Below are 57,671 nucleotides of genomic sequence, written 5' to 3' on the forward strand. Positions count from 1 at the left end.
AGTGATGTACCATCATCGCAAAGCAAGAACGATCGCATCGCTGACGGTGGTTCGTGCCTTGCTGTTTATGATGATGGGCTATTCCCTGCTGTTGACCGGAGATCCCGCAAAGCCCAGCCTTTATCATATGATTGGACAATGGTACATGGCGATATCCTATTATTTTGTGCTTAAAGGGGTTTATCAGCTGACGATTCTGGAGCCTTTCCGCGTCCAGCAGAAGATCGAAGCGCGCATGAAGCATATGGCTTATCATGATGACCTGACGGGTCTTCCCAATATTCGTCGTTTGAAGGAGACGCTTGCGGGGCTGCTTAGTTCCTCCTCAAGGACCTCTGAGCTGAAGGGCGTCGCGGTTGTCAATATCGATCGCTTTAAGGCAATCAATGATTCATTAGGCTACAGCACAGGCGATCTGCTGCTGAGAGAGCTCGGCAAAAGGCTCGAAATGTTATGCACAGAGCAGGAGAAGGTATATCGGCTGGGTGATGATGAATTCGCTTTGATATTCACAGGAATTACCCAATCGAAGCAGCTTGAAGACCGTGCAGAGCAATTGCTTCATTCTGTTAATCCCTCCATCACAATCGTGGATACGGAGTACCACGTTTCCCTCAGCATGGGATTGGCCATTTTCCCGTATGATGCGAGAAGCGTGGATCATTTGATTCAGTATGCGGACATGGCCGTGCATTATGCTAAAGAACGAGATGTGACATTTCTACGGTATTCGGAAGACATGAAATTGCGTACACAGGCAAGAGTGGAATTGGAAAACGATATGCGAAAAGCCTTGGAGAGAGAGGAATTCTTCCTTGAATTCCAGCCTCAGTTCAATTTACTGAGCGGGAAAATGGTGGGTATGGAGGCCTTGGTAAGGTGGAATCATCCGAAGCGCGGCCTGCTTCCTCCCAATGAGTTCATTCCGATTGCGGAAGAGTCCGGTTTAATTGTCCCGCTGGGAGAATGGGTGCTCAAGACAGCTTGTGAGCATAACAGAAGATGGCAGCTTGAAGGCTTTGATCCGGTATGTGTATCCGTCAATTTATCCATGCGGCAGTTCAGACAATACAACCTGGCGGAAAAGGTCGACTCCATTCTAAAAGAGGTTGGACTTGATGCCCGCTACCTTGAGCTTGAAGTAACAGAAAGCATGACCTTTGATATTGAGACGGCTCTGAATCAATTGGAGAGCTTGAAGAAGCTGGGCGTACATATCAGTATCGATGATTTCGGCACAGGGTACAGCTCTTTGAATTATCTGAAAAGTCTTCCTATCGACCGCCTCAAGATTGACCGTTCCTTTGTAAGGGAAGTCATGATTGACGGTAATGATGCAGCAATTGTATCCACGATCACGATGATGGCACATCACTTGAAATTAAAGGTTACGGCTGAAGGGGTGGAGAGCAAGGAGCAGTTGGAGTTTTTGAAGCAGCAGAATTGCCATGAGGGTCAAGGCTACCTGTTCAGCAAGCCCGTTAAAGCAGAAGTATTGAGAGATCATTTCCTGAACCGGAAGGCAGGATAAATAAAGGGAAAGGCAGTTCTATCAGCCCGCGGGCAGAAGAGCTGCCTTTATTTTTATGAAGTGATAGATGGAATGAGACATAACAAAAAACAGCCGCTTAGGAAGAACTTCCTAACGACTGCTAAACTGTAAATATAGATGGAGCGGGTGATGGGAATCGAACCCACGCTACCAGCTTGGAAGGCTGGAGTTCTACCATTGAACTACACCCGCAACTTATAATGGTCGGGACGACACGATTTGAACATGCGACCCCCTGGTCCCAAACCAGGTGCTCTACCAAGCTGAGCTACGTCCCGTCAACTTCACATTGGGTAAATTCTTTAGTGAAGACAAGAAATAATATAGCACTTTTCAAGAAGGGATGCAAGCACTTTTTGCCTCAACAAAAATTGCTTGCCGGAGAAATTTCAAGGCATTGCTTGCCATCGAAGTCAACTTTTCATATAATAGCAGATAATTGAACAAGCAAATGCAAAGATGGAGATAAGTAAGCAGAAGCCTCCTCACAGGGACAGGGTGCCATAGATTGAGAGCACTCTTGCGGAAACAGGCTGCTGAAGTTCACTCCGGAGCAGTGCCTTGAACCTGATGTGGATTTTAATCCCACGGCAATAGAGGCTACCGGCTGCGACCCGTTATGTCGATCAAGTGAGAATTCAGGCGAGGCTGCGATTCAGCTGTATTTGCAGATGCTTATGAGTTCTAACAAGGGTGGTACCACGGTCTGTTCGTCCCTTTCTGGGAGAACAGGCCTTTTTTATTTTTCCAGTGAGGCAATAATGGCCATGAAAGATCTTAGCATGACAGTCTAAAGGGGGATTCAATCAATGAAAGAACGTCTGGAATCATTGAAGCAGGAAGCAGTGGAGCAGCTTGGCGGGGTTGCCGATGTAGCCCAGTTAAATGACCTTCGGGTAAAGTATTTGGGGAAAAAGGGAGCACTGACGGAAATCCTGCGGGGCATGGGTGCATTGAGTGCCGAGGAGCGCCCGATCATTGGCCAGGTGGCAAATGAGGTGCGGAGCGTTATTGAAGCTCTTGTTGAAGAGAAGCAGGCAGCGTTCGACCGTAAGGAGACAGAAGGACGCTTGGCGGCGGAGAAGGTCGATGTTACTCTGCCAGGACGTCCAATGACGCAAGGCTCAGTTCATCCGTTGAATCAGATCATTCAGGAGATTGAAGACATTTTTATCGGTATGGGCTATCGAATTGCTGAAGGACCCGAGGTGGAGACGGATTATTATAACTTTGAAGCGCTGAATCTTCCGAAGAATCACCCAGCGCGGGATATGCAGGATTCCTTCTATCTGACGGAGGAATTGCTGATGCGTACCCAGACCTCTCCGGTTCAGGTGCGTACCATGGAGGCGATGAAAGGTGAGGTGCCGGTCAAGGTCATCTGCCCGGGGCGCGTATTCCGGCGTGATGACGACGATGCGACGCATTCCTTCCAGTTCCATCAAATCGAAGGCCTTGTTATTGGCGAAAAGATTCGAATGAGCGACCTGAAGGGCACGTTACTGGAATTCACCCGTAAAATGTTCGGCAGCCAGACTCAAATCCGGTTGCGTCCAAGCTTTTTCCCGTTCACTGAACCAAGCGTTGAGGTTGATGTAACTTGCGTGAAGTGCGGTGGAGACGGCTGCAGAGTGTGCAAAAATTCCGGCTGGTTGGAAATCCTGGGCAGCGGCATGGTACACCCTCGCGTTCTGGAGATGAGCGGCTACGATCCTGAGAAGTATAGCGGCTTTGCCTTTGGCATGGGGGTTGAACGGATTGCGATGCTGAAGTACGGTGTCGACGACATCCGTCATTTCTTTACTAATGATCTGCGTTTCCTGCAGCAGTTTTCGAGAATATAGAGCGCCGAATAGGAAGGGGAATAAACGATGAAAGTTTCAACCGATTGGTTATCACAATATGTATCTCTGGAGCAGGTTGATGTTGCTGAGCTTGCAGAGAAAATCACCCGATCCGGGATCGAAATCGATGGCGTTGAGAACCGCAACAAAGGGGTATCCGCATTGGTTGTTGTCGGATACGTCAAGCATAAGGAAAAGCATCCGGATGCGGATAAGCTGAATATTTGCACGGTGGATGCCGGGCAAGAAGAAGATCTTCAGATTGTCTGCGGCGCTAAAAATGTGGATGCAGGACAAAAAGTACCTGTCGCTCTTGTGGGAGCCAAGCTTCCGGGCGGTTTGGACATTAAGAAAGCCAAGCTGCGCGGAGTGGTCTCCCAAGGGATGATCTGTTCCGCCAAAGAGCTTGGACTTAATGATAAGCTGCTGCCAAAAGAGCAGCAGGAGGGTATTCTTGTACTTCCTGCAGACAGTACAGTCGGCTCCCCGATCGCCAAGCTGCTGCATCTGGATGATCAGGTGCTGGATTTCGACCTGACACCGAACCGTTCGGATTGTCTTAGCATGCTGGGAGCAGCTTATGAAGTGGCAGCCATACTGGGCCGGGAAGTGAAGCTACCTGATCCTGAAAGCAAATTGATCGAAGTGTCTGATGCGGCCTCTGAGTCGATTCGGGTAAAAATTGAGTCGCCTGAGCTGTGCGACCGGTATGCGGTAAGAGTTGTTTCCGGCGTAGAGATCGGGCCTTCCCCGCTTTGGCTGCAGAGCCGCCTGATGGCAGCCGGAATACGGCCGATCAATAACATTGTGGATATTACGAATTACGTTATGCTGGAATACGGCCAACCTCTGCATGCGTTTGATGCCGACAAGATTGCGGGGAAAACCATTGGCGTACGTGCTTCACGGGCAGGGGAGAAGCTAATTACATTGGATGGACAGGAGCGGACGCTTGAACCGGAAACGCTGCTGATCGTCGACGGGGAAGACCGTCCGGTTGGGCTGGCAGGCGTTATGGGCGGCCTGGATTCTGAAGTGACGGATTCAACACGTACTATTGTGCTGGAATCTGCCAAATTCGACGGCGGTTCCATTCGTAAAACCTCCCGTCAGCTGGGGCTTCGTTCTGAAGCATCACAACGCTTCGAGAAGGAGGTTGATCCGGCAAGAGTTCTTCCTGCTCTCAATCAAGCTTCGCTGATGATCGCAGAGCTTGCAGGCGGCCGAGTGCATAAAGGTATTGTCCAAGCGGTTGAGCGGGAAACAGAGCCGAAGACGATCAAGCTCTCTTTAAGCAAGGTGAACGACTATCTCGGAACAGATATCTCGTTGCTGGAAGCTAAGGCCATTCTGTTGCGTCTCCATTTCGAATGCGGGGATGCCGGTATGGGCGAGCTTGAAGTATGTGTTCCGACACGTCGGGGAGATATTACCCGGGATGTGGATCTCATTGAGGAAATCGCCCGGATTTACGGCTATGATAACATTCCTACAACCTCTATTGAGGGGCGGACAACAGCCGGTGGCTACACCAAGACACAGGCTTTGCGCCGTGCGCTTCGCCAACTGCTCGTGCACGGGGGCTGGCAGGAGACATTGGGATATTCGTTCATTCGTGAAGGAGCGGCCGGCGTATTCCCTTCGCTCGGAAAAGGCGGCGGGGAAGCCCGCCTTGCCATGCCGATGAGTGAGGACCGTAGTGTGCTTCGGGGAAGCTTGCTGCCAGGGCTGATGGATATGGCACAGTATAACCGGAACCGTAAGCAGAACGATCTGGCACTCTTCGAGATCGGTACTGTGTTCCACTCGGTTGATGAGAAGCTTGCAGAGAAGCCGCATGAGCTGGCTGTTCTTGGGTTGCTGCTGACGGGAAACCGCGGACTCAAGACATGGAATACCTCTGCGGAAAAGGTGGACTTCTTCGACTTGAAAGGAGCTTTGGAAAGTATATTTGCCAGCCTGGGTCTGGAAGGACGGATACGTTATGTAGCTGATCGTCCTAAGGGCTTCCATCCGGGACGCTCTGCCTCGCTCTATCTGCATGCGTCCGGAGAAGGCGAAGTTCATATCGGCACACTGGGCCAGCTTCATCCGGAGCTGCAGCGTGACATGGATCTGGAGGATACTTATGCGGCCGAGCTGTTGCTTGCACCTCTGTTCAGCCATGCCGGGGAAACGGTAAGCTATCGCGATTTGCCGCGCTTCCCGGCCATGCAGCGGGACATTGCTGTCGTAGTCGATCAATCCGTCGAAGCGGGCTCGCTTCTTGAATTGATCAAGCAGACAGCAGGCGAATGGCTTGAGCATGCCGAGGTATTTGATGTATTTACGGGAAGCAAGCTCGGCGAAGGCAAGAAGAGCGTGGCCTTGTCTCTTATCTACCGTCATATGGAGCGGACGTTAACAGATGAAGAGGTGGCGAAGGCGCATGAATCCGTGATTCAAGCCCTTGAGCAAACTTTTGCCGCTGAATTGAGAAAATAGCAGGAATTAAGTGAAGTCACATCGAATCATGAGTGTAAGAGTCATGCTTTGGTGTGGCTTTTCTATAAGCTAGTTCGACAAGTCAAAAATGACATCCAAGAGTAACCCAGGACGAAGGAGGCCCCTGCTGTGAACACCCCTGATCGCATTACGATAAATGTAGAGATATATGGCACATCCTATAAAATTGTGGGTGCCAACCCCGAGTATATGAAGCAAGTCGCCCGTCGCGTAGACGGACATATGCGCTCCATGGCCAAGCAATATGCCCATCTTGATACTCCGAGATTAGCTGTGCTGGCTGCGGTTAGAATGGCGGAAGAAGCGGTTAAGGTTGATGATCTGCAGGCTGAACTGGAGGAGCTCCAGAAGGAAAAGGGAAGCCTTGCTCAGGAGATATCCGTCCTTCAGGCGCTTCACACGAAACAGGAAGCTGCCCATAAGGAGCTGCAGGAGGAGCGGCATCAATTAAAAAGTGATAAGAAGACATTGACCGAACAGAATGCCAAGCAGGCTGCTTCTCTTCAAGAGCGGGAAGCGGAGTGCCAGAAGCTGGGCGGCAAGGTTCAGGAGCTTGAACGTCATTTAGCAGAGCTGAAGGGAAGTAACTCTCAACTTCAGGCGAAGCTCCGCGGAGTCGAACAGGATGTTCGTAAGGAGCAGCAAGAAAAAGCCAAGGCGCAAGGCGAGCTTCAAGCAGCCAAAGCCCGGGAGGAAGAAGCTAGGAAAGCGGGCGTGCAGTCGAAAGAGAGTGCGGCTAGGCTGGAACAGCAAGTAAAGCTGCTGCAGCAATCCTTGCAAGCGGCGGATAGTGAGATTAAGAAGCAGCAGCGCCTGCAGCAAGAGACGAAAGCCCGGGAGGACAAGCTGCGCGAGGAACTGGCAGCCGCCGTTCAGAACGAGGCATCCTGGCAAAAGCTTGCCGATAAGCGGAGTGAAGAGCTTACCCGGATGGAGATTACGCTGATGGAGAGCAAGGAGGCCGCAGCAGCTCTGGAGCGTAAGCTTGCTGCATCGACGGAAGAGCAAGCAACTGCGAGGAGAAGCTTGGCGCAGGAGCAGGGGCGGGTTGAAGACCTGCAGACGGAGCTGTCGGGCCTTCAGGCGAAGCTTGCGGAGGCCGAACAGACGAAAGCAACGTTGTTTAACAATGAGCAATTTATTCGTGAGGATAATGAGCGCTTGAAGAAAGAAGTGCAGGAGCTTGGCGGCCGGCTTCAACAGCTGGAGCAGGACATTAAGGATTACGCGTCGCTTGCCGATGATCAGGAACAGGCGAGGGAAGCTGCGGAGATCCGCGAGCGGGAATGGCGTGAGCAGCTTGCTCTGGCAGAGCAGGAGCTGAACTCGTGGCGTGATACAGAGCGTGAGCTTCAGCTTCAAATTGAGAACTGGCAGCAGGAGAGCGCAGCCGGCGGGGAACAAGTGCTGACCTTGAGAGAGGATTATGAGGAAGTATTGAAGGAACGGGATCGGCTTGCGGAAGAATTGAAGCAGATTTCAGACAGCTTCGAGATTATCTCTCATGAATATCGGCTGCTTCAAGTGGAGCGGGAGATGTCCTTGGAGAAATCGGAGAGCCGTGAAGCGGAATATCAGCGCTTGAAGGAAGACTATGCCAAGCTGCAGAACGAATATAACGAGTGGATCGAATTAATAGAACAGAATTGATTCATAGCAGAACGGCAGAATAGCGCCACCGGAACCTTTCTTCCGGTGGCGCTATCTGCTTGTGCTGCTTGTTATTCAACAATAAGCGTAGACACCATGGTACCATGACCAGAACCGCACATGATAGAGCATGCAATTTCATAATTTCCGGCTTCTTTCGGGATAATCACGACGGAGTCTTCCTTACCGCTCAATTGGACTCGCAGGCCGGGGATTAGGATTCCATGATTACCCTCGACATTCTTGAAGGTAATTTGCACAGGGACATCCTTCTTTACATGATATTCCTTCTGGTCAAATTCATAATTGACGGCTTCGATGATCAGTTCCGCCTCGGGCTTAACCTGAGCTTTGGTGCTTGCTGCAGAATTTGAGCTGCTTGAACATGCGCTTGCCAAAGTCAAAAGAACGCATAACATCAATAGTGCAATCGCCTTTCTCATTGTCAATCCCCCGCAATATGATATATTTGTGACAATTTCAAGTGTATTATAGCCCAGTTGCAGCTGAAGAAAGAATGTGAAGTGTGTCTAAATGGTGAACAGAAGATCGGGTACACACATTGAAAAGCCTGAGGCGAATACCCCAGGCTTTTCGAACAATGCGATGGCCGGCACGGTACGAAGCTGCTATCGCTCGCTTCTTCCAGCCTCAAACGGTGTGGACACAGGGATGAACAAATCGATAATCCCGATCACAAGCGCCGCGAGGATTGCCCCGATAATAGAGACAGATACGCCGGAGACAATAAATTGAGCCAGCCAGATGACGAGCGCGCTCGTAATGAAGCCGACGATGCCGCGTCCGAACGGGGTGACCTTTTTTCCGAAGATCCCTTCGATTGCCCAACCCATCAAGGCGATGACGAGTGCGAGCAGCAGGGCGCTGCCAAAGCCGCCTATACTGAATTGCGGGACGAGCCAGCCCACTACAAGCAGTACGAGGGCTGATACGATAAAGCGCACAACGTGTCCCAGAAATCGCATGGAACTTGGCCTCCTTTTTAGAATAGATATATCTCCTTGACCCTTCTTTTGAATCTTGCTTAGTGTGTACGGGAAAAACCTTAAATATGTAACCGGGCAGCAAATGGCGGAAATACGGGATATTCGATATAATATAAACAATGCTCGAGGGGAGTCGTGAGTTTCTTGAACGAAAAAATATTCAAAACGATGGAATACCGCAAAATTATCGACCAGCTTATTAAATATACACAGACTCCGATGGGCAAAGAGGCGGCAGAACGGCTTGTCCCTGTAACGGATCTGGACGAAGTCAAGCGCTTGCTTCAAGGGACGGAGGAGGCGTTCACGGTCGACCGATTGAAGGGCGCTCCTTCCTTCGGCGGAATTGTCGATATGACACCTGCCGTAAAGCGGGCCCGCATTGGCGGAACGCTGAATCCGCATGAGCTGCTTGGCGTCGCAACGACGCTGGAAGGAGCACGGAGAATCAAGCGCTACCTTGCTTCCATGCACGAGGAGCATCCTGTTGAATTGCTGTATGCCTTAAGCGATAACATCAGCGAGCAAAAGCCGCTGGAGGATGCGATCAAGCGATGCATCGACGATAGCGCTGAAGTGCTGGATTCAGCGAGTGCAGAGCTTGCCCAAATTCGCCGAGAGCTACGGGGAGGGGAAGTTCGGATTCGCGAGAAGCTGGATGCCATGATCCGTTCCTCCAACGTCTCGAAGATGCTGCAGGATCAATTGATCACGATTCGCGGAGACCGGTTTGTTATTCCGGTCAAGGCGGAATATCGCGCCCATTTCGGCGGGATTGTTCACGATCAATCGGGCTCCGGTGCAACGCTCTTTATTGAGCCTGAATCGATTGTTGCCATGAACAATAAGCTGCGGGAGACAAGGCTGCGCGAGGAGCGTGAGATCGAGGTTATTTTGCAAAAGCTGACTGCGCTTACGGGAGATCAGGCCGAGCTGCTGCTATATGATAGCGATGTGGTCGGGCAACTGGATTTTATATTCGGGAAGGCACGTCTAGCCCGTGAAATGAAGGCTGTTCTACCGAGAATGAATGATCGCGGATTTATGAAGCTGCGCAAAGGCCGGCATCCGTTAATTGACCGTGACCAGGTCGTGCCAATCGATGTGGAGCTGGGCAACCAATATTCCACGATTATTGTTACGGGACCGAATACGGGCGGGAAGACGGTTACGCTGAAGACGATCGGCTTATTGAGTCTGATGGCGATGTCTGGCTTGTTCGTTCCTGCCGAGGAAGGAAGCCAGCTGTGCGTATTTGATGCGATCTATGCAGATATCGGAGATGAGCAGAGTATTGAGCAGAGCCTCAGTACCTTCTCCAGCCATATGACGAATATTATCTCCATCCTTAAGCAGATGACGCCTAAAAGTCTGGTGCTGCTGGATGAGGTGGGTGCGGGTACCGATCCTGCCGAAGGCTCGGCACTGGCTATTGCCATTCTGGAGCATATACACAGCTTCGGCAGCCGCATGATCGCTACGACACATTACAGCGAATTGAAGGCTTACGCTTATGAGCGTAAAGGCGTCATCAACGCGAGTATGGAGTTTGACGTGAATACGCTTAGTCCGACGTACCGATTGCTTGTTGGCGTGCCAGGACGAAGCAACGCCTTTGCCATTGCGGAGCGTCTGGGACTGCCGTCGCAGATTCTGGACTACGCTCGCGGCGAGGTAACGGAAGAGGATCAGCGGGTAGAGCATATGATCGCCTCGCTCGAAGAGAATCGGACCGCCGCAGAGCAGGAACGGGAATCTGCCGAGAAGCTGCGTAGGGATCTGGAGAATCTACGAAGCCGCCATGAGGCTGAGCTTGAGAAGCTTGAACAGCAGAAGGACCGCAGACTGGAAAAGGCCGAAGATGAGGCGCGGGCTATCATTGCCAAGGCGAAAGCCGAAGCGGAGAAGATTATTGATGATCTCCGGCGAATCGCTCAGGAAGAAGGCGCTGCCGTTAAGGATCACAAGCTGATAGCGGCCCGCAAGCAGCTGGAGGAGGCCGAGCCTGCCCAGCGGAAGAAGACAGCCGTCCGCAAAGCGGGCAAACAGCCGCGGCAGATCGGTCCCGGGGATGAGGTTATGGTCTACAGCCTGAACCAGAAAGGGCATGTTGTAGAGCTTGCTGGAGCGAGGGAAGCGCTTGTTCAGCTTGGGATCATGAAGATGAAGGTTTCATTAGACGACCTGGAGCTCCTGGCTGCTTCGCCGGCACCAAAGCAGGTTCAAAAAGTCGCACCCAACGTTAAACGGACAAGAGACGATAATACTAGAAGCGAGCTGGATCTGCGGGGAGCCAACCTGGAAGAAGCGCTTATCGAGGTGGACCGTTTCATTGACGAAGCCTACCTGGCGAATCTGGGACAGGTCTATATCATTCACGGGAAGGGCACCGGTATCCTTCGTACCGGCATATCTGAATATTTACGCAAGCATAAGCACATCAAGAGCTACCGGCTGGGAAATTACGGCGAAGGCGGAACCGGGGTTACCGTTGCCGAGCTGAAGTGATGAGGAGGATGTGTGTTGAGAGAAAGTATTGATCCGCTGCTGGAGCAGCCGGTAGGTTTGATGGCAGGGTACTTTTCTGTAGCTGTTATCGAATTGATCGTATTTCTTTCGTGTTTCGAGCTTGTGACCAAATATCGTTGCTGGCATGAGATCAAGCGTGGCAATATCGCTGCATCCTTGGCAACGGGCGGAAAAATCTTCGCTCTATGCAATATTTTGCGCTTTGCAACCGCACGATCGAACATTTATGATTTCATGGCCTGGTCGTTTGTCGGAGCGTTCTTGTTGTTCTTGGCTTACATCATGTTTGAGTTCCTGACGCCAGTATTCCAGATCGACAAGGAGATCGCTGAAGGGAATACAGCGGTAGGCCTGATTGCTATGGCAGTCTCCGTCTCCGTATCCTTTGTAATAGGAGCCTGTATCGCATAGGGGGGATTCTTGGTGCTGAAAAATTTGGTCCGAGTTCTGTTTGTGGCTTCGATGTTATTTCTTATAGCAGGTATTATTTTTTTGTGGAAGGCTTAAAGTGGAAGTTCAAAAGGTCAGTCTTTCAGCCCAAGAAGGTTGCGAGAACCTGAAGGTGATCAACATTTAGGCATGATGCCTATGGAAGGATGTAAATACATGGTAGAAACTACGATTTGCCCATGGTGTCAGACAGAGATTGTCTGGGATGAGGAGTTGGGACCGGAGGAAGAGTGTCCCTATTGCCACAATGAGCTGAAGGGGTACCGAACGCTCAATATTGCCCTGGGCTCGGATGAAGATTGGGAGGATGAGGAAGACACTTCCGGTGACGATACGGATGCTACGGGGCTCTGGCAGGAGGATGAGAAGGGTCATTTGAATGCGATCCGCAGGGTGGAAGCTTTTGCTGGCGCGGGTGGAGACCTCTTGGCCTATGAATCGGGAGTAGAGAAGCAATTGGACTCTCAAGAGGAGGTCCCGGAGTGTCCGCATTGCCGGGAGTATATGCTGCATGTAGGAACAGAGCCATTGCCTCAGAGCTTTAAGCCGGTGCAAATGCAAGCGAAGGATACGCCTATGCTTCAGTCAAGCGCCGTCTTGAATGTCTATGTATGCTCGGCCTGCTTCCAGGTTAGCCGCTTTCTGTCGGAGGATGACCGGAATCAGTTGATCAAGACAGTTAGCGAAGAATAAGAACAAGATGAAGCACCAGATCCGCCCCTCAACTGGAAGGGACAGGTCTGGTGCTTCTTGTTAATGAGAACATTTCGGCATCTTCACGTGAAATGCCCGTAATAAGGTCGGCAATTAACTCAGCACCCAGCATGCTGCATACGGTGCCGTTCCCTCCATATCCCTCCAGAAAGTAACAGCGGGGAAAGTCAGGATGGCCGCCGATGAAAGGCAATCCGTCACGTGTTCGCCCGAATACGGCTCCCCAGGAGCGCTTGATCTGTAGCGAGGATTTTTCAGGGAACATCTGATGAAGCAGATGCAATAGATCCTTGCCCTTCTGGATTTCCCGTCCTTCTTTAAGCCCGCCTGCTGGAAGGGGCTCATCCAAGCCGCCGATGATAATATTGCCGTCTGAAGAGGTTCGCATGTACAAATAAGGGCGTGCTGTCTCCCAAATCAGGCAGCGTTCATACCAATCATCGAAATGGGGTGCGGGATCAGTAGCAATGGCATAACTGGTTACGAGTTCTGCTCCAGGCTCCCGCTTCAGAGTCTGAGCCATATAGCCTGTTGCAAAGATAACGTGCTTCGCCTTGACCGTGTAGGCTCCGCATCGGCAGATCACCTCGTCCGGGCGGAACGAGCCTATTTGAATCGGGGAGTACTCGAATACTTGAACGCCTTTGGAGGCGGCGTGCCTGACCAGCCCCCGTGTGAAGTCAACGGGCTGAATTTCCGCATCGTCCTTCGTGTAAATTGCGGCAGGCCGTTGAAAAGGGAATTTACTGCGGATTTGATCGGCATCCAGCCATTCTGCAGGGAATCTGTATTTCTGCAGTGTTGTATATTCTTCATATAGCAAGGGCACATCTTCTTCGCTGCTTGCAAGATAGAGACTGGGTCTTATCTCTAGCGCACGAAGATTAAGCGATTGATTGATTTCCTTCAGATGCTCCAATGCAGACCGGCATGCACGATAAAAGTGTACAGCCTTTTGCTCGCCCAGTGTATGTATGAATGAAGTCAGGCTTTTGTCGTTGGCATATTGAATGAGCCCGGTATTGACAAGGGTGCTTCCGGTGCCGATTGTATTCTGTTCGGACAAGACTACAGACAACCCCTGCTGATGCAGCAAATGAGCGCATAGAGCCCCTCCGATGCCGCCGCCTATGATCAGGCAATCGCAGGTTAGGTCTTGCTCCAGCTTGGGGTATGAGGCCTGGGGTTCCCGGGTATCCAGATTCATCCAGAGATAATCGCCGATATGCAGCTTCATCTTTGCTCCTCCTTACAAAGTCACCTATCTCAATATTCACCTGGATGACATAAGTATAACCAGCCTGTCCTAATAAAAATTTGGAACGGGGGATATAATATGCCACGAACGCACATTACAACCTGGAGGAGTCAACATGAACAATCACCAAATGCAGGCGCTCTCCGGCAAAGAGCTCAATTACATCGCCGATAGTATCGCCAACGAAGATATGCTGATCAAGATGTGTGCTGCTGCGGTCCAAATCTCGACACATCCGCAGATTACGCAGGCAGTTACCCAGCACATTCAGGTTCACGAACAGCACATGGACAAGCTTCTTGATGCGCTCAAGCAGCATCAGCCGCTTGCTCCCGGACAGACACAATAGCTTGCTTCACGTATCCATGGACTATAACGACAACAGGAGGAAATCAAGTGAATAATCAGCTTCAGAATGACATGCTGCCGCAGGACGATTTGTTGAAAATAGTATTGGCCGACTTGAGAAGAACTTCGCGCGAATATACGACGGCAACTACGGAAGCCTCTTGTCCCGCAATTCGCAGCTTATTCTCGGAACTGACCGATAGCACCTTGAAATTGCAAGGAGAGCTCTACAAGCTGATGGAGGAGCAGCAGATTTACACCAAGCCTGCCGGGGCTCCCCGTAAAGAAGTAGATAAGAACCTGCAGGAGGCGGAACAGGCATGCAGACAGGCGAAGCAATTTGCCGCCCAGCATCAAAGTCAAATGGGGTCCATGGCTGCTCATATGTCTAACGTATCCGCTCATCAGGTCAATACAAAGCCATTTAACTAGTCGCAAGGTTACAGGATGTAACGCGACTTGCAAATCATCGGCGTTCGCTTCGGGAAATCTTCCATGGAGCGGACGTTTTTATTTGCAGGAGTAACAAATTCATGTAATATAAGTAGTAAATTTGATTCCGAAACTTTAGGTGTGATGACCTGAATCGGAACAGCGCTGGAGGATGAAGCATGAAACCGTTAAGCGATTTGAAGCTGAAAGTGCTGGATCTTCTGAGAGAGGATGCCCGCCGGGATCCTAAACTGCTGGCGACCTTGGTCGGTGCGTCGGAGCAGGAAGTGGCTGAGGTGATCGCGGAGCTTGAAGAAGATCATGTGATTGTGAAGTATGCGACAGTGGTCAATTCTAGCAAGTTGGATGATGAGAAGGTAACCGCACTGATTGAAGTGCAGATTACGCCTGAGCGCGGACGGGGATTTGAAGCCATTGCGGAGCGGATTTACTTGTTCCCGCAGGTTATGTCCGTCTACCTCATGTCCGGTGCCTATGATTTGCTCGTAGAGGTTGAAGGACGCAATTTGAAGGAAGTCGCGAGCTTTGTCTCCGACAAGCTGTCCCCGTTGGAATCGGTGCTATCGACGAAGACGCATTTTATTCTTAAAAAATACAAGCAGGACGGTATCATCTTCGAGGATCCTGAAGAGGATCGCCGTCTGATGATTTCTCCGTAAAGGAAGTAATGTCATGAGTATTCATTCACAGGAAGAGCAGCACATGGAATCGGCCGGCAAGACGATGACGTCCTATTTGGCGCCCCGGGTACGGGATATTCAGCCTTCAGGGATACGCCGCTTCTTTGACCTGGCTAGTGGAAACAAGGATATTATTACATTGGGTGTAGGGGAGCCTGACTTCATTACACCCTGGCATGTAAGAGAAGCCTGCGTATACTCTTTGGAGCGCGGATTTACAAGCTACACCAGCAACGCGGGTACCCCTGAGCTGCGGGAAGCCATTGCAGAGTACTTATATAACAGCTATCAGGTAAAATATAATCCAAAGGATGAAATCCTAGTTACCGTAGGAGCGAGCGAAGCGATTGATCTGGCTTTGCGTGCCTTGATCGTACCGGGAGACGAGATTCTTATTCCGGTACCTTGCTATATCTCTTATTCTCCAATCACGGCAGTTGGAGGCGGTGTACCCGTTGAGGTCGAGACCTTTGCCAAGGACAGCTTCAAGCTCCAGGCCGCGCAGCTTGAAGCCAAGATTACACCTAAATCAAAGGTGCTGATTCTTAATTACCCGAGCAATCCGACTGGGGGAATTATGAGCTATGAGGACTGGCTTCCCATTGCCAAGCTTGTAGAAAAGCATGACTTGATCGTTATTTCCGATGAGATTTATTCAGAGTTGACCTATGGAGAGAAGCATGTCAGCTTTGCATCGATTCCGGGTATGAAGGATCGTACAATTCTCGTCAATGGCTTCTCCAAGGCCTTTGCCATGACGGGCTGGCGAATGGGGTATGCTTGCGGACACCCGGATTTGATCTATGCAATGCTGAAGATTCACCAATATACGGTTATGTGTGCTCCGGTCATGGGACAAATTGCTGCGCTTGAAGCTTTGAAGAATGGTCTGGAGGACAAGGATCATATGGTGGAGTCGTATAATCAGCGCAGACGGCTGATTGTTCAGGGCTTGCGGGATATCGGTCTTGCCTGTCATGAGCCGCAGGGCGCCTTCTATGCCTTTCCAAGCATAGAATCAACCGGACTAACCTCCGAGGAGTTTGCTACGGGCTTGCTGAAGGAGGCTAAAGTTGCCGCCGTACCGGGCAATGTCTTCGGCGCAGGGGGAGAAGGCTTCCTCCGCTGCTCTTATGCGACGTCTGTGAACCAGATCAGCGAGGCGCTGCACCGGATCGGACAATATGTATACCAACTGAATAGATAATAACCCTGTTATTCCCGGAGCGCCGAGAATTTATCGTAATTAACAGTTATTTCAATAATTAATTGATCATTGGATGATTCCCATGGTATAATTTGATTTTGGAAGGTGCTTTAAGATTCTCTGGGAGGGATTTCTTTTGGGTTGTGGTGAGATTAAGTTGCCATTCGAAATGGATGATTCTACAGCTGGAAATGGCAATCATTTGAATGAATGGGAAGATGAAGCGAGTCGGATGACTTCACCACATGCAGTATCTCCCTATACACTGGAAGACGAAATTCGCATCTTACGTTATAAGATGGTAAAGCTATTTCAACAGGAGAACTCATTTACATCGGATAATGTGATTGAGATCAGTAGTCTTCTTGACCTGAAAATCAATGAATTTATGAGGACATATCAGAAAAATGAATAGCAGCACCTTGGAGACGCCGCGAGGCGTTTCTTGTTTTTCACCACTCATTAGCGATATATTGAGGACAGAAAGCGGGGAGAGCAGATGAAACTGTATACGCGTACCGGAGATGCGGGACAAACCTCGGTTATAGGAGGAAGAGTCGATAAGGATGATCTTCGAATAGAGGCTTATGGTACGATTGATGAGTTGAATAGTTATGTTGGCTTGGCTGCTGCCTACGGAGATTCCGTGCTATTCGGAGATTTAAAGGACCAGCTTCAGCAGATTCAGCATGAATTGTTCGATTGCGGAGCTGATCTGGCCTATGCCACCGAAAATGAGGAGCGGTATAAGGTCCGGGGAGAACTATCGGCCCGGCTCGAGGCTTGGATGGATCAATATCAGCAAGAAACGCCGCCGATCGAAAAATTCATCCTTCCAGGCGGAACCCAGTTGGCTGCAGCACTACATGTCTGCCGAACAGTCTGCCGCCGTGCTGAACGGAGAGTAGTCAGCCTATTCCGGACCAAGCAAGGAAATGGAGAGGTTCTGATCTATCTCAACCGGTTGTCCGATTATTTCTTTGCGGCTTCGCGGGTAGCCAACTATCGTTTGGATCAGGAGGATGTCGAGTACATTCGCAGTGCCAATGTATTCGGCAAGTCTGGGGAATGAGCACATATTATGACCCTATCTCCTACCTGGTCACCGAGGATGAGAATGGCTGGCAGGTAAAGAAGGTGTTACAGCGAAAGCTGGGGGTATCCCGCAAGCTGATGTCAAGAATCAAGCTGACAGAGCGGGGTGTGCTGCTGAACGGAACGAGAGTGTATATTAGCGCGCTTGTGAAAGCGGGGGATCGGATATCCATTTCCCTGGAAAAAGAGTCGTCGGAGGATATACTTCCTCAGCCCATTCCCTTTGATATCGTGTATGAAGATGACGCTCTATTAATCGTGAATAAAGCACCGGGCATCATTGTGCATCCTACTCATGGCCACTATACAGATACATTAGCTAACGGGGTGGTGTACTATTGGCAGGAGCAGGGGAAGCAGTATCGTTTCCGGCCGGTGCATCGGCTGGATCAGGAGACAAGCGGTTTGATTGCAATTGCAAAAAATGCATACATTCATCAGCATATTTCCGAGCAGTTGATTGCAGGTACCGTGACTAAAAAGTACACAGCTCTGGTGTACGGGTGCCCTGAGCATCCGGAAGGTATTATTGATGGCCCCATTGACCGGGATCCGGAGCAGCCTCACCGGAGAATCGTTACCCCGGATGGTTACCCTGCTTTGACAAGCTATAAAGTGATTCAGTGCTATCCGGGTAAAACAGGAGCACAGGTTGAATTACGCCTGGGTACGGGAAGAACCCATCAAATCCGGGTTCATATGACCTCGATCGGTCATCCCTTGATCGGGGACAAGATGTATACCCTGGAGCACGGAGCGATGACTTCGATGGAGGAGTGGATCGGGAGGCAGGCCCTACATGCTTCAGAGCTGGGATTCCGGCATCCGTTAACTGGAGAGGAACTGTTATTCGAGGCCTCTTTGCCTGCCGATATGGAGTTGCTGAGACAGAGACTTGAAGGAGGAACAGAAGGATGAGCAGACTGGTTATCTATCAATATCCCCCGTGCGGAACCTGCCGCAAGGCAGTGAAATGGCTTGAGCAGCAAGGATATGAACTTGATTTACGCAATATCAAAGAGGCTCCTCCATCCGCAGAAGAACTGGCTGAATTGCTGGACAAGAGCGGGCTGGAGCTGAAGAAATTCTGGAATACAAGCGGAGATGCCTATCGCGAGCAAGGTTTGAAGGACAAGCTTCCTGCGATGAGCCGCGAGGAGCAGATGGAATTGCTCGCTTCGAACGGAATGCTAATTAAGCGGCCGATTGTATATGACGGGACACGCGTGACGGTAGGATTCAAGGAAGAGATGTATGAGCAAGCCTGGAAGGAGAATCAGGGATGAATCTGAATACGGAAAGAGAAAAGGTTCTGCTCGTTGACGGCATGGCTTTGATGTTCCGGGCTTACTATGCCTCTGCGGTGACAGGGTATATCCGTCGCACGAAGGCTGGCTTGCCAACCAATGCGGTCTATGGATTTATGCGTTATTTCTGGGATGCGGTTCAGAAGTTTGATCCAACGCACATTGTTTGCTGCTGGGATTTGGGCGGAAAGACATTTCGAGCGGAACAATTCGCCGCTTACAAGGGAAACCGCTCTGAGGCGCCGGATGATCTGATTCCTCAGTTCGCTGTCATTCAAGAAGTGATGGAGAGCTTGAACATCCCGAACATTAGCTGTCCGGGCTATGAGGCTGACGATTGTATTGGCAGCTTGGCTTCCCGCTTCAGCAAGGAGATGGATGTCTATATCCTGACCGGAGATCATGACATGCTTCAGTTGGTCAATGAACGTACCCGGGTTATTATTATGAAAAAGGGCCATGGTAATTATATGGTCTACTCCCCCGAAAGCCTGATGGAGGAGAAACAACTGATTCCCCGCCAGATTATCGACCTCAAGGGGCTTATGGGGGATACGAGCGATAATTACCCTGGGGTAAAAGGCATTGGCGAAAAGACGGCGCTTAAACTTGTGCAGGAATTCGGCTCCATCGAAGGGATTTTGGCGAATATGGATTCTTTGTCCAAATCCGTTCGAACTAAAATTGAGAATGACCTGGATATGCTGCACCTGTCGAGAAGTCTCGCGGAGATCCGCTGCGACCTGGATGTGGTCTGTACGGCGGACGGCTGCCGTCTTAACCTGGATCCGATTACTGTCATCTCTAAATTTGAAGAATTGGAAATGGCGAGTATGAGCACATGGATGGGACTTGCCGCGAATTAAGCGGGACAGACTGACGAAGTTCCGTCTAGTCTGTAAAGTAGGCGTCTCCGATGACCTGAACCAGAAATAATCGAAGCTCTGACGCTTCCTCCTCATTCAGCTTGAAGACATGCTCAATATACCCTTCCTCATCCAGGTCATCACTTCCAAGGATGGCGCTCTTTCCATTTTGCAAATCCGTAACCAGCTTCTTTCCGTAGAACCGGTTGGTAGAGGTAACCGCGAAATCAAAGCGCTGTAAGGAAGGTCCGATAAAGGTTACGAATCGTGTGGATGTCTGTTCCGTGCTGTCGGATAAAAAATCCAATTCTTGTTGGGGTTCCGTCATTACTAATCCTCCTGTTATGTATTCATTCTCTTGTCATTATAACGAGTACATGAGCCAAGGAGCAACGGGAAGCAATAAAGACAGGGCCATATTGACAGTTTGGATGAGCATGGTATTATTAGAAATAACAGTATATGGTTACGGGGAAGCACCTCTCTTGAATATTCAAGGGGGGTGCTTTTTTTATTTGCCCCTGTTACCGGAGCTGAACTTGAAGGAGGGATCACATGAGAATCATTTTTTTGAACAGTCTGGAGAAGCAGCAGAATGAGACGATGCCTTGTAGCGCTCAGGTCTGGATTGGAGAGGAAGAAGGAATCTGGCGGATGGGATGGAACGAGACCATTGCGGAGAGTGACACAGAGACAATCTGGTATGAAGGGGCCTCCTGGTCAGAGATGCTGCATGTATACAGGCATCAGTTGGCGATCAAGCTGAGCGAAGGCTACCGTCCGGTTCTGGAAGGGATCTGGGATGGACAGGACGACGGGTATCAGGGACGGAGTGTGGCGCAGAAGCTGCTATGCTACAGCGACATGCATCCAAATGAAGCGCTATATAGCGAACTGAGCTTATGGAGACGGAAGAAGGCGGCCGAGCTGCGCAAGCCTCCATACATGATTGCAAGCAATCGGCTGTTAAAGCTCATCAGTGTATTTAGGCCGTTAACCAATGAAGAGTTGATGCAGCTTCCGGGAGTTGGAGCTGCAAAAGCAGCGGAATACGGTCAAGAATGGATTGTGATGATGGCTTCGGCTGCTGGAGAACGTCCCGGCCAATTTCCATTGGACTGGGTAGACAGACAGATTGATGATGAGGTCTATCGTGCCTGGATATACAGGCAGAAAGAGGCTAAATTCCGCATGGAGACAGAAAGGATCGCTGTGCGGCGCAAAATTATGGATGAAGCTGTCCGCGGTTCCAATCTGGATGGAATATGTACGGCGACAGGACTTCAGCGCAGGGAGCTGGTTGAATGGCTGGAAGTGCTGGAGAAGGATGGCTATTCCATGGACGACATTATCGGGAAGGAACTGGAGGGCATGGCCGTAGAAGATATTCAAGCGGTATGGGATACCTTTGAGGAGCTTGGCGATCAATTATTGAAACCGGTGCTTCAACGGCTGTATACAGCTGAGGCGATTGAAGCCACAGGACAAGAGATGCTTTATGAACGTCTGCGGCTGATTCGCATGAGATTCCGGAGGGAGAGAAGCTCTAACCGGAAGGCGGTGTAGATCGTCGGCATTTAAATGAAAAGGGGCGGCCGTTAAGATACTGCCTGGAAGTATTCCAGATCCGTATCTTAACGGCCGCCCCTGTAACAATTTACAAATTAATCTTTGATTTCAGATCCAGTCGCGCTTCCGGAACAAATAGAACATTCCTGCTCCAAGCGCCAGCATTACGCCAAGCACAATGTAATAACTGTATTGCCCATGAAGCTCAGGCATATGATCAAAGTTCATCCCATAGATCCCGGTGATCAGGGTCAGCGGGATAAAAATCGTCGTGATAGCTGTGAATACTCTCATGATTTCGTTTGCTCTGTTCGCGATGGCAGCCTGATATGCTTCACGTAAGTTGCCTACAAGCTCTCTGAAGGTATCGAAGTTTTCGGAGATCTTCACGGCATTTTCGTAAATATCGCTGAAGTATTTTTGCAACTGGTCATCAATCAGCCGCAGGTCCTTTTTGTTCAGAATATTAATAACTTCCTTCTGTGGACCCAGCACCTTCTTCAGCCATAAGATCTCGCTTCGAAGACCGATGATTTCATTCAAATGCGAGCGCTTCGTATGCATCAGAATGTCTTCTTCCAGGTTCTCAATCTTGACCTCGATCCGATCGCCTACAGTGAAATAGTTATCCACTACAAGGTCGGTTAAATAATACAAAAACCGGTCAGGCTCGCTGACCTCCTGCTCCCAAAGAATCGGCTTGATCGCTCTAAGCTCATTGATCTTCTGCTTGGTCACGGTTATGATATAATGCCGCCCCAGAAACATGCTGAGCGCACGCAGGAAAATCTCCTCATCATCATAACGGATACTGTTCACGACAATGAAATAATGATTATCATAGGTTTCAATCTTTGGCCGCTGTTCTTCTTCCGTCATACAGTCTTCGACTGCCAGATCGTGCAGAGAGAACAAAGGTTGAAGCACTTCAAGGTCTTCCACGTCCGCATCAATCCAGTAGAAGCCTTCCTCCGGTGCGGTTGTCGTTAATTCAACATTTTCAATAACTGTAAAAACACCCTTCATTACGTGCCGAATCTTCATTCGAACTCACTCCTTTATTCAGGCCATAGCCGGCCTGTGTGCTCTGTTGCATGGGAGCATGGGAAAGAGAATGCGATTCGGGTAAGGGTGTGGGCCAGACACGCCAAAGCAGGCGTTCTATAGTAACACCGGGAATAAAAAGAGCCCACCGGCACACACCGTCGCCTGGCTATTCGCTTTCCTATGCAGTTGAAACTTCAGGACAATACTGTGGGGCCTCGGGTCGCCTTCCATTCTCGGATTCACCTCTTTATTTAGTGGTCGTAAATACTTGTCTAGTATAACGCCGGGATGGAAGTACTTTCAACCAAAAAGATTCTGTAACACAGACTGAAAATGGCTTGTGAAAATTACTATTTCATGTATAATGAAAATCAGCATATCAAATTTTAAGTTTACAACTGAATATGAAGACGATTTTCTTATCAAGAGCAGGTGGAGGGACTAGCCCGATGAAACCCGGCAACCGGCGATACGTCGCACGGTGCTAATTCTTGCAGAACATGAAGTGCATACTTCGTGCTCTGAGAGATGAGAGAGGCGCATGTTTTATAAATGACGACCTTTCTCTATGCGAGTAAGGTTTTTTTATTATGCAAATTAAGCTCACATTTCAAAAGGAGTGGTTCAAATGCCGATTAAGGTACCCGATCATTTACCGGCCAAAGACGTTCTGACAGGTGAAAATATATTTGTGATGGATGAGAGCCGTGCTTATCAACAAGACATCCGTCCTTTGCGGATTGCCATACTTAATTTGATGCCGACCAAGGAGACGACCGAAACTCAGATTCTTCGCCTTCTTGGGAACACGCCGCTTCAAGTTGAAATCGTCTTGCTTCATCCAAGCACCCATACCTCGAAGAACACCTCTGCCGATCATCTGCAAATGTTCTATAAAACCTTTGAGGAGATTAAGGACCATCGGTTTGACGGTATGATTATTACCGGTGCTCCGGTAGAGCAGCTCGAATTTGAAGAAGTGAACTACTGGAATGAGCTTAAGGATATCTTTGAATGGAGCAAGTCGCATGTGACCTCGACAATGCATATCTGTTGGGCTTCACAAGCGGGATTGTATTACCATTATGGCGTCCGCAAGCAAGCCTTGCCGAAGAAATGCTTCGGAATTTTCCCTCACTGGGTGAACACCCCGCATGTGAAGCTGCTTAGAGGCTTTGACGGTGTGTTCCAGGTTCCCCATTCCCGACATACGGACGTGAACCGCGCGGACATCGAGCGCCACTCCGAGCTGGAGATTCTTGCGGAATCGAAGGAAGCAGGCATTTACTTGGTGTCATCGAAAGACGGCAAGCAGATTTTTGTGACCGGCCACTCCGAATATGACCCGGACTCCTTAAAATGGGAATACGACAGGGACGTAGCCAAAGGAATGGAAATTGATCTGCCTGTAAATTACTACCCGAATGACGACCCGACTCAAACGCCGTTATCGACTTGGAGAGCACATGCTAACTTATTATTCTCCAACTGGCTGAACTACTATGTGTATCAAGAAACACCCTATGATATTGATCAGAGTTCCGAGTTAATATACCATATTTGAAAATATGTTGGAGGGAAGCAAAGTGGGAGAGAACAATTGGCGTATTGAAAGCAAGCTGGCCCAGATCGGCTCGATGGATGAGCCGGTAACCGGAGCCGTTAATTATCCGATCTATCAAGCAACAGCTTTTCGTCATCCGAAGCTGGGTCAAAGCACGGGATTTGATTATGCCCGTACTAAGAGTCCGACCCGGAGTATCCTGGAGGAGGCATCAGCTGCACTGGAAAGCGGGGATGCCGCATTTGCCTGTAGCTCGGGTATGGCAGCATTACAAACGGTGTTCAGTCTGTTCTCTCAAGGAGATCACCTGATCGTGTCTCTTGATTTATATGGCGGTACCTACCGCTTGCTTGAACGAATATTATCCCGTTTCGGAATTACAGCCTCTTATGTCGATACGAATGATACGGACGCATTGGAAGCTGCACGGAAGCCACATACCAAAGCGGTGTTTATCGAGACGCCGACCAACCCGCTGATGATGATTACAGATCTGGAAGCCGTCAGCAGATGGGCGAAGCAGCATCAACTGCTGACGATTGTGGATAATACGCTGTTGACGCCGCTCTTTCAGCGTCCGATTGAGCTGGGTGCGGACATCGTGGTACATAGTGCCACCAAGTATTTGGGCGGCCATAACGACGTGCTTGCCGGCCTGATCGTTACTAAAGGAGAAGAACTGTCGAATGAAATGGGCTTCCTGCATAATTCGATCGGAGCTGTACTCAGTCCGTCTGACTCCTATCAGCTTATGCGGGGCATGAAAACCTTGGCACTCCGGATGGAGCGGCATGAGAGCAATGCACTCGCAATTGCCCGCTATCTCAAGGAGCATCCGCAGGTGGAGGCTGTGTACCATCCGGGTCTAAGCGATCATCCGGGATATGAGATTCAGAAGAAGCAGTCCAGCGGTAACACGGGCATCTTCTCCTTCAAGGTAACAGATGCAAGATACGTTGAGCCTGTGCTGCGTCATCTGCGCTTAATCGCATTTGCCGAGAGCTTGGGCGGAGTAGAATCGTTGATGACTTACCCGGCGGTTCAGACTCATGCCGATATTCCTGAAGAGATTCGAGCTGCAGTCGGTGTGGATGATCGACTGCTTCGGTTTTCGGTGGGCATCGAGCACGTGGACGATCTGATCGGGGATTTGGCACAAGCTCTCGAGGCAGCCCGGCAAGAAGTGGAAGGAGGCGGCCTTCAATGACTAAATTCGATACGAAGCTGATTCATTTCGGCAGTGAAGTAGATGCGGCAACCGGCGCTTCCAGCGTACCGATCTACCAGGCTTCTACCTTCCATCATCATGATATCTATAATCCGCCGGAGTACGATTACAGCAGATCAGGCAATCCGACTCGTCAGGCCTTGGAGGAATATATTACACTGTTGGAGGGCGGAGTACGGGGATTTGCTTTTTCCAGCGGCATGTCGGCCATTTCAACTACATTTATGCTGTTCTCGGCCGGTGATCATTTAATCGTAACCGAGGATGTGTACGGGGGAACCTATCGGCTGCTTACCCAGATTCTAAGCCGGATGAATATAGAGACAACCTTTGTTGATATGACGGACTTGTCTGCTGTCAAGGCCGCGCTGCGTCCGAATACGAAAGGGGTCTTTATGGAGACGCCTTCGAATCCGACCCTGAAAATTACCGATATCGCAGCGGTTGCCGCATGGGCAAGCCAGCATCAACTGATCAGCATGGTGGACAACACCTTTATGACTCCTTACTACCAGCGCCCGATTGAGCTTGGAGTAGATATTGTCCTGCATAGTGCGACCAAGTTTCTCGGGGGACATAGCGATGTGTTGGCTGGACTGGCTGTCGCGCGCACCGAGGAGCTGGGCAATCAGCTGAAGTATTTGCAGAATGGACTGGGAACCGTCCTGGGAGCGCAGGAATCCTGGCTGCTTATGCGCGGGATGAAGACGCTTGGAGCCAGAATGGAGCGCAGCGAGACAAGTGCCCGCAAGCTGGCAGATTGGCTGCAAGGGCGGTCCGATATCCCGGCGGTCTATTATCCTGGACTTGCTTCCCATCCTGGGCGGGAAATTCAGGAGAAGCAATCCACAGGGTTTGGTGCGGTTGTCTCCTTCGATGTGGGCTCTCAGGAACGGGCGAAGCAGGTGCTTAGCCGGGTCAAGCTTCCATTGGTGGCTGTAAGCCTTGGAGCAGTGGAGAGCATCCTCTCCTATCCGGCGATGATGTCTCATGCTTCTATGCCTGCCGAGGTGCGAAGCGAGCGTGGAATCACGGACGGATTGCTTCGTTTCTCTGTGGGACTCGAAGATATCGGGGACTTGATCGGGGATCTGCAACAGGCGCTTGAAGGCTGATGAAGTGACTGGTTGCTGGTGTGTGAGTTTATGCGGCAATTATAGTGCATTAAGCCTCTGACATTGCTGATGCGAGTGATTATGCGGCGAACAAGTGCGCGGTGTTTCTATAAGCTTTAACCTTAGAATGTGTATGAGTGCGTTCACCTTTGTGAAAGTATTTCTATCTTAGCATGGCTTAGTTTGGCCGGGAAAATTCGTGAACAACAGCGATCACAAGAATAAATTCATACGTTGCCTAACTCATACAAACCTCACGCGCGTATAAACCTTATGCGTACAACATTAGTTCGCTGCACTGCACCTGAGAGAATCGGGTGCTGTTTTTTTAAAATGAGTGTGTTACGATATAGTAGCAATTTAAAGGAAATGCAAGGAGGCAGATCCATGGCCGTAATTGACCATATTTTAAACAAAGCATTGCAGGGCGAGCGCCTTGAGCTGGAAGAGACAATTGCACTTTTTGATTCTAATGAAATAGAGAAGATGGGCCATACCGCCAATGTGCTGATGGAACGCAGACATCCCGATCCGATCACAACCTTTGTTATCGGACGAAATGTCAATTATACGAACATCTGTGACGTGTATTGCCGGTTCTGTGCATTTTATCGCCGGCCAGGGTCGGAGGAAGGGTATGTTCTTCCCGATGAAGTGATTATGCAGAAGATTCAGGAAACCATTGATGTCGGCGGTACTGAAATTTTGATGCAAGGCGGCACGAATCCTAACCTGCCATTCAGCTATTATACCGATTTGCTTCGGAAGATTAAGAGTCAATTCCCGGATATTACAATGCACTCCTTCTCCCCGGCAGAAATCATGAAAATGAAGGAAGTGTCGGAAGGACTCAGTCTGGAAGAGGTTGTGCGCGAGATTCATGCAGCCGGATTGGACTCCCTTCCCGGAGGCGGCGCAGAAATTCTGGATGACCGCACCCGCCGTAAGATCAGCCGCTTGAAGGGATCCTGGCGCGACTGGATGGATGTTATGCAGACTGCGCACAAGATCGGCATGAATACAACAGCGACGATGGTCATTGGTCTTGGCGAATCCAACGAGGAGCGGGCGCTTCACTTGCTTCGTGTCCGCGAGGCTCAGGACGAATGCCTGAATAACAACTATCCTTCCGAGGGCTTCCTTGCTTTCATCCCTTGGACCTTCCAGCCGGATAATACGAATTTGAAGCTGGAGCGGCAGACACCGGAGGCTTACCTGAAGACTGTGGCGATCAGCCGGATCGTGCTGGATAATATTAAGCATCTTCAATCCTCCTGGGTAACGATGGGGCCTGAGATTGGCAAGCTGTCTCTTCGTTACGGCTGCGATGATTTCGGCAGTACGATGATTGAAGAGAATGTTGTGTCATCCGCGGGTGCGACTCATAAAGTCAATATCGAATCGATTCTGTCGATCATTCGGTCTGCTGGCAAGATTCCTGCTCAGCGCAACACACGGTATGATATCCTGCGCGTATTTGATGATGAGCAGGCCAAAATCGAAAATGATTTCATTATGCAAAACTAGAGGATGATAAAACGCTTGCTGAATTAATCCGGCCGGATTAACTCAACAAGCGTTTTTTATTTACCCAATTAACTAATCTTGAGGAAAGGGAGTCAATACGGATAAACTCGTGCCTTTTCCGAACTAGTACAGTTGTTAAATCATCAATCTCTCGGGTATATAGCTTAAGCCGCCTCATTTTTAGCGAATTGGAAATGCTGGTTAACATTCCATAAGCCTGACCTCGTATATCCGTTTCTTCCCCGCCATATACTTTGGGGAGACAACGAAAGGGGCGGAGCGTATGGGATATTTTGTATTAAGGGCGGATCGAACCGGTACTGATCATGGCACACGGCTCCTTGAATATATAATTGGAACAGGCAGCGGCATGAGGGGACATAACCATCCTCCACAATCATGGACGATTGATTATGATGAGTCGGGCAGAGCGCTCGTTCAAATGAAGGACGGGGACCAGGAGGCAATCGGCAGTATTGCAGCTGGCTTGGCAGATTATATTCTAGAGCAGTGCGAAGCTGACATTGCCGGTGTCTTGGCAGATCAGCGATATGCCTTTGTTGAGCCGAACGACCGGGCCCGCGCCGAGCGGTTCTGGCTTAGCTTTCTTAATGGAGATGAGGCGGGGGATCAATTGATTCGGCAGCGCCGAAGAGAGCTCGTACTGAATACACTCCGGAGTTACTTGCTTGAATCCCACTATTTGGACCTGAGTGGATTTATCGCCTTTCGGCTGACGCTGTACAAGGAGATGCTGCAGGAGACAATCGACTTGGCCATGGAGGAGTATTTGCTGGATCAGCAATATGAAGAGTTCCTTCAATTGCTGCAGTATTTTGTCCATTTTCAGGAGCCGCTAACTCCTCTGGTGCACCTCATCCATCATGGGAGCCAGGAATTCAGCATATTTAATCAATCCTTCTCGCCGATTCGTGAAAGCTCCAGCGACATGGTTGTGGCTAAAATGGGCGATCTGGAGCTGGAGATGGAGGATCAGGTGGTCAGCACGCTAATATCCTTGTCCCCCGACCGAATCCTGCTTCATACCGTGGCACCGGAGACCACAATTATATCCACGATCCGCACCATTTTCGGAAATCGGGTTCAACTGTGCCAGCAGTGCCCGCATTGTAATCCGGTGCACACAGCAGCCGGGAAGCGAGATCAGGAGTGCCATGGGGGTTCTTGACGGACCTTTTGCCGATGACTTTAGAAAATAAAGTGGGCGTCCGTCCGGTAAGGTCAATTGCATTGCCTTGCGAGCGGATGCTCTCCTTTTTCTGATTCCACCACGACGGGAGGATTTGTTGACACCATTATAATGAAATGTTTAAATGTTGTTTATTACATTCCTTTGGAAAGTGAGAATAACATGATAGACATACATACGCATATCCTGCCTGGACTGGATGATGGTGCGGAGACTTGGGAAGATACAATGAATATGGCCAGGGTTGCCGCCTCAGAAGGCATCACAACAATAATAGCAACACCGCATCACGCAAACGGGAGATATAACAATATAGCTAGCGAAGTGATAGAGTACACCAATCATGCTAACGAACAGTTAATAGCAGCTGGGATACCTGTTACAATCTTGCCTGGGCAAGAGATCCGGATGCATTATGATTTCCTGGAGGCTTGGTATAGAACGGAGTTGCTTCCGCTGGCCAACTCGAAGTATGTGTTGCTTGAGATGCCTTCCTCTCGAATACCACAGGAAATTTATGAGCTGGTTCATGAACTTAAAATAATGAAGCTTAAACCGATTATCGCCCATCCTGAACGTAATGCCGAAATTATGAAGGATCCGGGGCGGCTGGCTGAACTGATTAATATGGGCGCTTTTGCCCAGGTTACAACTCATTCCTTGCTAGGCGGTTTTGGCAAACGAATAGAGAAATTAGCTTGGGCTCTTTGCAAAAATGGTCTTATTCATCTCGTTTCATCGGATGCACATCATGTTGAACGCAGGGGCTTCCGACTGCGTGAAGCCTATAATGTGATCTCTGAGCGGCTGGGGAGACCATGGGAGACTTATTTTTTGAATAATGCACAGTGTGTTATTAAAGATAATTCATTTGGTACTCAACCGGCATTAGTGCCCATTGAGGGGAAAATACGTCGAATGCTATCTTTTTTTCATAAAAAATAGCTCACACTTAGGACTATACCCGCTCTTGGGAGGAGTAAATTAGGTAATAAGGTATCGGTATTTTTCGGGTTAGTTGTACTCCGGAAGTTGTAAATTAATGCTGGCTTTTTCGAAAAGTCCTGAATTGATACATTTCCAATAAGAACTGATGTTATGCCAGCCCGTTTTTTTTGAACCAAGGTAACCGTTTTTTTGCGGTAAAACTTGGTTTTTTTATTATTTAAAGTGAAAATTCGTATAATTCTACAAAATTTTAAGCTATAAAAAAAGTGTAATTTATTTAAAATTTTACTTTTTTAGGCCTGTTTTTTAGGACGGTGGCCAATAGTCCCTAATTAGCGCAACATTATACCATGTTTTGCAATAATTATCCTTTTTAAAGTTATGCATTAAACAGGAAAAATCCTTTATTTAACAAGGGAAGGTGGCTGTTATAGGCGATAGATTTAGAAATCAAAGAAGGAGATTTGATAATGATTTTATAAAACGCTTACATTAAATAAATAATTTGAAAAGCATCTCAAAAGAAGACAAGTCATGTTACTTTTCAACATAAATCAGGAACTCAAGACTATGTCTTTTTTCACTCAAGAAAAGTTTACAATTATGTAATAATAACAGCGAGGGGAGAATTGGAGTCCGGATATAACCCCTTTCCGGGGAGAGTTATATTGATTTAAAGAGCTTTAAGATGGTTAAACCAAATAGGTAAGCTCCATTATTTCAAGGAACTTAGACTTGATGAATCGAATTGAGGATGCAAAGATGAATGTTTCCAATAGTGAGCAGCGGCAAGTACGACTGAAGCAATTTTTGAGAATACTGTCGGAAGATCCTTCTCTATCGCATCAAGTTGAGCAAGAGAAGTTGAGATCATTGGCTGAACTTCTTATGGTCTCCGGTTATTGGCCATGTGGCGAACCCGTTAATATGTCTAGTGTAGTGTCGTTATCGTTAAAAAAGCTTGGTCTTGAAGCTGGATCAGAGGAACTGATAGAATACGTCATGAATGGCGGAACGGTTGAAAGCTTTATAGATTCGGTGAAACAGGGTCCATTTAATTGCCTCTAGATGTTCGCGAATTGAATAACTTAAGTCAACGTTATGAAAGGAATATCCGCGGGATCTTGTTTCTGCGGATAAATCATGGTTTTTAGTTCTCGTTTTGAATAATTATTATATCTAAATTATTCATTATGCATTGTCTAGTTGGAGCAGCATGGGAAGAAGTCGTCACCATAACTAGTAACGGAGGAAACAATTTGGAACTAAAACAATATTGGTTAATTGTCAAGAGAAGGTTGATATTGATCGCATTGATTGTAGCGATAAGTTGTCTATCCGTAGGTATTTACTCTTACTACTTCATCACACCGCAATATGAAGCATCAGCCAAACTCATCGTCAACCAGTACAAGGACAGCAGCTCACTCATACCGAGTATAGATGTTGGCTCTATTAATTCTACGATCGGGCTAATTAAAACTTATAAGGAAATTATCAAGACGCCAAGAATGATGAAAATTGTCGTTAAAGAGTACCCGGAGCTTGGGGCGACGTACAACGAGTTGATTGGGAAAGTAAGCGTTAGTTCAGTAAATGAGACGCAGGTGATGTCCATAACGGTTCGTGATAATTCCTATGCTAAGGCCGCAAATATTGCTAACGCTGTTGCAGTAGTCTTTCAGAAAACGATCCCTGATCTTATGAAGGTCGACAATGTCTCCGTCTTAGACAAAGCCGATCCTAAGGAATTCCATGGGCCGATCGCACCGAATTCTAAGCTCAATATTGCGGTTGCTTTCCTATTGTCCTTGATGCTCGGCGTGGGTATTTCTTTCCTGCTGGATTACTTGGATGACACGATAAAGACCGAAGAGGATGTTGAAATGCTGCTGGGGGTACCGGTGTTGACTTCAATACCAAGGCTCAAAGAAATGGATCTTAAGAAACAAGAAGATACAGGGTCATTTAAGCCGACAGCCGGGAGGGATAGCCATGTCTCGTTCGACTCCTGAATGGAAGTTGATTACAGAGAGCAATCCGAAATCACCGATCTCCGAAGGATATCGGATGTTGCGGACAAATATCGAGTTTTCAACGATTGATCAAAAGCTCCAAGTCATCATGCTGACTTCATCCAAACCGAATGAAGGAAAAAGCACCACCAGCGCGAATATGGCGGTCGCTTTCGCTCAAGCCAATAAAAAGGTGCTGCTGATTGACGCTGATTTAAGAAAGCCAACGCAACACCATATCTTTGGAAAGTCCAATCGTACCGGATTAACGACAGCATTGTTTAAACAGAAGGAAATCCATGAAGTGATCCAGCAATCCGATACGGAGAATCTGTCGCTTATTCATGCAGGTCCTACCCCTCCCAATCCATCGGAGTTACTGTCATCGAAACAAATGGCGGCACTGATTGCAACAACCAGGGAAATGTTTGATGTCATCATCATCGATACACCACCTATCTTGTCTGTCACGGATGCTCAAATTGTAGCGACCCAAAGCGACGGTGTTGTGCTCGTTGTGGACTCGGGGAAAGTGAAGAAGGACGTCGCACTCAAGGCGAAGGCTTCATTAAGTCATGTGAATGCCAAACTTATCGGGGTTGTACTCAATAACATTAATCGTAAACATTCGGATTCCTATTCTTATTATTACGAAGATAGCAACGAGGCTTAGCATGGCTTAGTTATCCTACAATTCATTCTTTATAGCCCTGGAAGTTGTGAACAGGAAGGTAATGTCTCCTGCACCTTTATCACTGGAGGCACTCGATCATGCTGTGGGTCAGTGACCTTAGACGTTTGTCGTCAGGGGTGTGATGTGAGGAAGGGTTCAATGCCCTTGTAAATTGTAATTTGTTTGCAAAAAAAACAGGATAGGGTGGATTCCATATGAAAAAAGTGACAAAAGCCATTATCCCGGCCGCAGGACTCGGTACTCGTTTCTTGCCGGCAACGAAAGCAATGCCAAAAGAGATGCTTCCCATTGTCGATAAGCCAACCATCCAGTACATCGTGGAGGAAGCCATTGAATCAGGAGTCGAAGATATCATTGTCGTAACCGGTAAAGGAAAGCGGGCGATCGAAGACCACTTCGATATCGCATTTGAACTTGAGCATATTTTAGAGGGAAAAGGTAAATTCGACATCCTGGAAAAAGTTAGGAAGTCGTCTCATGTCAACCTCCATTATATCCGGCAGAAAGAGGCCAAGGGACTTGGACACGCTGTTTGGTGTGCGCGTAATTTCATCGGAAATGAGCCGTTCGCCGTTCTGCTTGGTGATGATATTGTGGAAGCCGACATTCCTTGCACAAGACAGTTGATCGAACAATATGAGCTTACCGGACGTTCAGTCATCGGTGTTCAGAGTGTCGAGGATAATCAAACCCATCGTTATGGAATTGTAGATCCGGGTGATAGGGTAGGAAACCTTTACCAAGTAAACCGGTTCGAGGAGAAGCCTCCGCAAGGACAAGCACCTTCAAATCTGGCCATTATGGGCCGCTATGTTCTTACTCCCGATATTTTTGAATATTTGGGCAGACACGAGCGCGGAGCGGGCGGAGAAATTCAACTTACAGATGCCATTCAAAAGTTAAATGTAGCTCAAGGTGTTTATGCCTATGATTTTCAAGGAACTCGTTATGATGTGGGAGAAAAGATCGGATTTATTATGACAACGATTGACTTTGCACTTCGAAATCAAGAACTTAGACAACCACTAATATCAGGGTTGGAAGAATTGATGGAACGTGAGATCCGTAAACAATTAACTTATTAAGGAGTGATGCAAGATGGCACCTTCACCATATCGGGATGAAGCAGTAATCGGTTTCGCGGATTATTATTTAATGACGAGGTCTAATCAAGAAGGTCCGACCCTGTTCTTAGCATTCAAACGAACCATTGATATTTTAGGTTCACTAGCCGGGTTAATTCTGTTAAGTCCATTATTCGCCATTATGGCCATTCTGATCAAATGGGAAGATCCATCGGGCCCTGTCTTTTTCTATCAGACAAGAGTTGGTAAGAACGAAAGGTTATTTCGGATGTACAAGCTCCGCTCAATGTATACAGATGCCGAAGAAAGGCTGAAGGATCTGCTGGATAAGAACGAGATCAGCGGAGCGATGTTCAAAATGAGAAATGATCCGCGTGTAACAAAAGTCGGGAGGTTTATTCGGAAGACGAGTATTGATGAACTTCCGCAATTAATCAATGTGTTGCGTGGGGAAATGTCCTTGGTTGGTCCGAGACCGCCCCTTACAAGAGAAGTAGCGGAATATACACATTATGATAAGAAACGTCTCGCTGTCACCCCGGGCTGTACAGGACTTTGGCAAGTTAGCGGTAGAAATAATCTCAGTTTCAAGGAAATGGTCGATCTTGACATTACTTATATAGAGAAAAGATGCATTGTGCTTGATATGAAAATAATCTTGAGAACAGTGAAAGCTATGTTCGGCTCCAAGGATGCATTTTAACCAGGAAATGGAGGAGAGATCATGGTTAGAGTCCTTCATATTTCGGAGTTTACTAAAGGCGGAATTGAAACCCATCTGAATGAGGTATTGAAGTACCAATCGGACAATCATGATGTTTATCTCATGGCATCTCAGCAAAATTCGAACCGGGACACGCTTTGTATCAATCCTGATCGTCTGCATCTGTACCCCTACAAGAGAAGTCCTAAATATTTTCTCAAAGCGATGCACTCGATGCATAGGAGGATCAAAGAGATGAATCCGGATATTGTACATGTCCATGGAACGTTTGCGGGTTTTTTCCTGCGAACGTTGTTTTTATTGAAACGGAAGCGGCCCGTTGTGATTTATTGTGCACATGGATGGGCTTTTCTTATGGACACGAAGCCATGGAAAAAGATTGTATTTGCAGCCGTGGAGAAACTATTATCGCTTCGGACTGATTTCATCATCAACATTTCAAACCATGAATATCAGAACTCGATAAGCTATGGTCTGCCTGAAAAGAAATCGGTAGTCGTATATAACGGGGTTTCGGATACGCCGCCAGGCAATCATGCGCCATTTGAGGTGGATAAGGACAGTATCAATCTGCTATACGTAGGCCGTTTTGATCGTCAAAAGGGCTTTGATTTGCTGCTTGAAGTATTTAAAGAGCATTCCTTTGGAAATGTCCGCTTGTATTTAGTCGGAGATACCGTATTGAAGGAATTCGAATATGATTACCCTAGCAATGCGGTTAAAATCGGTTGGGTGGATAATTCGCAGATTGATCGCTATATGCAAGCTTGCGATGCCGTGATCGTTCCGTCCCGCTGGGAGGGCTTCGGGATCGTTGCGATCGAGGCATTACGCAATAAGAAACCCGTTATTGCCAGTAACCGAGGCGCACTTCCAGAGATCATTCAGCATGAAATCAATGGATATACTTTTGATTTTAATAATAAGGAAGAGCTGGTTCATATCATTGAGGGGCTTAATAAACAACAACTGCAAATGATGGGAGAGAGGGGGGAATTGATTTTTAACGAGAAATTTCATTCGGATAAGATGAATGAACAAATACAACAGCTATACGAAGAAGCATTGAATAAACGAAGGGACCGGTATTCAAAGGCTGTTAACAAATATGTCTAGATTCACGAGGATGAGGACAATGATGAATGTAAACTTACAGAAAAGGCATCTGATATATACAGAGCAGATCCAGAGTCAACCGAACAAAGAGCAATTTTTTCTGGCGTTATATCTTGTTTTCTTGTTATTGTTGACACTTTATCAGGATTTACCTCTAGTGAATCAAATCGGTGAAATTGGCAGATCGCCCATAATTACTCTGTTTCCACTGTTTCTATTTTGCGAGATCGCTATGCTTTCGAAATATAAGCAGGTGATGTATGTATCAAAGATGCAAAAGTATTTATTTACACTTATTCTTTATTTAAGTTTCATCAGCATGGTCTATATTCTCGTTCAATTCATGCAGGGCAGCTACAGCTTTGGGACCGAGAACTTGCTCGGCAAAGCGATCAAGGTATTAATCTACTTTGTTACCATCCTGCTCTATGTGCGGCATATGCAGCTTGTCTTTTCGAAAATAAAAAGCGTCAGGCTGCTTTATAGCAGCTTTTTTATTGTGGTCACTTTTTTGCTAGGCATAATGATTGTTGAACTAGTCAGTATGCCTAATGCGCTAACCTTTCTGCACTCTAAAGATACTCCCTATTGGCGAGTAAGATTGCTGACTTCGGAGAGTAGTACAACAGGGTCGATTATCGTCGTGTATTCTGCGATTCTAATCTACTTGTCGAGACATTTGAACCGATTTGCCAGGACACTGTCTCACTTGTATGTTGCTAGTTTTTTTCTGTTTTATTTGTTTGTTACGGGATCGAAGGGATTTTTGATTGTGAGCTTGTTGACGTTAGTTGTAACGATGATCAAATTTCTTGATTTCAGGAAGAAGCGAAATTTCATTCTGCTTTTTATGGTCATCATAGCCATGTATTTATTCATTGCTTATTTTTCCGCAGGGTTGATCGGGTCGTTCAGCAACGATATTGAGAACTACACGTCGTCTTATACGCGTATGGGCACAATTATAATTGCCATAGCTACCGTCTTCCATCATCCATTTGGGGTGGGAACGGGGGCCTATTTAATGTATTTCGATCATTATTTAAATGACGCAATAAACCTGATGTCGCGTTTATACTACAACCTGTTTGGCGTAAGCCAGATCAATGCGGGAGAGTTGCTGCAATATACAGGCTCGGATAAAAACTTGGGCGTTAAATCAGGCTTCTTCCAATGGGTGATGTTTGGCGGAATTTTCGCATTCGTATTTTTTTATCTGCTGGCTAAAAATCTGATCACAAAAGTGAAGTCGAGTCTCATTTTATTTATCGCGCTTATATTCAATTTGTTTTCACTGCTCTTTGTGGCGCTTGAAATTAAATACGAGATATGGCTATTATTCGCTTTTATCAGTCTGTTTCTAGGAAATAAAGATTTTAATCCTACTTACACCGGGGGGTTGCAAGATGAAAATACTAGTAGTATGCAGTGACTTTCCATACCCCGCCGATCATGGGGGACGGGTGGATACATGGGGAAGAATTAAGGTACTGTCCGAGCTGGGTTGGAACATACATCTCGTCGTTTGCGGCAAGCAAATTCCCTCCGAGGAAGAGATTAAAGCTGTTTTCCAATATGTAAATAAAGTGAAATTGTGCGAAAGACGGAGCAGGCTCGTGGATGTACTTCATGCGTTTCCGATGCAAGTCAAGTCGCGGAGTGAACTGAAGCATGTGAACATCGATGAGGATTATGATTATGTGCTGCTTGAAGGCGATTATGTGTATCCCATTCTTAAGAATCCGCTGATCAAACAGGGTAATGTCATTTTGCGGGTGCACAATGATGAAGCGATCTATTTTAGTGCGCTAGCAAGAAGCACGAAAAATAGGATTCATAAATTGTACTACCACATGGAAAGCCGGAAGTTTATGAGATTACAAAAGAAAATAATGGAACAGGTGGATAAGTATTTGTTTATTTCAAATAAGGAGTTTGAAGAATTCCAAAGACAAAATCCATCTGCCAAAGGCATATTTTTACCGCCGCCGGTCCGTAAGGAGAAGTTCCTTTCGAACAACTTTCAGGACAAGCATAAACATGTTGTATTTATAGGATCATTGTTCATGCCGAATAATCGGGAAGCGATTGAGTGGTATCTTGAGTATGTTCACCCATTGCTGTTGCAGGAGACGGATTACAAATTCATTATAGCCGGGAACAGCAGGAAGCAGAGCCTAAGCTGGATGCAGGCATACGACTTGAGAAATGTGGTTGTGTACGACACGCCGGAGAGCTTGGACGATATCTACAAAGACGGGTATTTGTTCGTTAATCCGATGCAAAACGGTGCCGGCGTAAAATTAAAGACAATCGAGGCGATTCAGAATGGGCTTCCGGTTATCTCAACCTCTATTGGCTATGAGGGCACAGGCCTCGTCCCCAATAAGCACATTATGGCCGCTGATAGTCCAGAGGCATTCTATCAGAGTATTAAAGAACTGCTGCATCAACCGGCCCGGGCACAAGAACTGCTTGAAGCATCGCAGCAGTTTATCCGCAGTCATTATGATCATAAAGAGGTGCTCAAAGGTTACATAGATTCATTGAATCCTAATGTTCAAATGAAGCAGGTGCTATGATGAATAGAAAAAAAATTAATGTCTTGTTTGTTACACATGCGGATAAGAAGGGCGGAGCCGAACAAAGCTTGATTCATTTAATCAATTATCTGGATACATCCCAATATCAAATCTTCTTACTAAGTCCTGAAGATGCGGACTACTTGACTGAAATCCGGACAAAGTTCATTCATTTTCCGCTTCGCCTGAACAGTATTAAGAGGAAATTGGGCTTGGGTTATTTGCAGACGGTATTTCAGATTCGGTCATTTGTGATGAAGAATAACATTGAGATTATCCATGCCAACGGATGGCGGGCGCCGTGGTATGTAGCACCGCTTAAATTTATGGTGAACAGCAAGCTGGTCTGGCATCACCGGGACTATACACACTTGCGCATGTTTAACTCCGTGCTGCCGCGGTTCTTCGATCAGGTTATCTGTATCTCTCAGTTTGTGGCGAGTTCAATTCAAGGTAGTAACAAGACGATTATATATAACGGTGTTGATCCAGAGCTATCCTTGAGCAGGAAGAAGCGGGTATTTATGGAGGATGATACGCTCGTTATTGGAACATTCGGACGAATCGTAGAGTGGAAGAGATATCATTTGGTGATTGAAGCAGTCAAGAAATTGGCTCTTAACGGGAAGACCAACTGGAAGCTTCTGATCGTAGGAGACACATCAGTCGATGGATCAGAGGGATATTATAACGAGATGATCCGGAAGGTCAGCGAATATGGATTGGAACAGAACGTTATCTTTTATGGGTACAGTAAGAAGCCGCTTGATCTGATGAAGGAATGCGATCTAACAATTAATTTTTCTCTTAACGAGCCGTTTGGGAGAGTTATTATCGAATCTTTGCTTGTACAGACACCTGTCATCGTCTCTGATTCGGGCGGTGCCCCAGAGATCATAAAGCAAACAAAAGGCGGGTTCATTGTAAGAGATGGAGATGTTGAGGCGCTCTATGAGACGATTCGGCAGGTTTACGATGGAAAGATTAACTATCAAGAACTCTCCATTCAAGGGTATGCAAACGTAATGAAGGACTTTAACATGACCACGATTACTCGTAAGGTAGAGGAAACCTACAGCTTGTTATTAGTAGACTCTCTGAAGTTAAAAGCGGGCGGGACATTACTATGAGAATTTCATTCAAGCAGATTCGAATCGGCAAGATGTTTGCTGTGCTGAAGGGGGCTGTTATCCTGCCGATCAAGGCAAATTCAGTCGGTCGGCTAGGTCGAATTGCCGGAAGGCTGATGGTAAGAAACAAGGGGAAGCTCATCATAGGAGCCAATGTTTCTTTCCATGCCAAGCCTTTTCCCTCGTCCATTTCGGTTGATAAACAGGCAAAGCTGTGGGTGGGCGATAATGTATTTTTTAATTACGGCCTTGATATCGGCTGCACAAAGTCCATTCGGATCGGTGACAATACGATCATTGGCCCGATGGTTAATATTATCGATACGAACTTTCATCCGGTAGATGTGGAGGATCAGTCGTTTAGCAAAGACATTGTCATCCGTGATAATGTCTGGATTGGCCGTGGTGTTCTTATATTACCCGGTATAACGATAGGACAAAATAGTGTGATTGCTGCGGGCAGTGTCGTAACGCGCAATATTCCGGACAATGTGTTGGCCGGAGGGGCACCTGCCAAGGTCATTCGGGAAATCCGCGTTCCGAGGGAATGGGTGCGCAGATATAACTGAGAAGAGTTGATTCCAGCATGTTTAGGGAGAGTTAGCGATGAAAGTATGGATGTGGCCGAAATCTAGCGAGTTGAACTTTTACAATGATTTATTATCGAATTCGCTTTGCGGTGCGGGCTTGGACGTTATGGATCTGAGACATGGCAGGCTGATGCTGAAGGTCGGCCAAGTGAAATCAGGAGACATCGTTCACATTCATTGGATGCATCATGCCTACCAAAATGAGAATCTGCTGCTGTTTATCGTGAAATCATTCATCTTGATATCGACGATGCTGTATTTGAAGTTAAGAAATGTACAACTGATTTGGACCATTCACAATCTGTATCCGCATCATGTGAAATATCCAAGAATGGAGCGCTTTATGCGGTCCTTAATTTGCCGTTTTTGCAACAAGTTGATCGTCGCTTCCGAATCAATTAAGTCAAAGGTAATGACGGAGTTTGGCGTTCCGGATCATAAGCTGTTCGTGGTGAAACATGGTCATTATTTAGGTGTATACAGCCCCCATGGTAAGGATTTTAGACAAATATATAATATCGGCAAAGACAGCCATGTTTATTTGTTCATGGGCGCGATCAAGGCATATAAGGGTGTGGAGGATCTAGTAGAGGCCTTTAATTCAATAAAGACAGAACGATCTTACCTTATTATTGCGGGTAAAGCGGACCAGGAAATGCAAAATTATTTGCAGGCTATCAGAGATAAGGATCGGGTGATTATGGATCTGCGATTCATACCTAATGAAGAGGTTGCCGATCTGATCCATGCGGTGGACGTCATGGTGATGCCTTACAAGGAAATTACAACCTCCGGCACCGCTATACTCGGGTTGTCGTTCAAGAAGTTGATGGTTATGCCTAAAAATGATTTTATTGATGATTATTTCAGAGAAGACATGGTTGTCAGTTATGATCCGTCAGAAGGCAATGGATTAAAGAATGCAATGAAGAGGGCCTTAAATATGAAAAGGGAAGAGAAATCACCGGAATATGAAGAAGTGCTTAGGGAATTAGACTGGAGGCTCATTGCAAGGCAAATTAAAGACGTTTATCAAGGATGGGGATGAACGATGGATAGAGTCGTAACGGTTGCAATTTGTACGCATAATCGAGCAAAAGATACAAGTGAAGCTATTGAGAGTGTATTGCTCCAGAGTTATGTGAAAGAGGATATCGAAATTATTGTTATCGACAATCGATCCACGGATAACACCATGGATATGGTGAACGATCTGAGGCGTCGTCACGGATCAAGGATACGTTATATTTATGAGAACAAGCTCGGATTATCGGTTGCCCGGAATCGGGCGATACATGAAGCAAGGGGCGAGTATATTCTTTTTCTCGATGATGATGCGATAGCTTCTAAAGATTGGGTGCTTGAAATTGTAGATGTTTTTGAAAGTGACCCTGCGATCGGTTGTGTTGGCGGGAGAATAGATCCGATCTGGGAATCAGCAGAGCCCTATTGGATTCCGGAAGAGCATCGTTCGGTGTTTACGATTCTCGATTATTCCAGCAAAGTACAGGAAATGCCTGCTCCGTTTATTCCATACGGCGCGAATGTCGCCTTTCGAACTAGTATTTTTAAGCATATAAAGCCGTTCCGAGAGGACCTGGGGCGCGTCGGAAATAAATTGCTGTCGAGCGAAGAGAGCGAGTTGATTGCAAGGCTTCGGGAAAATTACAAAGTATACTATACGCCTTATGGACAGGTCCAGCATAAAATAGCGAAGGAAAGAACGACAAAGAAGTGGTTCCTGAAGCGGATATTCTGGCAGGGGGTAAGCGATGCGGTGAAACGCCAGGATAACAGCCCTATTCTTGTGATCAAGCATATTATCCGTATGCTGCAGGCTGTTTTGTCGTCGATACTCTCCATTTTTCATTATAAGTCCTTCATCAGGCAGATTACTAAAATTTGTTACCGGAATGGATCGCTAGTCGGTATCCTCCGCTACAACGGTAGGGGATGAGCAAATAATATGAATCAGCTCATGTTTCGTAAAGCATGGAGTGGTGATGGATTAGTTCAGACGATCTTTCGTACCAGTGCAACAAATCTCTTATTGATGGTTATCAGTACGCTTACCTCGATTGTGACGGCCCGTATGTTTGGAGTTGTCGGGAAAGGTGAATTCTCGGCTATTATCTTCTGGCCAACACTACTTGCAGGCCTTGTGGGATTTGGCCTTCCGACATCCCTAATCTACAACCTCAAACAAAATCGGGGCAGGGAGGCCGATTTTGTAAGGGCAGGCTTCCTATTTCAAGTGCCCGTCAGCATCATCGCGGGTGTTATTGCTTGGACCTGGCTGCCCTCATGGCTTGGAAATTATCCTGAGGCGGTTATCCAGACCTCCAGGTGGTACACGGTACTGATGCTGCCGATCTTGCTTGCGGTTAATTTGATCTCTGCATTAGCGCAAAGCTGCGGCAAATTTAACGTGTATAACGGCGTACGTTTATTTTTTCCGCTAATCAATCTTGCCGGACTTATCGCACTGTGGATTATTGGAAACTTAAGTCTTCATTATGCGGCACTGGCTTTTCTTCTAACCAGTGTATTTGTCATTTTTTGGGCTCTGTACAGGTTGCGGGATGATCTTCGAATTAACTGGTTTAGAGGTTTAGGCAATACCATGGCGGCAAAGGCTTTATTCGGTTATGGAAGCAAAGTATTTGGCGTAGAGCTGCTGGGGACCCTGTATTCTCAATTCGATAAGCTTGTCATTCTATCGATGCTAACAGCAAGAGATCTAGGTCTGTATACCGTCGTATATGCGTTATCACGGGTATTTAACGTTGTTCAGACAGCGATTACGAATGTTATTTTTCCGAAGGTAACCGGTATGGCGGCGGATGCGATTATGACTACGGTTGGGCGGGCGTTTCGTTTATCGATGCTCTTGATGATGATTGTTGTTATTCCCTGTATGTTCATCGGCCGATTCCTGATGGGGATATTATTCGGTGCGCCTTTCTTAGAAGCCAGTGGAGCTTTCTATCTTTTGTCTATAGAGTGTATCCTCGGAGGCGGCTCATGGATCCTGGCATCCTCTTTCAACGCGATGGGTAGACCCGGACTTGTACTGATACGGCAACTTATAGCCCTGGCAGTAACGATCGGGTTATTTTTTGTATTGGTTCCATTATATGGCCTTAACGGGATCGCGCTTGCTTTATTAATCGGCGCTGTCATCCGATTATTGGTGACGATGGCCGCCATGAGAATTGTATTTCAAGTAAAGATGAGCACTCTGTTATTTGATAAAAATGACTTTCGTTTTTTGCTGGAACGCATAAAGGACAAGACAAAAATTAAAGGAGTGCGCTGAGATGTCGATGGAACTGAAAGTTCATCCGATGGATGTGCTGAAAAATCAGCTTCGTAAAATATTGCATGTGATTCCGCCGGGATCAAGCATTTACTATGTCGATTATCCCGTTCACAGCAATGGCGGTGATTTGCTAATTATGAAAGGCACAGAGGCATTTTTCAAGGATTTTGATATCCTTGTTCAAGCGCGATATAGTGTCCTGGATTTCCCTGACAAGCTGAATATTCCCGAAGACCAGATCATTGTTCTCCATGGCGGAGGGAATTTTGGAGACTTGTACCCTGCACACCAAAAGCTGCGTGAGAAAATAATTACGGATTACCCTCATCACCGGGTCGTTATTCTGCCGCAGACTATCTTTTATATAGAAGAATCCGAATTCAATCGTACGGCTCAAATTTTCAATCAGCACAGTGACATCCATCTCTATGTTCGAGACACCTTGTCCTACGGTATGGCGTCGGAGAAGTTCGGTACGTGTAACGTCTATTTATCGCCGGATATGGCTCATCAATTGTGGCCAATCATGCCTACGAGTGATCCAGTGAAGGAATTGCTGTACTTTTTCCGTACAGATATTGAGAAGACGAAAGAGCAAGAAGAGCTGGAATTATCGGGACGCGGCGACTATCTGGATTGGATTTCATTATATAACCGGGTCGAGAAGAAAACGATCAGTATGATTGTTAACCGAATGCGAAAAGGCGGAGGTCCGCTTCCCATGCAAGCGATTTGGAGCAAGTATACGGATTATCTCGTGGATAAAGCCGTCAGACGGTTCAGCGGCTATCAGCATGTGCAGACTTCCAGACTTCATGGACATATCTTGTCTTGCTTGTTGGACAAGCCTAATATATTGCTCGATAATTCATACGGCAAAAATTCCAATTACTATAACACTTGGACAAGCGGAATCAAATCCGCGCAGCTAGTTGCGGCAAGCCCCCAAACTGAGCTTATGCTTTCGAAGTAAGTTTTGCTCCACAAAACTTTGTAGGAGAGGATATCATGAAAATTGTTCTTCTATCAGGGGGATCAGGTAAACGCCTGTGGCCCTTATCGAATGAATCGCGCTCCAAACAGTTTTTGAAGGTGCTTGAGAATGAGGCTGGCGAGCGCGAGTCCATGGTGCAGCGCGTATGGAGGCAGATTTCTAAGGCTGGCCTTCGTGAGCATGCATTTATTGGGACCAGTAAGGCACAGGTTGAAATGATTCATAGCCAACTCGGAAGCGAGATTGAAGTCATCGTTGAGCCAGAGCGGAGAGATACATTTCCGGCGATTGCACTGGCAGCTGCCTACTTATATTCGGTACAAGATGTTGCCCTGAACGAGACCATCGTTGTAATGCCAGTTGATCCTTACGTGGAGGAATCATTCTTCTATAAGACGAAGGAGCTTGAGGAGGTTCTTCAGCAATCCGGTGCGGATTTAGCGCTTATGGGAGTAAAGCCGACATATCCTTCCGAGAAATATGGATATATCGTCCCCGATAACGGCGCTGCAGTTGAGGATGATGAGCCGTTCGTAACTGTTCATAGTTTTAAAGAGAAACCCCGCGAGGAAGAGGCGGTAGCCATGATAGAGCAGGCTGCGCTTTGGAACTGCGGTGTTTTTGCTTTTAAGCTTGATTTTCTGATTAACATCTTAATTGCGAGTGACTTTCCGATCCAGTATGACGAGATGTTGAAGCAATACGGCAGACTTCCCAAGACTAGCTTTGACTATGAGGTTGTGGAGAAAGCGAAGCATATTGTCGCACTTCCTTATGGGGGGGATTGGAAGGATCTTGGAACGTGGAACACGCTTACGGAAGAAATCGAGTCCTCCATTGTTGGCAATGGAATGATGAGCGGCGCTTGTCATAATACGCATGTCATCAATGAACTAGATATACCCATTACACTGCTTAATTTATCCAACGTTGTCGTAGCGGCAAGTCCGGACGGCATTCTGGTATCGGACAAGGCTGCAAGTCCGATGATCAAGGAGGTCATGAAGCATTCGGACCAGCGGCCGATGTACGAAGAGCGGCGTTGGGGAGGTTACCGGGTACTGGACTACTTGAAGTATCCGGATGGTAAAGAAGTTCTAACGAAGCGAATCTGCATTACGCCAGGTCAGAACTTAAGTTACCAATACCATCTGCTCCGAGATGAAGTATGGACGATCGTATCCGGTGAAGGTGAGATGGTGCTTGACGGCAAGCACTTTCCGGTGAAGCCGGGCGATGTCCTGGTTATATCCAAAGACAGCAGACACAGCCTGCGTGCTGTAACTGAAATGGACATTATCGAAGTTCAGACCGGGACTGAGCTTATTGAAGAAGATATCGTAAGGCTTGCTTTTGATTGGAATGAAATTATACAGCTTTGCACGGTTAATTGAACCATTTAAATGAAGGAGTGAGAGATATGAACATTACGATCATCGGAACCGGATATGTAGGGCTAGTGTCCGGCGTCTGTTATGCAGAGATCGGTAACGACGTCATCTGTGTAGATAAGGACCCGTATAAGATTGATATGTTAAACAAGGGTAAGGTTCCTATTTATGAACCAGGCCTAAAGGAACTGATTGCAACTAATCGTTTGGCGGGAAGGCTAGCATTTACATCTAATTTATCGAATGCTGTAAGGCATTCCGACATTGTCATCATAGCAGTCGGAACGCCGCCTCTGCCCAATGGGGAAGCAAATCTGTCCTACATCGATCAAGCGGCGATTGAAATCGCGAAAGCGATGAACGGATACAAAATCATTACAGTGAAAAGTACTGTACCGGTGGGAACAAATGAAAGACTTGCCAAATTAATTAAATCGCATACAAACATGGCGTTTGATAGCATTTCTCTGCCGGAATTTCTGCGGGAAGGTTCTGCGATTCAGGATACGCTTTATCCTGACCGAGTCATCATCGGCGCCGAATACCAGAATGCGGCAGACACGATGGTTCAGCTACATAAGCCGTTGACACAGAACATTGTCGTGACAGATATCCGCAGCGCAGAAATGATCAAGTATGCATCTAATGCATTTCTTGCAACGAAAATTTCATTTATTAACGAAATTGCTAACATATGCGAGAAAGTCGGTGCAGACGTGACTAAGGTTGCGGAGGGGATGGGGTATGACAAACGAATAGGGTCTTCATTTTTAAAGGCCGGGATCGGCTATGGAGGCTCATGTTTTCCAAAGGATACGAGTGCGCTCATTCAAATTGCCGGAAATGTTGATTACGAATTCAAGTTGCTTCGATCGGTCGTAGAGGTGAATCAGGATCAAAGATTTAACGTTATCCGCAAGCTGGAGACGATTTTTGACGGTGAGTTAAACGGAACAACGATTGCGGTCTGGGGACTCTCGTTCAAACCGAATACCGATGATGTACGTGAATCGCCGGCGTTGGAGATCATTCAGCATCTGGTTGATAACGGAGTAAGAGTAAAAACCTATGACCCTGTAGCGATGGAAAGCTTCCAATCTCTATTTGGAAAGGAGGGTGTGATATGGTGTGAGGATGCGATGGAAGCAGCACAAGATGCAGATGCGCTATGTTTACTTACGGAATGGCATGAGTTTGCAAAAGTTGATCTTCATGAACTGCAAAAGGTATTGAAACAGCCGATTCTAATCGATGGGCGTAATGTATTCAATGAGGAACAAGTACTTGGAACCGGCTTTATTTATTACTCGGTAGGTCGTCCTAATTTAAATCAAGGCGTGAAAGAGAAGGTGCCTGCTCTCTAGAGGCGGTTAAAAGGGATTTACCAAATTATATCCGAGGTGAATAAGATGTCGCTTAGAAAAAAAGTAACTGTATCCGCGCTTGTACTTTCTATGCTGACCGCATCTGTTGGGATCTTGCCATTCAGCACAAAGGGTCCCATGGAGAAACTGAGCCCGATCCAGAGGGCGAATGCTGCCGAAATGGAGCAGTCATCAGGATTTTTCAGGGAACGATTGAGCGAATTATACGCTGCTCTAGCAAGTGATCCTGCGGGACTCCAAGATGTCATAAATCTGCGTGAAGAAATAACCAGACTTCAATTCGTAGAAGTCCAACCTCTAATCAGTCCGATCTGGAGCAAGGTGAATGCAAGACTCCCTGAAACCGTTGATCGGAAGGAACTAAGAGAAGGTCTGATTCAACTTTTCAGGACGGTCAGTACGATCCAAACCATGTCGGAATTGGAGGCGCTTCGATCCGATCCTGAATTCAACGCGACGTTGAGAACGATTGCGACCGCAATCGGACATGAAGATTTAAGTGTGGATGATTTCATTGTATTTCTGTTTGGGGACGGCGGAAGCCGTTTGGGCTTGGAAGGGACAGTCGCCGGCACCCTGGGAAATATGCCCTTGACCCAGTTAGCGGGATTAATAGGTAATAGCCAAGCTGCTACCGAGATCCTGCTCCAAGCGGTAGACAAGCTGCTAGAGGAAAATGATGCGTATAGAATCAGCTCCATTTTGAAGGAAATGGACATTTCTTCTCAGGATATTAGGTCATTGTTGATTAGCCTGCAGGGCAAGCTTCAATATGATGATCAGGCTATCCATGCTATGACTATGGCTTATGTTCGTACAACCGTAAAGGCTACAGCCCAAATCAGCGAGGATGGGCGTCAACATATTTACAGTTTGAATGCATTCGGAATAGAAATTCCGGCTTTCATACTGGAATGGAGCAAGGTATCCGGGGATGCGGTCGTAAGCGTAGCCTCAAACGGAGTTGTAACGATTCCTGAGGGCGCAGGCAGCGGTTCAGCCGTGATTCAAGCCAAACTGGTGAACCCTTATGGCAGCGGCACGGGTGTGATTTTTCAAAAAGAAGTGACTTTGAGAGAGACTTCAGGGGAAGAAACGGTGTTTCCAAGTGAGCGGTTCTTGGAACGGATGAATAAATTGCATGCGGCCCTTGCAGCAGGGGATCCAGCCGATATTCAGGATGTGAGGAATCTTCGTGATGAAATTGCTGGACTCGATCCGGTTCTGGATGAAGCATTGATTGATCCGGTATGGAACAAAATAGCTCCTAAGCTGCCGTCAACAGTGGATCAGGCTGAACTGAAAGCAAACCTCTTCCAGATGATTAAGGAAGTAGGTTCATTCCAATATGATCCAACCGCATCAGAGCTCGAAGCGATTCGAAGTAATCCGAAGTTCCGCAGTACGCTGAAGACGATTGCGGGGGCTGGCGGCGATAGCCAAATCGTTATGGATGATTTCTTGTTGTTCATGTTCGGTGATGGCGACTCTCGTAAGGGCATCGAAGGAACGATCCGGGATTTACTAGTAAATATGAATGCCGCTGAGCTATTAGGATTGCTGGGTAACAATGAAGCCATTACCGCGGTGCTGCTTCAAGCAACAGAGCAATTGCTCAGTGAAACCGCTGAATATAAGTTTAGCTCGATTTTAGAGAAGCTTGAGGTGACACCGCAGGATCTGAGGTCAACGGTGCTAAACTACCAGATCAGGCTACAATATGATGTGCCGGCAATTAACGCAATGGCGGTCGCATATATGCGTTCAGAATCTACCGAATTGGTCGATGTAAGCGAAGATGGCCGACAACATATTTACAGTTTGAAGGTGTTTGGAGTCGACGTGCCTGCTATTGCTTTAAAGTGGGTCAAAGTATCAGGAAGCGGTGATATCGATGTATTGCCAAACGGTACGGTTACGCTTGCTACGCATGTACCGAGTGCTTCCGCAGTTATTCAAGCACAGCTTTTCAACCCTTATGGCGGAAATGCTAAAGTGATTTTTGAGAAAGAAGTTACATTAACGGCCTCTATTGAAGAAGGAAACATCTTTCCAGTAGAGCAATTTCTAGAACGAATGGAGAAGCTGCATGCTGCTCTTCAGGCAAATGGATATTCAGATGTAAGGGATGTTCGCAGGTTATGGGATGAGCTCAATAGCCTGAATGCCACGAAGGACGCTGCTCTGATCAATCAGATATGGAAGCCCATTGCAGAGAAGCTCCCGGATTCTGCTGATAAAAATGAAGTGAAGAAGAATTTGTTTGAACTCATTACTTCAGTTAGTTCCATACCTTATGACCTGGAGGGTTCCCGCCTTGAAGCCATTCGCACGAATCCGGACTTCGTGGCAACGATGGAAATCATTGCGGAGGCTGCAGGAGTATCCAATCTATCGATCGACGATGTCCTTATTCTGCTATATGGTGATAATGGTGGTCATAGTGGAGTCGAAGGAGCCGTACGCAATACGATATCGAATATGAGTTCAAAAGAATTGGCCGCATTATTGAAAAACAAGAATGGTCTCGATCGTGTCAAAGAGGCAGCGCTGGAAGCGGTTCTATCGGATCGGAACGGATATGCGTTAAGTGAAGCCTTGTTTAACCTTGGTGTTAAACCGCAGGATGCAACTTCTTTGGTACAGAAATTCAAGACAAAACTAAGATATGATGTGCCGGCGGTCAGAGCAATAACTGCTGCCTTTATCTCTTCCGAAGCAGAATCAAAGGCAGAGATTACTCAAAATGGGCGCCAACATGTCTATACGCTGACGGTTCTGGGTGTTGAGCTTCCTTCCTCAGCTCTGAAGTGGAAAAAGGTATCCGGAAGCAAGGATGTAAAGGTAACCTCAAACGGAAAAGTAACCATCGATAAGAAAGTCCAAAAGGGTACCGCTATTATTCAGGCTACACTGGTTAATTTATTCGGGGGCAATTCCAAAGTTATCTTTACCCAAGAGATTACGCTGACCAATGGAGTGGTTGATCCCGAAGTTCAAATTCAGAATATCGTTAATTCGCTCCAAGATAAGTTAGCCGAGATAAAAACTAGATTTGATTCTGCAACAATTGATGCTGAAAAAGCTCAGTTGATTATGGAAGTTGTGCAGGCAGGAAATGATAGCTTTGATCGGATTAATGAGATTGATGCATCTAAAACCATCAAGAATAAAGCAATCAACAATGTAAAAAAACAAGTCAATAAAATGATGGATTACATTTTGCAAAATCTATTGAAGTTCTAAGACCAAGCCAGCTCTTCCTGCCAACAGGAGGGCTGGCCTATTTCTTTTACTAATCGGTACATTTTGTAGGAAGGTGGTGTTCACATCACAATGGGACAACAACGAATCCGCAAGAGAAGGCGGCACCGATTTCGAAAACCGGATATAGCCATTTTTATCTTATCCACGATCACTGTTCTCTTACTCTTTCTATGGGGGGGATTGTATTGGAAGGAGTCGTCGGAAAACAAATTAATTGTTAATGCCAGCGAACAAGAAGAACTTCAACAAATCCTGCTAGAGGACAATGATCTATTATCACTTGATTACGAGGATATTACTGCAGGGGCAGTGGAACAACACGAAGAACTCGGAGAGACGGGAGATGCTTCAGCAAACCCGGGTACGCAAGTCCAGAATAATAAGAATGCCCAAGGCTCGCAGACCTCCACGAATCAGAGTACCTCAAGCCAGGCGTTACAAGGTGCTCAAAGCATAACAAAGCCAGACGGTTCAAGCACGACAAACACGACTTCACCTAGCGCTATACAATTAGATTCTACAACGAATCTGATAGAAAAATATGAGCAAGAATTCACACAACTTCAGGGAAAGTGTAGAAAGGATATGAGGGTAGCTTTAAGTGAAGCGGAAAGTAGTATGCAGCAACTGGATAGAAGTGATCCCCGCGATGTAATCGCATGGAGAGATCAGTTGAACGCCGAATTATCAACGGCTGAATCAACCTGTGACAATTCATTCCAAAGAATTGTTCAAAACGCAGAGAATGATTCAGTATCTGCAGACGTCATCGAAGGCTGGAGTCAAAAATATGACGACTTAAAGGCGAAACTTCAAGAGGAGTCAGAAGCGAAGCTGCAACAACTCATGGGCGGTTAAATCATTCATCCTTTGGAAATTGCCGATCGCGGAGTACGCGTTCAAGTAAAATACGAATCAAATCAAGATCGTCCTTTTCCAAAGGGATCCCGTCCCAATGAAGTTGTTCGAAATTCAAATATTCTTTGGCATTATGATTTAGTTCTCCCGGTGGTTCTGGATAATTGGTAAGACCTAGAAGATAATCCGCCGACGTGTTTAGTTTACGAGATATCGTTTGGATAGATTCCAGAGTAGGCTCACGGTAACCGGATTCATACCCTGCATACGTGCTTTTGGCAACTCCAACGTAATCCGCAACTTCCTGCATCGTCAATTTTCTCTTTTTGCGCAACTGCTTCAGTCGCTTCGCGAACATCCGCTAGCTCTCCCTTCAAACCCCGTAAATGACATTTCCGTTATGTGAAATACACTCGTATTCACTTCTAGCAAATGCAACCATAATTATAGCATGTTCACCACACAACGCAATTAGGTAATGCAATTGGGTGACTTCATTTCGTATGCAAATTCGCTAAAGTTCAAACGTCAGGGCGGTTCTTGACGGAGCTTGCCGATAGCTATATAATTACTGATAATTCGAAAAAGCGTTGACAAAGACATGGGTCATGCAGAAAGAACGGATCAGAGAGAGGGAACATCAGGCTGGAATTCCCTTCGGTTTCGCTGTTGGCTTACCCCTTTGTAGCTGTAACTCCGAACCTTCTTGCTCAGCTAGTGTGAGCGGTTGTAATAAGAGCTGCCGGGCCATTCCCGTTACAGAATGCCGAATAAGGGCTTGACTGCAAGGCAGATAAGCCGAATGAGGGTGGAACCACGGGTTATTATGCTCGTCCCTTTCCGGGGACGGGCTTTTTTGCTGTCCGTTGCCGGTACTCCAAATTATCAAATTATTGACTGGGAGGAAACAATCGTGGCAATCAAGATTTCGCTGCCGGACGGTTCTGTCCGGGAATATGTAGAGGGGAATACGCTGGAGGATGTAGCAGCATCCATCAGTAGCGGTCTTCGGAAAAATGCGGTAGCCGGTAAAATTAACGGTCAAGCGGTAGATCTTAATACCGCGTTAACCGATGGTGCCCAAGTGGAGATCATTACATTGGACTCCAAGGATGGCGTGGAGATTATGCGTCACAGTACGGCGCATTTGATGGCTCAAGCCGTTAAACGCCTGTTCGGCGGCAAGGAAGTGAAGCTGGGCATTGGTCCGGTGATCGAGGACGGATTCTACTATGATATGGATCTGGAGCATCCCTTGAACCCGGAAGATCTTCAGAAGATCGAGAAGGAAATGGAACGCATTATTGGAGAGAATCTTCCGATTACGCGCCGTGAGGTCAGCCGCGAGGAAGCGGTGGCGATATTTACGGAGCTGGGCGATCCGTACAAGCTGGAATTGATTCGTGATCTGCCGGAAGACAGCGTGATTTCGATCTATGATCAAGGCGAATTTTTCGACCTGTGCCGCGGTCCTCACGTACCTTCTACCGGCAAGATCAAAGTGTTCAAGCTACTGAGCGTAGCCGGAGCTTACTGGAGAGGCAACAGCGACAACAAGATGCTGCAGCGGATTTACGGAACAGCCTTCGTGAAGAAGGCCGAACTGGATGAGCATTTGCGCCTGCTGGAAGAAGCGAAGAAGCGCGATCACCGCAAGCTGGGGAAAGAGCTGAGCATCTTTACCTTTAACAATCTGGTCGGACAAGGCTTGCCGATCTGGCTGCCGAAGGGAGCAACCCTTCGCCGTACGCTTGAGCGGTACATTGTTGATATCGAGGAGCGTCTTGGCTATCAGCACGTGTATACTCCTGTACTCGGTAATGTTGATTTGTATAAAACATCCGGACACTGGGATCATTACCAGGAAGATATGTTCCCGAAGATGGAGATCGACACGGAAGAGTTTGTGCTCCGTCCAATGAACTGTCCTCACCATATGATGGTGTACAAGAGTGACATGCGAAGCTACCGTGATCTGCCGATCCGCGTGGCTGAGCTTGGAATGCAGCATCGCTACGAGATGTCAGGCGCACTGACCGGTCTGCATCGTGTTCGCTCCATGACGCTGAATGATGCTCATATCTTCTGCCGAATGGACCAAATCAAAGATGAATTCACCCGTGTCCTCGAACTGATCAAGCAGGTCTACAGCGACTTCGGAATCAAGGAATACAAATTCCGTCTGTCCTATCGCGATCCACAGGATACCGAGAAGTATTTCCCGGACGACAATATGTGGAATACGACCCAGCGCATGCTGCGTGAGGTTGTGGAAGAAGCGGGGCTGCCGTTCTATGAAGCGGAAGGGGAAGCCGCCTTCTATGGTCCGAAGCTGGATGTGCAGGTGAAGACGGCTCTTGGCAAGGAAGAGACACTGTCGACGATTCAGATCGACGTGCTGCTTCCGGAGCGCTTTGAACTCGAATATGTGGGCGACGACGGCGCGAAGCACCGTCCGGTTGTATTGCACCGCGGTATTCTGGGAACCATGGAACGCTTTACCGCCTTCCTGCTGGAGAACTTCGCAGGCAATCTTCCGCTCTGGCTGTCCCCGATTCAAGCCAAGGTCATTCCTGTATCGCAGGCCTTTGACGACTATGCCCGTAAAGTGGAAGATATGCTTAGAGCGGCAGGCGTTCGAGTGGAAAGTGATCTGCGTAATGAAAAGCTGGGCTATAAAATCCGGGAAGCCCAGTTGGAGAAAATCCCTTATATGTTCATCGTAGGGGAGAATGAGCAGCAAAATGCTACCGTATCCGTTCGCAAACGCGGAGAAGGGGACCTGGGAGCGAGGTCGCTGAATGAAGTTGCTGCGGAGCTTCAGAACGACATCCGCAACCATGTCATTTAACTTTTTTTAAACGATGAATGTATAAACCAAGGCGCATATGGAAAACCTTCGCATTAAGGGGGAGGTTTTCATATGCGCCAATTTGCTATGTGGCGGAGAACTGTAGTTGCATTGTTAATGACGGTTCTCCTTGTCCAGGCGATCGCCGCAGACAGCAAGATTAAGGCTATGAATGATCACACTGGAAATGTAATGAACAGCTATACATTAGAGCTCCGAATGGAGCAATACGAGATGATGGCTCAGCGTATGGAGAAGTTCCAAGTGATGCTTGAGCAGAACAAGAGCAACCAGTTAACGCCGGTGCTGGCTGAGCAAAAGCAGAAGATTACGCAAAACAGCGCGGTAGCGACAGCTGCGAATGAAACTGCTAAAGTTGCCAAGAAGGTCAAAGTCGTTGCTACAGGTTATACGGCTGGCTATGAATCGACGGGCAAGCATCCGAACCATCCGCAGTATGGAATTACGTATTCCGGAGTCAAGGTAAGACGCGATAAGGATACGATTTCGACCATTGCCGCCGATCTGAAGGTCTTTCCGATTGGAACGGTCCTTTATATCCCGGGCTATGGCTACGGAATTGTGGCGGATAAAGGCTCTGCGATCAAGGGGAACAAGATTGATCTGTACTTCAAGACCACCAAGCAGGTGTTCAAGGAGTGGGGCAAAAAAGAGGTCGAGGTTCAGGTTATTCGTAAAGGAAACGGTAAGCTGACGGAGGACATGCTGAGCAAGCTCGGAAAAGCGATGGAGGTCAGCAAGGAAATTCCTGATCATATGTGGGATCAAATCATTTGAATTCCCGTTCAGGGCTTTGCATAATTCACCTAACTTGTATGCATAATACCTTCTGTAATGACAGGGGAGGTGAATACAAGTGGCAAAGAAAAATAAGGCTGAATCGCAAGGCTATAAAACGCCTAACGAGAAGTTTAACGCCGAGTTTGCAGAGGAAAGCAATGCGACGATTGCGCAAAAAGCCAAAGCTTCGCATCAAGCCTCCAATCAGCAACAGAAATAACAAGATGAGTGAACAACAGGCGTCCTGCAGAGGGCGCCTTTTTTAGGATAAATTAAATTTCCTTAAAATCCCATATCCCTCCGTCTGAAGGCTGAGTTCAAATTCCATCCCGCGCCGCTGTTGTAACAAGAAGCGTCTACGGTAAACTGTAGATATATAAGTTGACCTAGGAAAAGTTGCGTAGGAAGGCATAAGTTTATTTGGAGGGATTATTGATGAGGAACGGATTATGGGGGCGCTTGATCGGCGGATTGGTACTGATTAGCATTGGTACTTTATTTTTATTGAATCAGTTAGGGATTGCAACGATCAGTATCGGCGAGCTATTTTCTACGTATTGGCCTGTCTTTCTGATTCTGGCCGGCTTATCTCAGCTGGGCAGCGGAAATTGGCGGGGCTCAAGCTTTATCGGAAGCGCCATTCTAATGGTGATCGGCGGTTATTTTCTTGCCCGGAATTTGGGGATGATCGATTTATCGCCGGGAGATTTCTTTCGCTTTTTCTTCCCGCTGCTGTTAATTATCGGAGGATTGAATGTACTGCTCAAGCCGCGCAGCCGCAAGAAGTGGGGAAACGGCCCGGCAGACTATGATACCCCGCCAGCACCGTCCCAACCTCCGGTACCGCCAATTCCTGATCAATATATCCCGGAGATGAAATCGTCTTTGGATTCGATGTTTGACGGCCTGGAGAAGCAGCATGGCGGCAAGGACAAGGGATGGAAAGATACGCATAAACAAGACTTTGGTAATCATACTCACCATCAGAATTACTTCAATGACGGAACGGAATCGTCCGACAAGCGTGAAACCTTCAATAAAGCAGGGTTTATCGGTGACGTTCATCTGGGAGAGGATTACTTCGAGCTCCGGCCGACCAACATTTCTCATTTTATCGGGGATACGGTAATCGACCTGACGAAGGCGCAGATTCCATATGGGGAGACGAAAATCAACGTCTCAGCCTTCATCGGGGACGTGAAAATTTTTGTTCCGGAAGACATCGACCTGGGAATCAGTGCAGTATCCAATGCTTTTATCGGAGATTTGAAGATATTGAAGCAGACACAGGGAGGCTTCATGAGCAATGTACAGGCTCAGTCCCCTTCCTATCATGAAGCCAGCAAACGCGTTAAACTGATCGTCAGCGTATTTATCGGCGATGTGAAAGTGAATACGGTGGGTTAGCTTATGATGGTTCAACGGATTCTGAAAAATACGAAATGGGAGCTGCTGCTATACTTTCTGCTAACAGGGAGTCTGGCGGCAGTTCTCCTCTATGGCGGGCATGTGGCTGGGGTCATTCGCGTTCGGGACCCGCGGGTATTGACTTATGGAATTACCTTAGTCGTAGTGGCCACGTTGATCATCGGTTATATTGCCGGGCGTCGGATCCAGGGCAGGATTGATCTGCTGCATCTGCAGATGCTTCAGGTTGCCAAAGGAAATCTGTCTGTTCGACTGCCGGATACGGTGGATCAGACCTTTGCCGGACTCTATCGGGAGTTCAATAATATGACCGAGGCTGTCGAGAAGAAAATGCAGCTGCTTCAGCAATTAGGGGAGCAGGAGATTCTCGAAAAGGACAGAATGGCCGAAGGAGCAGTGCTGGAAGAACGCCGCAGGCTTGCCCGTGATCTTCATGATACGGTTAGTCAGCAGCTTTTTGCTATTCATATGGCGGCTTCTTCATTGCCTAAGGTTTTGGAAATGAATGCGGAGCAGGCCAATGTTGTGATGGATCAACTGATTCAGATGTCTAATACGGCACAGAAGCAGATGCGGGCCTTGATTGCACAGCTTCGTCCTATGGAGCTTGTCGGGAAGACGCTGCCCGAAGCACTGGATCAGTGGTTCCCGGATTATTGCCGTCAAAATGGGCTGAAGGGCATCAAGGAGATGGATGTGCAGGGACACATATCGGAGGCCAAGGAGCATCAGCTGTTCCTGATCATTCAGGAGGCAATGGCTAACATCGTCAAACATGCGGGAGCACAGTTGGTCAGTCTGTCTCTTAAGGAAGGTCCCAGACAGGTTGTGCTTACGATTAGTGATGACGGGCAGGGATTTAGCGGGAACGGACAGAAGCAGGGCTCTTATGGGCTGACGACAATGCGGGAGCGCGCGGAGAAGCTGGGCGGACATGTCGAGATTATCAGCAAGTCCGGAGCGGGAACGACTATCCGTGTACATATACCCAAGTTCGAGGATGAGAAGGGGAGAGCAGATCATGAGCAGTAAGATTAAGGTGATGATTGTTGACGATCACGATATGGTGCGGATGGGCTTGAAGACGTACCTTATGCTTGAGCCTGCATTTGAAGTCATAGCAGAGGCCGGGGACGGGATGGAGGCCCTTCAAGTTCTGGAGGCCGGCGAGACATCCATGCTTCCGGACCTGATCCTGATGGACCTGATGATGCCGGTTATGAATGGGGCTGAAGCTACTGCTGCAATCCTGGCGCGGTTTCCAGGACTCAAAATTGTTATTTTGACCAGCTTCTTGGAGGATGAGCTAGTGGTTCAGGCCGTGGAGGCCGGGGCGGTGAGCTATGTTCTGAAGACCGTATCTGCGGAAGAGCTGATCTATGCGCTGCAAGGAGCTTATCGTGGGATGCCGGTAATGACAGGGGATGTTGCCCAGGCGCTGACACGGGGGCTTCGCCAGCGGAGCGTGCAAGGCAGCGATTCTGGGCTGACGGACCGGGAGAAGGAAGTATTGATGCTGATTGCGGAAGGCAAGAGCAATAAGGATATCGGAGAAGAGCTTCATATTAGTATTAAAACGGTGAAGACGCATGTGAGCAATTTGCTTATGAAATGCGAACTGGAGGATCGGACTCAGCTGGCTATCTATGCCCATCGTCAGGGATGGGTCAGCAAATCATAGTAGAGGAAGTTCAAAAAGTCAGCTTTTGATCACGAAGTAATTCAAGAGGGGCATTCGACATCGAATCTTGCGTTCACCCTCGAA

Annotated in this window: 53 protein-coding genes, 2 tRNA genes and 1 riboswitch (1 of these 56 running past the window's edge); of the genes, 47 read left to right on the forward strand and 8 right to left on the reverse strand. The window is 47.5% G+C overall.

Annotation, left to right across the window (positions count from 1 at the left end; all coding sequences use genetic code 11):
• Positions 1–1,531, forward strand: partial view of a putative bifunctional diguanylate cyclase/phosphodiesterase gene (locus KQJ23_RS08820; RefSeq protein WP_216478473.1) — the 3' portion only. The gene continues 590 nt to the left of window position 1, outside the view; 1,531 of the gene's 2,121 nt are visible here — the last part of the coding sequence; its start codon lies off the left edge, out of view; its stop codon occupies positions 1,529–1,531.
• A 139-nt stretch (positions 1,532–1,670) separates the two neighbouring features.
• Here KQJ23_RS08820 and KQJ23_RS08825 read toward each other — a convergent pair.
• Both KQJ23_RS08825 and KQJ23_RS08830 read right to left on the reverse strand, forming a co-directional pair.
• Positions 1,671–1,744 (reverse strand) — tRNA-Gly (locus tag KQJ23_RS08825).
• Between the two features lie 9 nt (positions 1,745–1,753).
• Positions 1,754–1,830: transfer RNA gene (locus tag KQJ23_RS08830), tRNA-Pro, on the reverse strand.
• Between the two features lie 531 nt (positions 1,831–2,361).
• Between KQJ23_RS08830 and pheS the strand changes: the two genes are divergently transcribed.
• The 3 genes from pheS (at position 2,362) to KQJ23_RS08845 (ending at position 7,551) form a co-directional block, all read left to right on the forward strand.
• Positions 2,362–3,396 (forward strand): phenylalanine--tRNA ligase subunit alpha, encoded by a 1,035-nt coding sequence (gene pheS, locus KQJ23_RS08835; protein ID WP_216478474.1) that lies wholly within the window; start codon positions 2,362–2,364, stop codon positions 3,394–3,396.
• Positions 3,397–3,423: 27 nt separating this feature from the next.
• On the forward strand, positions 3,424–5,880 hold the full coding sequence (pheT, locus tag KQJ23_RS08840; protein WP_216478475.1) for a phenylalanine--tRNA ligase subunit beta: 2,457 nt from the start codon (positions 3,424–3,426) through the stop codon (positions 5,878–5,880).
• A gap of 129 nt (positions 5,881–6,009) precedes the next feature.
• On the forward strand, positions 6,010–7,551 hold the full coding sequence (locus KQJ23_RS08845) for a hypothetical protein (RefSeq protein WP_216478476.1): 1,542 nt from the start codon (positions 6,010–6,012) through the stop codon (positions 7,549–7,551).
• Positions 7,552–7,622: 71 nt separating this feature from the next.
• Here the strand turns inward: KQJ23_RS08845 and KQJ23_RS08850 are convergent, their stop codons facing one another.
• Both KQJ23_RS08850 and KQJ23_RS08855 read right to left on the reverse strand, forming a co-directional pair.
• A complete protein-coding gene (locus tag KQJ23_RS08850; protein WP_249529612.1) occupies positions 7,623–7,955 on the reverse strand; it encodes a cupredoxin domain-containing protein in 333 nt (110 codons plus the stop codon).
• Positions 7,956–8,180: 225 nt separating this feature from the next.
• A complete protein-coding gene (locus KQJ23_RS08855; RefSeq protein ID WP_216478478.1) occupies positions 8,181–8,537 on the reverse strand; it encodes a phage holin family protein in 357 nt (118 codons plus the stop codon).
• A gap of 165 nt (positions 8,538–8,702) precedes the next feature.
• Between KQJ23_RS08855 and KQJ23_RS08860 the strand changes: the two genes are divergently transcribed.
• The 3 genes from KQJ23_RS08860 (at position 8,703) to KQJ23_RS08870 (ending at position 12,230) form a co-directional block, all read left to right on the forward strand.
• Entirely contained in the window at positions 8,703–11,066 is a 2,364-nt protein-coding gene (locus KQJ23_RS08860) for an endonuclease MutS2 (protein WP_216478479.1), read from the forward strand.
• A 15-nt stretch (positions 11,067–11,081) separates the two neighbouring features.
• Positions 11,082–11,498, forward strand: a complete 417-nt coding sequence (locus KQJ23_RS08865) for a DUF350 domain-containing protein (protein ID WP_233500587.1) — start codon at positions 11,082–11,084, stop codon at positions 11,496–11,498.
• Between the two features lie 195 nt (positions 11,499–11,693).
• Positions 11,694–12,230 carry a hypothetical protein gene (locus KQJ23_RS08870; protein WP_216478480.1) on the forward strand — a complete coding sequence of 179 codons (537 nt, stop codon included), beginning with the start codon at positions 11,694–11,696 and terminating at the stop codon, positions 12,228–12,230.
• A 28-nt stretch (positions 12,231–12,258) separates the two neighbouring features.
• Here the strand turns inward: KQJ23_RS08870 and KQJ23_RS08875 are convergent, their stop codons facing one another.
• On the reverse strand, positions 12,259–13,488 hold the full coding sequence (locus KQJ23_RS08875) for an NAD(P)/FAD-dependent oxidoreductase (protein ID WP_216478481.1): 1,230 nt from the start codon (positions 13,486–13,488) through the stop codon (positions 12,259–12,261).
• A 136-nt stretch (positions 13,489–13,624) separates the two neighbouring features.
• Here KQJ23_RS08875 and KQJ23_RS08880 point away from each other — a divergent pair, with 136 nt between their 5' ends.
• From KQJ23_RS08880 to KQJ23_RS08920, 9 genes are all read left to right on the forward strand, one after another.
• Entirely contained in the window at positions 13,625–13,858 is a 234-nt protein-coding gene (locus KQJ23_RS08880) for a hypothetical protein (protein ID WP_216478482.1), read from the forward strand.
• 47 nt (positions 13,859–13,905) lie between these two features.
• Entirely contained in the window at positions 13,906–14,289 is a 384-nt protein-coding gene (locus tag KQJ23_RS08885) for a spore coat protein (RefSeq protein ID WP_346779366.1), read from the forward strand.
• A gap of 179 nt (positions 14,290–14,468) precedes the next feature.
• The gene (locus KQJ23_RS08890; RefSeq protein ID WP_216478483.1) at positions 14,469–14,969 is read left to right on the forward strand and encodes an Lrp/AsnC family transcriptional regulator; all 501 of its coding nucleotides are present in this window, start codon (positions 14,469–14,471) and stop codon (positions 14,967–14,969) included.
• A 13-nt stretch (positions 14,970–14,982) separates the two neighbouring features.
• Positions 14,983–16,197, forward strand: a complete 1,215-nt coding sequence (locus KQJ23_RS08895) for an aminotransferase class I/II-fold pyridoxal phosphate-dependent enzyme (protein WP_216478484.1) — start codon at positions 14,983–14,985, stop codon at positions 16,195–16,197.
• A 136-nt stretch (positions 16,198–16,333) separates the two neighbouring features.
• A complete protein-coding gene (locus tag KQJ23_RS08900; protein WP_249529613.1) occupies positions 16,334–16,612 on the forward strand; it encodes an aspartyl-phosphate phosphatase Spo0E family protein in 279 nt (92 codons plus the stop codon).
• An 84-nt stretch (positions 16,613–16,696) separates the two neighbouring features.
• On the forward strand, positions 16,697–17,269 hold the full coding sequence (locus KQJ23_RS08905; protein WP_216478485.1) for a cob(I)yrinic acid a,c-diamide adenosyltransferase: 573 nt from the start codon (positions 16,697–16,699) through the stop codon (positions 17,267–17,269).
• A complete protein-coding gene (locus tag KQJ23_RS08910) occupies positions 17,266–18,210 on the forward strand; it encodes an RluA family pseudouridine synthase (protein WP_216478486.1) in 945 nt (314 codons plus the stop codon). The genes KQJ23_RS08905 and KQJ23_RS08910 overlap by 4 nt, the downstream gene beginning before the upstream one ends.
• A complete protein-coding gene (locus KQJ23_RS08915) occupies positions 18,207–18,578 on the forward strand; it encodes an arsenate reductase family protein (RefSeq protein ID WP_216478487.1) in 372 nt (123 codons plus the stop codon). The genes KQJ23_RS08910 and KQJ23_RS08915 overlap by 4 nt, the downstream gene beginning before the upstream one ends.
• Positions 18,575–19,465 carry a 5'-3' exonuclease gene (locus KQJ23_RS08920; RefSeq protein WP_216478488.1) on the forward strand — a complete coding sequence of 297 codons (891 nt, stop codon included), beginning with the start codon at positions 18,575–18,577 and terminating at the stop codon, positions 19,463–19,465. The genes KQJ23_RS08915 and KQJ23_RS08920 overlap by 4 nt, the downstream gene beginning before the upstream one ends.
• Positions 19,466–19,490: 25 nt before the next feature.
• Here the strand turns inward: KQJ23_RS08920 and KQJ23_RS08925 are convergent, their stop codons facing one another.
• The gene (locus tag KQJ23_RS08925) at positions 19,491–19,793 is read right to left on the reverse strand and encodes a DUF3055 domain-containing protein (protein ID WP_216478489.1); all 303 of its coding nucleotides are present in this window, start codon (positions 19,791–19,793) and stop codon (positions 19,491–19,493) included.
• A gap of 227 nt (positions 19,794–20,020) precedes the next feature.
• Here KQJ23_RS08925 and KQJ23_RS08930 point away from each other — a divergent pair, with 227 nt between their 5' ends.
• A complete protein-coding gene (locus KQJ23_RS08930) occupies positions 20,021–21,031 on the forward strand; it encodes an HRDC domain-containing protein (protein WP_216478490.1) in 1,011 nt (336 codons plus the stop codon).
• Positions 21,032–21,142: 111 nt separating this feature from the next.
• Here the strand turns inward: KQJ23_RS08930 and corA are convergent, their stop codons facing one another.
• Positions 21,143–22,078, reverse strand: a complete 936-nt coding sequence (gene corA / locus KQJ23_RS08935) for a magnesium/cobalt transporter CorA (protein WP_216478491.1) — start codon at positions 22,076–22,078, stop codon at positions 21,143–21,145.
• A 419-nt stretch (positions 22,079–22,497) separates the two neighbouring features.
• Positions 22,498–22,616: riboswitch (SAM riboswitch) on the forward strand.
• A 93-nt stretch (positions 22,617–22,709) separates the two neighbouring features.
• On the opposite strand from corA, the gene metA reads away from it, so the two are divergent.
• The 24 genes from metA to KQJ23_RS09055 all read left to right on the forward strand — a co-directional run bounded on the left by metA (position 22,710) and on the right by KQJ23_RS09055 (position 50,826).
• Positions 22,710–23,645: a homoserine O-acetyltransferase MetA gene (metA, locus tag KQJ23_RS08940; RefSeq protein ID WP_044477624.1), complete on the forward strand. Its 936-nt coding sequence runs from the start codon at positions 22,710–22,712 to the stop codon at positions 23,643–23,645.
• 4 nt (positions 23,646–23,649) lie between these two features.
• Positions 23,650–24,852 (forward strand): aminotransferase class I/II-fold pyridoxal phosphate-dependent enzyme, encoded by a 1,203-nt coding sequence (locus tag KQJ23_RS08945; protein WP_216478492.1) that lies wholly within the window; start codon positions 23,650–23,652, stop codon positions 24,850–24,852.
• Positions 24,849–25,988, forward strand: a complete 1,140-nt coding sequence (locus KQJ23_RS08950; RefSeq protein ID WP_216478493.1) for a trans-sulfuration enzyme family protein — start codon at positions 24,849–24,851, stop codon at positions 25,986–25,988. The genes KQJ23_RS08945 and KQJ23_RS08950 overlap by 4 nt, the downstream gene beginning before the upstream one ends.
• A 387-nt stretch (positions 25,989–26,375) precedes the next feature.
• On the forward strand, positions 26,376–27,515 hold the full coding sequence (gene mqnC / locus KQJ23_RS08955; protein ID WP_216478494.1) for a cyclic dehypoxanthinyl futalosine synthase: 1,140 nt from the start codon (positions 26,376–26,378) through the stop codon (positions 27,513–27,515).
• Positions 27,516–27,798: 283 nt separating this feature from the next.
• Entirely contained in the window at positions 27,799–28,704 is a 906-nt protein-coding gene (locus KQJ23_RS08960) for a putative sporulation protein YtxC (RefSeq protein ID WP_216478495.1), read from the forward strand.
• Between the two features lie 132 nt (positions 28,705–28,836).
• Complete coding sequence (locus KQJ23_RS08965; protein ID WP_249529614.1) at positions 28,837–29,670, forward strand: tyrosine-protein phosphatase; 834 nt, start codon at positions 28,837–28,839, stop codon at positions 29,668–29,670.
• Between the two features lie 741 nt (positions 29,671–30,411).
• Positions 30,412–30,741, forward strand: coding sequence for a hypothetical protein (locus tag KQJ23_RS08970; RefSeq protein ID WP_216478496.1), 330 nt, complete (start codon positions 30,412–30,414; stop codon positions 30,739–30,741).
• 191 nt (positions 30,742–30,932) lie between these two features.
• Positions 30,933–31,688, forward strand: a complete 756-nt coding sequence (locus KQJ23_RS08975; RefSeq protein ID WP_216478497.1) for a YveK family protein — start codon at positions 30,933–30,935, stop codon at positions 31,686–31,688.
• On the forward strand, positions 31,669–32,361 hold the full coding sequence (locus tag KQJ23_RS08980) for a CpsD/CapB family tyrosine-protein kinase (protein WP_216478498.1): 693 nt from the start codon (positions 31,669–31,671) through the stop codon (positions 32,359–32,361). Before KQJ23_RS08975 ends, KQJ23_RS08980 begins: the two co-directional genes overlap by 20 nt.
• A gap of 215 nt (positions 32,362–32,576) precedes the next feature.
• Positions 32,577–33,467 (forward strand): UTP--glucose-1-phosphate uridylyltransferase GalU, encoded by an 891-nt coding sequence (galU, locus tag KQJ23_RS08985; RefSeq protein WP_216478499.1) that lies wholly within the window; start codon positions 32,577–32,579, stop codon positions 33,465–33,467.
• Positions 33,468–33,537: 70 nt separating this feature from the next.
• Positions 33,538–34,170 (forward strand): sugar transferase, encoded by a 633-nt coding sequence (locus tag KQJ23_RS08990; RefSeq protein WP_249529631.1) that lies wholly within the window; start codon positions 33,538–33,540, stop codon positions 34,168–34,170.
• 21 nt (positions 34,171–34,191) lie between these two features.
• Positions 34,192–35,307 (forward strand): glycosyltransferase family 4 protein, encoded by a 1,116-nt coding sequence (locus KQJ23_RS08995; RefSeq protein WP_216478501.1) that lies wholly within the window; start codon positions 34,192–34,194, stop codon positions 35,305–35,307.
• A gap of 256 nt (positions 35,308–35,563) precedes the next feature.
• Positions 35,564–36,739, forward strand: a complete 1,176-nt coding sequence (locus KQJ23_RS09000) for a hypothetical protein (protein WP_216478502.1) — start codon at positions 35,564–35,566, stop codon at positions 36,737–36,739.
• On the forward strand, positions 36,714–37,889 hold the full coding sequence (locus tag KQJ23_RS09005) for a glycosyltransferase family 4 protein (protein ID WP_216478503.1): 1,176 nt from the start codon (positions 36,714–36,716) through the stop codon (positions 37,887–37,889). The genes KQJ23_RS09000 and KQJ23_RS09005 overlap by 26 nt, the downstream gene beginning before the upstream one ends.
• Positions 37,889–39,019, forward strand: coding sequence for a glycosyltransferase (locus tag KQJ23_RS09010; RefSeq protein WP_216478504.1), 1,131 nt, complete (start codon positions 37,889–37,891; stop codon positions 39,017–39,019). The genes KQJ23_RS09005 and KQJ23_RS09010 overlap by 1 nt, the downstream gene beginning before the upstream one ends.
• A complete protein-coding gene (locus KQJ23_RS09015; protein WP_216478505.1) occupies positions 39,016–39,588 on the forward strand; it encodes a DapH/DapD/GlmU-related protein in 573 nt (190 codons plus the stop codon). Before KQJ23_RS09010 ends, KQJ23_RS09015 begins: the two co-directional genes overlap by 4 nt.
• Positions 39,589–39,625: 37 nt before the next feature.
• Positions 39,626–40,657 (forward strand): glycosyltransferase family 4 protein, encoded by a 1,032-nt coding sequence (locus KQJ23_RS09020; RefSeq protein ID WP_216478506.1) that lies wholly within the window; start codon positions 39,626–39,628, stop codon positions 40,655–40,657.
• A 3-nt stretch (positions 40,658–40,660) separates the two neighbouring features.
• Positions 40,661–41,566: a glycosyltransferase gene (locus KQJ23_RS09025; protein ID WP_216478507.1), complete on the forward strand. Its 906-nt coding sequence runs from the start codon at positions 40,661–40,663 to the stop codon at positions 41,564–41,566.
• Positions 41,567–41,575: 9 nt separating this feature from the next.
• A complete protein-coding gene (locus KQJ23_RS09030) occupies positions 41,576–42,928 on the forward strand; it encodes an oligosaccharide flippase family protein (RefSeq protein WP_216478508.1) in 1,353 nt (450 codons plus the stop codon).
• A 1-nt stretch (position 42,929) separates the two neighbouring features.
• Complete coding sequence (locus tag KQJ23_RS09035) at positions 42,930–43,904, forward strand: polysaccharide pyruvyl transferase family protein (RefSeq protein ID WP_216478509.1); 975 nt, start codon at positions 42,930–42,932, stop codon at positions 43,902–43,904.
• Between the two features lie 35 nt (positions 43,905–43,939).
• Positions 43,940–45,319 (forward strand): sugar phosphate nucleotidyltransferase, encoded by a 1,380-nt coding sequence (locus KQJ23_RS09040; RefSeq protein ID WP_216478510.1) that lies wholly within the window; start codon positions 43,940–43,942, stop codon positions 45,317–45,319.
• 26 nt (positions 45,320–45,345) lie between these two features.
• Positions 45,346–46,680 (forward strand): UDP-glucose dehydrogenase family protein, encoded by a 1,335-nt coding sequence (locus KQJ23_RS09045; RefSeq protein WP_216478511.1) that lies wholly within the window; start codon positions 45,346–45,348, stop codon positions 46,678–46,680.
• A gap of 45 nt (positions 46,681–46,725) precedes the next feature.
• Positions 46,726–49,947 carry a hypothetical protein gene (locus KQJ23_RS09050; RefSeq protein ID WP_216478512.1) on the forward strand — a complete coding sequence of 1,074 codons (3,222 nt, stop codon included), beginning with the start codon at positions 46,726–46,728 and terminating at the stop codon, positions 49,945–49,947.
• 90 nt (positions 49,948–50,037) lie between these two features.
• On the forward strand, positions 50,038–50,826 hold the full coding sequence (locus KQJ23_RS09055) for a hypothetical protein (protein ID WP_216478513.1): 789 nt from the start codon (positions 50,038–50,040) through the stop codon (positions 50,824–50,826).
• Between the two features lies 1 nt (position 50,827).
• Here KQJ23_RS09055 and KQJ23_RS09060 read toward each other — a convergent pair whose 3' ends face one another.
• Positions 50,828–51,184 carry a helix-turn-helix domain-containing protein gene (locus KQJ23_RS09060; RefSeq protein ID WP_044477644.1) on the reverse strand — a complete coding sequence of 119 codons (357 nt, stop codon included), beginning with the start codon at positions 51,182–51,184 and terminating at the stop codon, positions 50,828–50,830.
• A 555-nt stretch (positions 51,185–51,739) separates the two neighbouring features.
• Between KQJ23_RS09060 and thrS the strand changes: the two genes are divergently transcribed.
• The 6 genes from thrS to KQJ23_RS09090 all read left to right on the forward strand — a co-directional run bounded on the left by thrS (position 51,740) and on the right by KQJ23_RS09090 (position 57,587).
• Positions 51,740–53,677 (forward strand): threonine--tRNA ligase, encoded by a 1,938-nt coding sequence (thrS, locus tag KQJ23_RS09065; protein ID WP_216478514.1) that lies wholly within the window; start codon positions 51,740–51,742, stop codon positions 53,675–53,677.
• A gap of 72 nt (positions 53,678–53,749) precedes the next feature.
• A complete protein-coding gene (locus KQJ23_RS09070; RefSeq protein ID WP_430522289.1) occupies positions 53,750–54,475 on the forward strand; it encodes a 3D domain-containing protein in 726 nt (241 codons plus the stop codon).
• A 79-nt stretch (positions 54,476–54,554) separates the two neighbouring features.
• Complete coding sequence (locus KQJ23_RS09075; RefSeq protein WP_216478515.1) at positions 54,555–54,698, forward strand: hypothetical protein; 144 nt, start codon at positions 54,555–54,557, stop codon at positions 54,696–54,698.
• A 215-nt stretch (positions 54,699–54,913) separates the two neighbouring features.
• Positions 54,914–55,885, forward strand: coding sequence for a cell wall-active antibiotics response protein LiaF (gene liaF / locus KQJ23_RS09080; protein WP_216478516.1), 972 nt, complete (start codon positions 54,914–54,916; stop codon positions 55,883–55,885).
• A 3-nt stretch (positions 55,886–55,888) separates the two neighbouring features.
• Positions 55,889–56,938 (forward strand): sensor histidine kinase, encoded by a 1,050-nt coding sequence (locus KQJ23_RS09085; protein WP_216478517.1) that lies wholly within the window; start codon positions 55,889–55,891, stop codon positions 56,936–56,938.
• Positions 56,928–57,587: a response regulator gene (locus tag KQJ23_RS09090; protein ID WP_216478518.1), complete on the forward strand. Its 660-nt coding sequence runs from the start codon at positions 56,928–56,930 to the stop codon at positions 57,585–57,587. The genes KQJ23_RS09085 and KQJ23_RS09090 overlap by 11 nt, the downstream gene beginning before the upstream one ends.
• Positions 57,588–57,671 lie beyond the last annotated feature (84 nt).

This window comes from Paenibacillus brevis (genome assembly GCF_018919145.1).
Lineage (GTDB): Bacteria > Bacillota > Bacilli > Paenibacillales > Paenibacillaceae > Fontibacillus > Fontibacillus brevis.

Bases quoted from the DNA above. Each gene is read 5' to 3' on its own strand.
- pheS (WP_216478474.1), top strand. From the start codon at position 2,362: ATGAAAGAACGTCTGGAATCATTGAAGCAGGAAGCAGTGGAGCAGCTT.
- pheT (WP_216478475.1), top strand. From the start codon at position 3,424: ATGAAAGTTTCAACCGATTGGTTATCACAATATGTATCTCTGGAGCAG.
- KQJ23_RS08855 (WP_216478478.1), bottom strand. From the start codon at position 8,537: ATGCGATTTCTGGGACACGTTGTGCGCTTTATCGTATCAGCCCTCGTA.
- KQJ23_RS08870 (WP_216478480.1), top strand. From the start codon at position 11,694: ATGGTAGAAACTACGATTTGCCCATGGTGTCAGACAGAGATTGTCTGG.
- KQJ23_RS08875 (WP_216478481.1), bottom strand. From the start codon at position 13,488: ATGAAGCTGCATATCGGCGATTATCTCTGGATGAATCTGGATACCCGG.
- KQJ23_RS08880 (WP_216478482.1), top strand. From the start codon at position 13,625: ATGAACAATCACCAAATGCAGGCGCTCTCCGGCAAAGAGCTCAATTAC.
- KQJ23_RS08890 (WP_216478483.1), top strand. From the start codon at position 14,469: ATGAAACCGTTAAGCGATTTGAAGCTGAAAGTGCTGGATCTTCTGAGA.
- KQJ23_RS08895 (WP_216478484.1), top strand. From the start codon at position 14,983: ATGAGTATTCATTCACAGGAAGAGCAGCACATGGAATCGGCCGGCAAG.
- KQJ23_RS08905 (WP_216478485.1), top strand. From the start codon at position 16,697: ATGAAACTGTATACGCGTACCGGAGATGCGGGACAAACCTCGGTTATA.
- KQJ23_RS08910 (WP_216478486.1), top strand. From the start codon at position 17,266: ATGAGCACATATTATGACCCTATCTCCTACCTGGTCACCGAGGATGAG.
- KQJ23_RS08915 (WP_216478487.1), top strand. From the start codon at position 18,207: ATGAGCAGACTGGTTATCTATCAATATCCCCCGTGCGGAACCTGCCGC.
- KQJ23_RS08920 (WP_216478488.1), top strand. From the start codon at position 18,575: ATGAATCTGAATACGGAAAGAGAAAAGGTTCTGCTCGTTGACGGCATG.
- KQJ23_RS08925 (WP_216478489.1), bottom strand. From the start codon at position 19,793: ATGACGGAACCCCAACAAGAATTGGATTTTTTATCCGACAGCACGGAA.
- KQJ23_RS08930 (WP_216478490.1), top strand. From the start codon at position 20,021: ATGAGAATCATTTTTTTGAACAGTCTGGAGAAGCAGCAGAATGAGACG.
- corA (WP_216478491.1), bottom strand. From the start codon at position 22,078: ATGAAGATTCGGCACGTAATGAAGGGTGTTTTTACAGTTATTGAAAAT.
- metA (WP_044477624.1), top strand. From the start codon at position 22,710: ATGCCGATTAAGGTACCCGATCATTTACCGGCCAAAGACGTTCTGACA.
- KQJ23_RS08945 (WP_216478492.1), top strand. From the start codon at position 23,650: ATGTTGGAGGGAAGCAAAGTGGGAGAGAACAATTGGCGTATTGAAAGC.
- KQJ23_RS08950 (WP_216478493.1), top strand. From the start codon at position 24,849: ATGACTAAATTCGATACGAAGCTGATTCATTTCGGCAGTGAAGTAGAT.
- mqnC (WP_216478494.1), top strand. From the start codon at position 26,376: ATGGCCGTAATTGACCATATTTTAAACAAAGCATTGCAGGGCGAGCGC.
- KQJ23_RS08960 (WP_216478495.1), top strand. From the start codon at position 27,799: ATGGGATATTTTGTATTAAGGGCGGATCGAACCGGTACTGATCATGGC.
- KQJ23_RS08965 (WP_249529614.1), top strand. From the start codon at position 28,837: ATGAAATGTTTAAATGTTGTTTATTACATTCCTTTGGAAAGTGAGAAT.
- KQJ23_RS08970 (WP_216478496.1), top strand. From the start codon at position 30,412: ATGAATCGAATTGAGGATGCAAAGATGAATGTTTCCAATAGTGAGCAG.
- KQJ23_RS08980 (WP_216478498.1), top strand. From the start codon at position 31,669: ATGTCTCGTTCGACTCCTGAATGGAAGTTGATTACAGAGAGCAATCCG.
- galU (WP_216478499.1), top strand. From the start codon at position 32,577: ATGAAAAAAGTGACAAAAGCCATTATCCCGGCCGCAGGACTCGGTACT.
- KQJ23_RS08990 (WP_249529631.1), top strand. From the start codon at position 33,538: ATGACGAGGTCTAATCAAGAAGGTCCGACCCTGTTCTTAGCATTCAAA.
- KQJ23_RS08995 (WP_216478501.1), top strand. From the start codon at position 34,192: ATGGTTAGAGTCCTTCATATTTCGGAGTTTACTAAAGGCGGAATTGAA.
- KQJ23_RS09000 (WP_216478502.1), top strand. From the start codon at position 35,564: ATGTATGTATCAAAGATGCAAAAGTATTTATTTACACTTATTCTTTAT.
- KQJ23_RS09005 (WP_216478503.1), top strand. From the start codon at position 36,714: ATGAAAATACTAGTAGTATGCAGTGACTTTCCATACCCCGCCGATCAT.
- KQJ23_RS09010 (WP_216478504.1), top strand. From the start codon at position 37,889: ATGAATAGAAAAAAAATTAATGTCTTGTTTGTTACACATGCGGATAAG.
- KQJ23_RS09015 (WP_216478505.1), top strand. From the start codon at position 39,016: ATGAGAATTTCATTCAAGCAGATTCGAATCGGCAAGATGTTTGCTGTG.
- KQJ23_RS09020 (WP_216478506.1), top strand. From the start codon at position 39,626: ATGAAAGTATGGATGTGGCCGAAATCTAGCGAGTTGAACTTTTACAAT.
- KQJ23_RS09025 (WP_216478507.1), top strand. From the start codon at position 40,661: ATGGATAGAGTCGTAACGGTTGCAATTTGTACGCATAATCGAGCAAAA.
- KQJ23_RS09030 (WP_216478508.1), top strand. From the start codon at position 41,576: ATGAATCAGCTCATGTTTCGTAAAGCATGGAGTGGTGATGGATTAGTT.
- KQJ23_RS09035 (WP_216478509.1), top strand. From the start codon at position 42,930: ATGTCGATGGAACTGAAAGTTCATCCGATGGATGTGCTGAAAAATCAG.
- KQJ23_RS09040 (WP_216478510.1), top strand. From the start codon at position 43,940: ATGAAAATTGTTCTTCTATCAGGGGGATCAGGTAAACGCCTGTGGCCC.
- KQJ23_RS09045 (WP_216478511.1), top strand. From the start codon at position 45,346: ATGAACATTACGATCATCGGAACCGGATATGTAGGGCTAGTGTCCGGC.
- KQJ23_RS09050 (WP_216478512.1), top strand. From the start codon at position 46,726: ATGTCGCTTAGAAAAAAAGTAACTGTATCCGCGCTTGTACTTTCTATG.
- KQJ23_RS09055 (WP_216478513.1), top strand. From the start codon at position 50,038: ATGGGACAACAACGAATCCGCAAGAGAAGGCGGCACCGATTTCGAAAA.
- KQJ23_RS09060 (WP_044477644.1), bottom strand. From the start codon at position 51,184: ATGTTCGCGAAGCGACTGAAGCAGTTGCGCAAAAAGAGAAAATTGACG.
- KQJ23_RS09070 (WP_430522289.1), top strand. From the start codon at position 53,750: ATGCGCCAATTTGCTATGTGGCGGAGAACTGTAGTTGCATTGTTAATG.
- liaF (WP_216478516.1), top strand. From the start codon at position 54,914: ATGAGGAACGGATTATGGGGGCGCTTGATCGGCGGATTGGTACTGATT.
- KQJ23_RS09085 (WP_216478517.1), top strand. From the start codon at position 55,889: ATGATGGTTCAACGGATTCTGAAAAATACGAAATGGGAGCTGCTGCTA.
- KQJ23_RS09090 (WP_216478518.1), top strand. From the start codon at position 56,928: ATGAGCAGTAAGATTAAGGTGATGATTGTTGACGATCACGATATGGTG.